General features: G+C 63.6%; 45 protein-coding genes, 1 tRNA gene and 2 pseudogenes (1 of these 48 cut by a window edge). 17 read left to right on the forward strand and 31 right to left on the reverse strand.

What is annotated here, in order from left to right:
• The 3 genes in view from AKN84_RS03025 to AKN84_RS03035 are tightly spaced (each overlapping or abutting the next) and all read right to left on the reverse strand, a layout consistent with a single transcriptional unit that may run on beyond the window.
• On the reverse strand, nt 1–398 hold the start of the coding sequence (locus AKN84_RS03025) for an efflux RND transporter periplasmic adaptor subunit (RefSeq protein ID WP_050419277.1). 679 nt of this gene lie to the left of the window's left edge; only the first 398 of its 1,077 coding nucleotides appear in the window; it begins with the start codon at nt 396–398; the stop codon falls past the left edge of the window.
• Nucleotides 395–1,522 (reverse strand): efflux RND transporter periplasmic adaptor subunit, encoded by a 1,128-nt coding sequence (locus tag AKN84_RS03030; protein WP_050419278.1) that lies wholly within the window; start codon nt 1,520–1,522, stop codon nt 395–397. Before AKN84_RS03030 ends, AKN84_RS03025 begins: the two co-directional genes overlap by 4 nt.
• Nucleotides 1,519–2,313 carry a sensor histidine kinase family protein gene (locus AKN84_RS03035; RefSeq protein ID WP_050419279.1) on the reverse strand — a complete coding sequence of 265 codons (795 nt, stop codon included), beginning with the start codon at nt 2,311–2,313 and terminating at the stop codon, nt 1,519–1,521. The genes AKN84_RS03030 and AKN84_RS03035 overlap by 4 nt, the downstream gene beginning before the upstream one ends.
• Before the next feature lie 200 nt (nt 2,314–2,513).
• Here AKN84_RS03035 and AKN84_RS03040 point away from each other — a divergent pair, with 200 nt between their 5' ends.
• On the forward strand, nt 2,514–3,176 hold the full coding sequence (locus AKN84_RS03040) for a TetR/AcrR family transcriptional regulator (protein WP_050419280.1): 663 nt from the start codon (nt 2,514–2,516) through the stop codon (nt 3,174–3,176).
• Between the two features lie 18 nt (nt 3,177–3,194).
• Here AKN84_RS03040 and AKN84_RS50575 read toward each other — a convergent pair whose 3' ends face one another.
• From AKN84_RS50575 to AKN84_RS03050, 3 genes and pseudogenes are all read right to left on the reverse strand, one after another.
• A complete protein-coding gene (locus AKN84_RS50575) occupies nt 3,195–3,458 on the reverse strand; it encodes a hypothetical protein (RefSeq protein ID WP_050419281.1) in 264 nt (87 codons plus the stop codon).
• 278 nt (nt 3,459–3,736) lie between these two features.
• Nucleotides 3,737–3,868: pseudogene (locus AKN84_RS50580) on the reverse strand (TetR/AcrR family transcriptional regulator); the annotation flags it as partial.
• 8 nt (nt 3,869–3,876) lie between these two features.
• The gene (locus tag AKN84_RS03050; RefSeq protein ID WP_050419282.1) at nt 3,877–4,314 is read right to left on the reverse strand and encodes a hypothetical protein; all 438 of its coding nucleotides are present in this window, start codon (nt 4,312–4,314) and stop codon (nt 3,877–3,879) included.
• Between the two features lie 511 nt (nt 4,315–4,825).
• Here AKN84_RS03050 and AKN84_RS03060 point away from each other — a divergent pair.
• From AKN84_RS03060 to AKN84_RS03090, 8 genes and pseudogenes are all read left to right on the forward strand, one after another.
• Entirely contained in the window at nt 4,826–4,993 is a 168-nt protein-coding gene (locus tag AKN84_RS03060) for a hypothetical protein (RefSeq protein ID WP_244484902.1), read from the forward strand.
• Nucleotides 4,990–5,136, forward strand: a complete 147-nt coding sequence (locus AKN84_RS47950; RefSeq protein ID WP_167351831.1) for a hypothetical protein — start codon at nt 4,990–4,992, stop codon at nt 5,134–5,136. Before AKN84_RS03060 ends, AKN84_RS47950 begins: the two co-directional genes overlap by 4 nt.
• Nucleotides 5,133–5,717 (forward strand): hypothetical protein, encoded by a 585-nt coding sequence (locus AKN84_RS03065; protein WP_128970366.1) that lies wholly within the window; start codon nt 5,133–5,135, stop codon nt 5,715–5,717. The genes AKN84_RS47950 and AKN84_RS03065 overlap by 4 nt, the downstream gene beginning before the upstream one ends.
• Before the next feature lie 35 nt (nt 5,718–5,752).
• A complete protein-coding gene (locus tag AKN84_RS03070; RefSeq protein ID WP_050419285.1) occupies nt 5,753–6,355 on the forward strand; it encodes a PepSY domain-containing protein in 603 nt (200 codons plus the stop codon).
• A gap of 71 nt (nt 6,356–6,426) precedes the next feature.
• Nucleotides 6,427–7,599, forward strand: coding sequence for a patatin-like phospholipase family protein (locus AKN84_RS03075; protein ID WP_050419286.1), 1,173 nt, complete (start codon nt 6,427–6,429; stop codon nt 7,597–7,599).
• A gap of 34 nt (nt 7,600–7,633) precedes the next feature.
• A complete protein-coding gene (locus AKN84_RS03080; protein ID WP_050419287.1) occupies nt 7,634–8,425 on the forward strand; it encodes an acetoacetate decarboxylase in 792 nt (263 codons plus the stop codon).
• A 72-nt stretch (nt 8,426–8,497) separates the two neighbouring features.
• Nucleotides 8,498–8,614: pseudogene (locus AKN84_RS48465) on the forward strand (3-hydroxybutyrate dehydrogenase); the annotation flags it as partial.
• Between the two features lie 118 nt (nt 8,615–8,732).
• A complete protein-coding gene (locus tag AKN84_RS03090) occupies nt 8,733–9,335 on the forward strand; it encodes a sll1863 family stress response protein (RefSeq protein ID WP_050419289.1) in 603 nt (200 codons plus the stop codon).
• A gap of 392 nt (nt 9,336–9,727) precedes the next feature.
• Here AKN84_RS03090 and AKN84_RS03095 read toward each other — a convergent pair.
• The 10 genes from AKN84_RS03095 to AKN84_RS03140 form a co-directional block, all read right to left on the reverse strand.
• Nucleotides 9,728–9,803: transfer RNA gene (locus AKN84_RS03095), tRNA-Lys, on the reverse strand.
• 166 nt (nt 9,804–9,969) lie between these two features.
• A complete protein-coding gene (locus AKN84_RS03100) occupies nt 9,970–10,551 on the reverse strand; it encodes a Spy/CpxP family protein refolding chaperone (protein WP_050419342.1) in 582 nt (193 codons plus the stop codon).
• A 253-nt stretch (nt 10,552–10,804) separates the two neighbouring features.
• On the reverse strand, nt 10,805–12,088 hold the full coding sequence (locus AKN84_RS03105; RefSeq protein ID WP_050419290.1) for a TRAP transporter large permease: 1,284 nt from the start codon (nt 12,086–12,088) through the stop codon (nt 10,805–10,807).
• Nucleotides 12,088–12,660: a TRAP transporter small permease gene (locus tag AKN84_RS03110; protein ID WP_050419291.1), complete on the reverse strand. Its 573-nt coding sequence runs from the start codon at nt 12,658–12,660 to the stop codon at nt 12,088–12,090. Before AKN84_RS03110 ends, AKN84_RS03105 begins: the two co-directional genes overlap by 1 nt.
• 222 nt (nt 12,661–12,882) lie before the next feature.
• The gene (locus AKN84_RS03115; protein WP_050419343.1) at nt 12,883–13,887 is read right to left on the reverse strand and encodes a TRAP transporter substrate-binding protein; all 1,005 of its coding nucleotides are present in this window, start codon (nt 13,885–13,887) and stop codon (nt 12,883–12,885) included.
• Between the two features lie 573 nt (nt 13,888–14,460).
• Entirely contained in the window at nt 14,461–15,693 is a 1,233-nt protein-coding gene (locus AKN84_RS03120; RefSeq protein WP_050419292.1) for an HlyD family secretion protein, read from the reverse strand.
• On the reverse strand, nt 15,686–16,102 hold the full coding sequence (locus tag AKN84_RS03125) for a hypothetical protein (protein ID WP_128970367.1): 417 nt from the start codon (nt 16,100–16,102) through the stop codon (nt 15,686–15,688). Before AKN84_RS03125 ends, AKN84_RS03120 begins: the two co-directional genes overlap by 8 nt.
• Before the next feature lie 194 nt (nt 16,103–16,296).
• Nucleotides 16,297–16,683 carry a lipocalin-like domain-containing protein gene (locus tag AKN84_RS03130; protein WP_050419294.1) on the reverse strand — a complete coding sequence of 129 codons (387 nt, stop codon included), beginning with the start codon at nt 16,681–16,683 and terminating at the stop codon, nt 16,297–16,299.
• 5 nt (nt 16,684–16,688) lie between these two features.
• Nucleotides 16,689–17,627 carry a hypothetical protein gene (locus AKN84_RS03135; RefSeq protein ID WP_128970368.1) on the reverse strand — a complete coding sequence of 313 codons (939 nt, stop codon included), beginning with the start codon at nt 17,625–17,627 and terminating at the stop codon, nt 16,689–16,691.
• An 89-nt stretch (nt 17,628–17,716) separates the two neighbouring features.
• On the reverse strand, nt 17,717–18,349 hold the full coding sequence (locus tag AKN84_RS03140) for a helix-turn-helix transcriptional regulator (RefSeq protein WP_430649882.1): 633 nt from the start codon (nt 18,347–18,349) through the stop codon (nt 17,717–17,719).
• Here AKN84_RS03140 and AKN84_RS48740 point away from each other — a divergent pair.
• The gene (locus AKN84_RS48740; protein ID WP_128970370.1) at nt 18,252–18,473 is read left to right on the forward strand and encodes a hypothetical protein; all 222 of its coding nucleotides are present in this window, start codon (nt 18,252–18,254) and stop codon (nt 18,471–18,473) included. The two genes, AKN84_RS03140 and AKN84_RS48740, sit on opposite strands and share 98 nt — an antisense overlap.
• Here the strand turns inward: AKN84_RS48740 and AKN84_RS03145 are convergent.
• Nucleotides 18,452–18,907 (reverse strand): hypothetical protein, encoded by a 456-nt coding sequence (locus AKN84_RS03145; protein ID WP_050419297.1) that lies wholly within the window; start codon nt 18,905–18,907, stop codon nt 18,452–18,454. The two genes, AKN84_RS48740 and AKN84_RS03145, sit on opposite strands and share 22 nt — an antisense overlap.
• Before the next feature lie 372 nt (nt 18,908–19,279).
• Between AKN84_RS03145 and AKN84_RS03150 the strand changes: the two genes are divergently transcribed.
• Complete coding sequence (locus AKN84_RS03150) at nt 19,280–19,576, forward strand: DUF1127 domain-containing protein (protein WP_050419298.1); 297 nt, start codon at nt 19,280–19,282, stop codon at nt 19,574–19,576.
• A 127-nt stretch (nt 19,577–19,703) separates the two neighbouring features.
• Nucleotides 19,704–20,003, forward strand: a complete 300-nt coding sequence (locus tag AKN84_RS03155; RefSeq protein WP_050419299.1) for a hypothetical protein — start codon at nt 19,704–19,706, stop codon at nt 20,001–20,003.
• Between the two features lie 577 nt (nt 20,004–20,580).
• Here AKN84_RS03155 and AKN84_RS03160 read toward each other — a convergent pair.
• Both AKN84_RS03160 and AKN84_RS03165 read right to left on the reverse strand, forming a co-directional pair.
• Entirely contained in the window at nt 20,581–21,792 is a 1,212-nt protein-coding gene (locus AKN84_RS03160; RefSeq protein ID WP_050419344.1) for an ABC transporter substrate-binding protein, read from the reverse strand.
• Between the two features lie 115 nt (nt 21,793–21,907).
• Entirely contained in the window at nt 21,908–22,495 is a 588-nt protein-coding gene (locus AKN84_RS03165) for an exopolysaccharide biosynthesis protein (protein ID WP_050419300.1), read from the reverse strand.
• A gap of 88 nt (nt 22,496–22,583) precedes the next feature.
• On the opposite strand from AKN84_RS03165, the gene AKN84_RS03170 reads away from it, so the two are divergent.
• Nucleotides 22,584–23,111 carry a hypothetical protein gene (locus AKN84_RS03170; protein WP_050419301.1) on the forward strand — a complete coding sequence of 176 codons (528 nt, stop codon included), beginning with the start codon at nt 22,584–22,586 and terminating at the stop codon, nt 23,109–23,111.
• Nucleotides 23,112–23,178: 67 nt separating this feature from the next.
• On the opposite strand, the gene AKN84_RS03175 is transcribed toward AKN84_RS03170, so the two are convergent.
• The 5 genes from AKN84_RS03175 to AKN84_RS03195 form a co-directional block, all read right to left on the reverse strand.
• Complete coding sequence (locus AKN84_RS03175; RefSeq protein WP_283805485.1) at nt 23,179–23,904, reverse strand: substrate-binding domain-containing protein; 726 nt, start codon at nt 23,902–23,904, stop codon at nt 23,179–23,181.
• Nucleotides 23,901–24,695, reverse strand: coding sequence for a dienelactone hydrolase family protein (locus tag AKN84_RS03180; protein ID WP_244484904.1), 795 nt, complete (start codon nt 24,693–24,695; stop codon nt 23,901–23,903). The genes AKN84_RS03175 and AKN84_RS03180 overlap by 4 nt, the downstream gene beginning before the upstream one ends.
• Nucleotides 24,696–24,761: 66 nt before the next feature.
• Nucleotides 24,762–27,563, reverse strand: coding sequence for a formate dehydrogenase subunit alpha (gene fdhF / locus AKN84_RS03185; protein WP_050419304.1), 2,802 nt, complete (start codon nt 27,561–27,563; stop codon nt 24,762–24,764).
• Nucleotides 27,564–27,599: 36 nt separating this feature from the next.
• Complete coding sequence (locus tag AKN84_RS03190) at nt 27,600–29,312, reverse strand: NAD(P)H-dependent oxidoreductase subunit E (protein ID WP_050419305.1); 1,713 nt, start codon at nt 29,310–29,312, stop codon at nt 27,600–27,602.
• Between the two features lie 210 nt (nt 29,313–29,522).
• Nucleotides 29,523–30,776 (reverse strand): molybdopterin molybdotransferase MoeA, encoded by a 1,254-nt coding sequence (locus tag AKN84_RS03195; RefSeq protein ID WP_050419306.1) that lies wholly within the window; start codon nt 30,774–30,776, stop codon nt 29,523–29,525.
• A gap of 184 nt (nt 30,777–30,960) precedes the next feature.
• Here AKN84_RS03195 and AKN84_RS03200 point away from each other — a divergent pair, with 184 nt between their 5' ends.
• Together AKN84_RS03200 and mobA are read left to right on the forward strand one after the other, a co-directional pair.
• Entirely contained in the window at nt 30,961–31,845 is an 885-nt protein-coding gene (locus AKN84_RS03200; RefSeq protein ID WP_050419307.1) for a formate dehydrogenase accessory sulfurtransferase FdhD, read from the forward strand.
• A complete protein-coding gene (gene mobA, locus AKN84_RS03205; RefSeq protein WP_050419308.1) occupies nt 31,838–32,455 on the forward strand; it encodes a molybdenum cofactor guanylyltransferase MobA in 618 nt (205 codons plus the stop codon). Before AKN84_RS03200 ends, mobA begins: the two co-directional genes overlap by 8 nt.
• Nucleotides 32,456–32,572: 117 nt before the next feature.
• Here the strand turns inward: mobA and AKN84_RS03210 are convergent, their stop codons facing one another.
• The 4 genes from AKN84_RS03210 to AKN84_RS03225 form a co-directional block, all read right to left on the reverse strand.
• On the reverse strand, nt 32,573–34,189 hold the full coding sequence (locus AKN84_RS03210; protein WP_050419309.1) for a hypothetical protein: 1,617 nt from the start codon (nt 34,187–34,189) through the stop codon (nt 32,573–32,575).
• Between the two features lie 199 nt (nt 34,190–34,388).
• Nucleotides 34,389–35,378, reverse strand: a complete 990-nt coding sequence (locus AKN84_RS03215; RefSeq protein ID WP_050419310.1) for a LysR family transcriptional regulator — start codon at nt 35,376–35,378, stop codon at nt 34,389–34,391.
• A 268-nt stretch (nt 35,379–35,646) separates the two neighbouring features.
• Nucleotides 35,647–37,209, reverse strand: a complete 1,563-nt coding sequence (locus tag AKN84_RS03220) for a 2-isopropylmalate synthase (protein WP_050419311.1) — start codon at nt 37,207–37,209, stop codon at nt 35,647–35,649.
• Nucleotides 37,210–37,872: 663 nt separating this feature from the next.
• Nucleotides 37,873–38,442 (reverse strand): bifunctional transcriptional activator/DNA repair enzyme AdaA, encoded by a 570-nt coding sequence (locus AKN84_RS03225; protein ID WP_050419312.1) that lies wholly within the window; start codon nt 38,440–38,442, stop codon nt 37,873–37,875.
• A gap of 125 nt (nt 38,443–38,567) precedes the next feature.
• On the opposite strand from AKN84_RS03225, the gene AKN84_RS03230 reads away from it, so the two are divergent.
• On the forward strand, nt 38,568–38,993 hold the full coding sequence (locus AKN84_RS03230) for a nuclear transport factor 2 family protein (RefSeq protein ID WP_050419313.1): 426 nt from the start codon (nt 38,568–38,570) through the stop codon (nt 38,991–38,993).
• A 490-nt stretch (nt 38,994–39,483) separates the two neighbouring features.
• Complete coding sequence (locus AKN84_RS03235) at nt 39,484–41,700, forward strand: spermine/spermidine synthase domain-containing protein (RefSeq protein WP_157863239.1); 2,217 nt, start codon at nt 39,484–39,486, stop codon at nt 41,698–41,700.
• 278 nt (nt 41,701–41,978) lie between these two features.
• On the opposite strand, the gene AKN84_RS03240 is transcribed toward AKN84_RS03235, so the two are convergent.
• The 3 genes from AKN84_RS03240 to AKN84_RS03250 are packed head-to-tail and all read right to left on the reverse strand — an operon-like array spanning nt 41,979 to nt 44,789.
• Nucleotides 41,979–42,935 carry a polyphosphate kinase 2 family protein gene (locus tag AKN84_RS03240; protein WP_050419315.1) on the reverse strand — a complete coding sequence of 319 codons (957 nt, stop codon included), beginning with the start codon at nt 42,933–42,935 and terminating at the stop codon, nt 41,979–41,981.
• Nucleotides 42,901–43,911: a branched-chain amino acid ABC transporter permease gene (locus tag AKN84_RS03245; RefSeq protein WP_050419316.1), complete on the reverse strand. Its 1,011-nt coding sequence runs from the start codon at nt 43,909–43,911 to the stop codon at nt 42,901–42,903. Before AKN84_RS03245 ends, AKN84_RS03240 begins: the two co-directional genes overlap by 35 nt.
• On the reverse strand, nt 43,908–44,789 hold the full coding sequence (locus AKN84_RS03250; RefSeq protein WP_050419317.1) for a branched-chain amino acid ABC transporter permease: 882 nt from the start codon (nt 44,787–44,789) through the stop codon (nt 43,908–43,910). The genes AKN84_RS03245 and AKN84_RS03250 overlap by 4 nt, the downstream gene beginning before the upstream one ends.
• Between the last annotated feature and the right edge of the window lie 92 nt (nt 44,790–44,881).

The raw sequence follows: 44,881 nt of genomic DNA on the forward strand, positions 1-44,881 counted from the left end.
TTTGTGGTCGCGTCGGTGGTGATGAGCGTTCGCTGCCGTTCCTCTGTCGCTCTGACGGTCGCGAACTGCGCCTCGGCCTTGGCAAGCTCGCCTTTGGCCGCGCGGACCGCGAGCTCGAGGGCCGTCGGGTCGATGGTGCCGACCGTCTGGCCTTCATGCACGAGATCACCGACATAGACCGGACGCGTTGTCAGCCGTCCCAGCACGCGGAAGCCGAGATTAGTTTGGTAGCGCGGCTCGATGACGCCCACCGCAGCCGTATCGTCGGCATGGTCCGCCTGGAGAAGCTCCGATTGGACGGGCCGCACGGGCTCCGGCGCCTTTGTTTCCTGCTGACATCCGGCAAGTGCAAGCGCGCATGCAAGCGGGCCCGCCACGATCATCGCGCGGCTCGTCATGAGGGATCTCCTTCATAAGTCACGGGCTGGCCCGCGCTCAAAAGCTTGCCGCCGTCGATTACGACGCGCTCGCCCGGCTCGAGACCCGCCTTGATCAATACTTCTCCGGCCTCATAGCCATCGACCGTTACCGGCTTCAGCGAGGCTGTCCGCGTTGCCGGATCGACAGTCCAGACCGCGGGCCTGGTGCCCGCCGCCATCAATGCACTCCAAGGCAACGCGATCTGCCGCTGGGGATGCACTTTCACAGTTCCTGCGACGGGGCTTCCAAGCGTCATTGCGGCAGGCGGGTCCTTGATCGCCACCTTCACCCGAATGGTCGAGCTCTTGGCGTCAACGGCCGGGGAAACCTCCCGAACGTGGCCGCTTGCGGTCACGCCCGCATCGGAGACGAGCGTCAACGAAACGCTGCGGTCGTCGGCATTGCCGAGGAAAATGGACTCGTAAACCTCAAATACGGCGTCTCGCTCTCCATCCTGCGCCAGCGAAAATGCCGGTTGCGCGGCCTGCACGACCTGACCGGTTTCCAGGTTGCGTGCGGTAACGACACCGTCCGCCTCGGCTCGCAGCGCGGTGTAGCCAAGGGCCTCCTTTGACGTCCCGAGCTGCGCTCTTGCCGCTTCGAGCGCGCCTTCCGCGGTTCGCAATCCTTCCTGCGCCTGGTCGTAGGTCGTGCGCGTGGTGAAGCCGCTTGCGATCAGAGTCTTTTGCCGCTCAAAGGTCGCCTTCGCCACACGCAGTTGGGATTCTGCGGCGAGAACGGCAGCGGTCGCGGCATCGACATCGGCCTGTTGTTCGGCGGGGTCGAGAAGGGCCAGCACCTCGCCGGCCTTGACGTGGGTCCCGACGTCGACATAGCGCGCGATCACACGTCCGCTGACACGGAACGACAAATCGGCGCGGAAGCGGGGCTGCACCTCGCCGGTCAGGGTGATCGAGGCTTGCCGGGCCTTCGGCTGGACGACCTCCGTGCGCACGAACGCGGCGCGCGTGGGCGGAGCGTCGCCGCGATCATTGCAGCCGCTCAGCTCAACTGCGGCAAGCGCGAGCGCCACGCCCGCCAGAGGCTTAAGCAAGCGCTTGGCTCGACCGATTTTGGTGTGATTTGAACAGCCTGGTTTCATAGCGCGGCCATGCGGTGAGAGGGGGACAGCAGATCGCCCAAAACGTCTGAGCCCTTGCTGGGCGGGCCCAGTTCATTCGGATGCGCTCGCAGCATCTTTGGATCCGCTCCAATCGCGCTCGGGCGCCGCGACCTCATGCGGCGCGTCGCCATCGACCAGTTCGCCTGCCGCTCCCGCTCGCTCAGGTGAAACGAGAAAACGACGGATGTGAACTCGGCGGCGAAGCCGTGCTCGATTCGGCCGCCCAGCCCCCTGGCAAGGTCACAACTGATCGGGCGCTCACGACCCATGTCCGCCCGCGCCAATCGTGAGCCGTTATCCAGCACCACGCAGTTCACCACCGCGCCGATGCGCGTCAGCTTGACTTTGATCTCGCCGGCGCGCGCATCGAAATACGCGTGCTTCGCCCCACTTACGATGAGGTCGTGAACGATCAGGCCAAGCCGCCAGCACCGCTCTGATTGGAGGGGAAGACATTCAGTGGCGAACGCCAGCCGGATCCCCATTCGATCCAACAGGGACTGGCGCATGGCGCAGCCCAGTTTGCGAATGTAAGTCGCGGCATCATGAAGGGCTCCGCCCTGGGGCATTGCGAGCGCCCGATGCAGTGCGGCATGTCCGCTCAGCAGCTCGACCACATCGCTCAGCGCGGTCTTTGCTTCCGCACCGTCGGCCCGGATAACCGCGGCCGAGACCAGATCGATCGCCGAGGCAATCCCTTGATCGATCCTGTGATGCAATTCGCGCAGCAGCACGCCGTCTTGTGGGCGATGCGGATCCGGACTCAACATAGTCAATTTAATCTCCTGAGGTGGATCGGATGATCGGGCGCCAGCGCACGCAGGCCGTCCGGAACGCCGTCGCAGGTCTTGGCAAGGCGCGCGACATAGTAAATAAACTATACCGTATATTTTCTTTTTCTTGCCTTTTCCCGCCAAGCGTGTCAAGCGCGATCTGCGTGCGCACAGACTCGTGATTGGGAGACCGACGGATGACGAAAAAGACCACCCCGAAACGGGGCAGACCGCCCAAGGACCTCGCCGGTGACGTTCAGGCCCGGATCCTTGATGCAGCCCAGCAACTCTTTCTCGAGAAGGGCTACCGTAGCGCCAGCATCGATGACATCTCCGAGCTGGCGCCAGCGAGCAAACCAACCATCTACGCCCATTTTTCCGGCAAGGAGGCACTATTCGCGGCGGTGGTGGCCCGCACCATTACCGGGCTGACGGATTTCGAAGGCTTCGAGCCCGAGGGCCGCACCCTCCAGGACAAGCTCTCGAGCCTCGGCACCGCCGTCGTGGAGAAGGTGATCGAAGAGTCGTTGGGCATGGTCCGCGCCACGATTGCCGAAGCGCAGCGTTTCCCCGAGTTGAGCCGCAACGTCCACGATGCCGCACGCGATCGCTCCGTCAACGCCATTTCCCAACTCCTCAATGAAGCGACGCAGAAGCTGGCGCGCTCTTCAAAAGGTCCCTTCAGTGGCAAGCGAAGCCTTGCCACCGCTCAGATCTTCCTGGATCTGATTCTGCTGCCGATGCTGTTTCGTTCGTTGGTGGGGGAAACGTCCAAGGACCTGAGACGCGAACTGCCCTCTTTCGTGCGCGAGCGGGTTGGCTTTTTCCTTGCGGCCTGCGAGGCAGACTGGACGCCGTGAGCCGGCGATCGCCAAACGCTAGGCGCGACAGGGAAACTTGTAAGGTAAATCAGCCCGACTGCTGGTCATTTGCGAGGGCGCCCCGTTGACAGACGCTGCGTTGCTAAGCGCCCCCGCGCAAAAGTTCATCATCTCGTCGAAGGCCGGCCGAAGAGCGGCCGCCTTGATACGAGCTGGATTGAGGTATGCGTCCATCGCGTCCAGCAGGCAGCAGGCCAGCGCCATCGGGCTCCCTGCTCGAAATTCGCCACCGGCCTGCCCGGCCGCGATGACCGACTGCACGACACCGCGAAGGCGATCCGCATGGGACAGGCTGCCGGCCAGTTTTCTTGTGCTGCGGCGACCACCAGCTCGTGCAATCGGACATTGTTTGCCAGCCGATCTTCGTGCGTCCGGGCGATCGCCCTAAAGAAGGCATTTAACCGCTCCAGGCCCGAGCGGCCGCTTCGCGCCGCACTTGCCGCCGCCGCGGACGCCTCCTCAAGCAGCCCGGTCACGACGGCCTCTTCGAGCGCTCGGCGACAGGGATAAAACCGATAGAGATTTGCGGGAGACATCGATGCGTCGCGAGCGACGTCGGCAACGGTGGTCTTCCGGTACCCGATCTCCCGGTACAAGCGGATTGCAGCCTGCACAATTCGTTCGCGAGCGCACGACGATCCAGGCTGGCGGGTGGTCTGCGCCTTGAGCATGCCCGGCCTCAACGCGACGGAATCGCGTGCATTTCACGCCGGCACGCCTCGCCGAATTCACGCAACGGATCCATCTCCTCCATGAAGCCTGGCAGGTCGACGAACGACGTGTTCGGTGCAAGGTAGGTCTCGATGATCAGTCGGCCTGCCCGCTCCGCGGCATGGACCACCTCGTCGTCGGACAGAATCCGCATACGCCCGATAAGCGCATACAAATTCACCAGCGCAGGGATCTCGGACCTGTCGCTGGTCAGCGCGTCCGCATACAGCCGGGACGCCTCCTCGATGAAGCTTCGATACAGCTTTTCACGCTTGGTAACCGCGTGGGCATGATGGCGCTCGCGGACCCTGCGGCGACGGGTCACCCACCCGGTCACGATCGTGGAGATCGCCGCGAAGGCCGAGCCGCCGAACGCGGCGAAAGCGGGAACATATATCGTGTTCATACGATCATTCCTGATCTTTTGCGCCGCGATACCGCTGCGATCCTATGGTCCTGACCGAAGTAGTAGGCGCTGCGTGCTCGAAGACGGCTCTGCAGGCATCGCTCAGGTCCGGCTCCTTTTGCCTGAGACAGGCTTCCACATTCGCGGCGTCAGGGATGTAGCCGGCACACAAACGAAACGCATCAGGAGCGCATGCCGCCCTCTGCTCAGGTGTGCCGCGGTCCTCCTGTCCGAGAGCGGCCGCCGCGCCCAACGAAATGAAAACCAAGACCGCGAGTACCAGCCGGTTCGCGAACATATCGGATCCTTTCTCGAATTGAGGCATCTGCTTTCCGATCGAACCAGGTCTCGCGACCCAGGTCCTCTCCATCCAACCAGGAGGAACACGGGCTTGTGATTCTCTGCTCTTGACACATCCCGCTATCCGCGCTGTATATGAAATATACGGTATAGTTTATTTATGAGGTGAAAGATGTCAAGCGTGTTCTTGGCGCCCGTACGGGAAAATCCCTTGCCGGCGATCGCCGTCGCATCGCTCAATCTGATCGTGGCCGTGTCGCTCGTGGGCGTGAGCCTGCTGCTGGGTATCACGATTTCGATCGTCGCCTGGGTGCATGCGCTCGTCGATCGCGAGCCGGCGCCGGTGCGAAACCGCGTCGCGCGGAGGAGGCTTGCATGACACCGATGCTGCTGCTGTCGCGTGACTGCATCATCTGTTGGGTGAGTATCTGGATCGCGCCCATCGAATGCGTGTTCGACCTGATCGAATCGGAGCTGGCGCGCAGAGGAATTCCGCTCAAGACCAGGAGCCGAGTGCCGTGAGCGGGCGATCCGTTCTATCGATGCGCGCGAGCGGATCGGCTGAGTCCGACATGCCCCTGCGGGGCTATTTTCTATCGGTCGGTGGAGCGTTGCTTCTGCTGCTTTTGGCAGCCGATTGGGCGCTGCCCGCTGCCCTGCCGAGCCGATCTGCGGCGACGGATCCAGCAATGCCGCCAATCCGCATCCACTCCAATGTGGACGGACCGGATCTGGTGGTCATCGATACCAATCTGCCCGCGCGGGTGCCGGCGGACAAGAGCATCGCAGCCTCCGCGCAGCTGGAGAACGCTGATGCGGCCGATGCTGTCCAAGAGCCGGCTTCGCTCGCGTCCGTGGACGACAGCAATCGCCCCACAACATCGATGACCGTGCGAGTGCGCGAAAGCCTCGCGCAATCCGTCGCCGATGGTGACGGGGCGCATCAGAGCGCCATGACCGAGCCGCAGCGCACATCCGCTCACGCGCGGAGCGGCAAGCGCCGGCGATCTGCTGGGCATCTAGGGCACGGCGGCACGCTCGGCTGGTGCAATGCGTTCAGCGGCGGTGACTGCCGCTACGCACTCATACCCTCCGCGGACTAGATGACCTGCCGTTTTGAACCTTGGGATTTACCTGAATGTCGAAGAAGCACTTGTTCGCCCTGATCGTATGGTCTGCCACACTTGCCGCAACGGGCGCGCTCGCCGATGCTGCCCAAAGGCCGGGGGATGGCGATCCCGTCGGCGCGGCGGAACAAAGCGGCTCCGAGGAGACAGCGATCCGCCGTGCGCTCGAGCAATTCCGCACCACGCACGTTCCGCTCAGCCAGGTCCTGACGATCGCCGAGCATTTGCACGACGGCTCCAGAACCGCGGATATCAGCTTCGAATCATCCGGTACGCCCATCTACCGCGTGCGCACGATCAAGAACGAGCATGTGTGGGAGAACGTCATTGATGCAAACACCGGCAGCATCACGGGCAAGGAGATCGCATCTTCTCTCAAGGAGCTCGATCGCGAAGACCTCGCCAACGTCGTTGCCCTGAAATGGATCAAGCAGGAAATGGCGGATGCGGTTCAGGTCGCCGAAAGAGCTGCAGCCGGCAGCGCGCTGGCTGGAGGGCTGATCAGGCAGGACGGCAGGCTCAATTTCGTGATCGTCGTCGCCAGTGGCGACCATCTGAAGGAGGTCACGCTCGAGCCGCACAAGGTCGGAAAGCCAGGGTCGTCCCGCCATTAGCCGCAACGGGCAATCGCGTTCGACAAGCCAGGAACAGCTAACCACACCACAACTCAAGAGCACGTCAGATCATGAATTTTCAACCTCGAGCACAATTCACAACCGCGCAGCGACGGCTGCCCTTCGACTGCATCGCCCTGCTCCTGCAGCGCGGCGGCGCGCTCGGCGCGTATCAGGCAGGCGTCTACGAGGCGCTGTCCGAAGCCGGTATCCATCCGGACTGGGTCGCCGGCATCTCGATTGGCGCTATCAACGCCGCCATCATCGCCGGCAACCCGCCCGAAACCCGTGTCGACCGGCTCCGGGATTTCTGGACTCAGGTGACCTCGACCGGTCCCTGGGACTGGTCCGGCAATTCCCTTTTTGATTGGACCCGGAGCGACGCCACGCGCAATCTCGTCAACCAGATGAGCGCGGGTCTCGCCGCGGCCTGCGGCGCGAGTGGCTTTTTCTCCGCGCGCCCGATGCTGCCCTGGCTGCAGGCTGCCGGGAGCAACGATGCCACCAGCTTCTACGACACCGGCGCGCTCAAGAGCACGCTCGAGCATCTGGTCGATTTCGATCGCCTCAACACCGGAATGACGCGCTTCAGCGCAGGAGCGGTCAATGTCCGAACCGGAAATTTCGTCTATTTCGACAACACGACGCATACCATCCGGCCGGAGCACATCATGGCAAGCGGCGCACTGCCTCCGGGCTTTCCGGCCGTCGAAATCGAAGGCGAGCATTACTGGGACGGCGGCCTCGTTTCAAACACGCCCTTGCAGTGGGTGATCGAATGGAGCGCGCCGCAGGACATGCTTGCCTTTCAAGTCGACCTCTGGAGCGCGGGGGGCCAGGTTCCGCGCAACATGGGCGAAGTCGCGACGCGGCAGAAGGAGGTCCAGTATTCGAGCCGTACGCGCGCAAGTACGGACCAGTTCAAGCGCGTTCATCGTCTGCAGCGTGCCCTTGCCGCTTTGTTGCGGCGCCTGCCCGAAGATCTTCGCGAGCACGAGGACGTTAAACTCCTCAGCACGGCCTCGTCCGATCATGTCTACAACATCGTCCAGCTGATCTATCGCGCGCGCAATCACGAGGGGCACTCCAAAGATTACGAGTTTTCCCGCCTGTCGATGCAGGACCATTGGCGCACCGGCTATCACGACGCGCTCCGTACACTGCGCCATCCGGAGGTGCTCGCTCGCCCAACCAGCCCGGACGGCGTCTTCACCTTCGATCTCGAACACGATGGCCGCGAATAGGCAGGCCTCGACCCCAAGCCGATGGAGAACGCGAATGCGTGAGATTGAGGTTAAACAACGGGCCTTTGCGATGCCACTGACCAACCCGGCCTATCCCCCGGGGCCGTACCGGTTCGTGGATCGCGAGTACCTGATCATCACTTATCGCACCGATCCGGCAAAGCTGCGCGCAGTGGTGCCCGAACCGCTGGATTTCGACGAGCGCGAAGCGGTCGTCAAATACGAGTTCATTCGGATGCCGGATTCCAACGGCTTTGGCGACTACACGGAAAGCGGCCAGGTCATCCCGGTCTCCTTCCGCGGGCGCAAGGGCGGCTACGCGCATTGCATGTTCCTCAACGACGAGGGACCCATTGCAGGAGGACGCGAGCTCTGGGGCTTTCCGAAGAAGCTCGCGCAACCGACCCTGCGAACCGAGATCGATACGCTGATCGGCACTCTGGACTACGGCCCGTTACGCGTTGCAACGGGAACCATGGGCTATAAGCATCGCGAGGCCGATCTGGGCAAGGTGAAGGCCGCGCTCAACGAGCCAAATTTCCTGCTCAAGATCATTCCTCACGTGGACGGCAGTCCGCGCATCTGCGAGCTCGTCGAATACCACCTCGAGGACATCGTGCTGAAGGGCGCATGGACCGGCCCCGCAGCTCTCGCTCTGACGCCGCACGCCTTGGCCCCCGTCGCCGAGTTGCCGGTTCTCGATATCGTCTCCGCCGTTCACATCCGCGCGGACCTCACGCTGGGCCTCGGCAAAGTGGCGCACGACTATCTGCAACCGCCGATCGGAGGCCGGGTTCGGGTCAATGAGAGAGCTTTGGTCTTCTGAGCGTGGTTTCCACGCCGCACTTTACGCTTCGAAGCTTCAATTGCTGCGCGCATGAGACAAGGGTTGAACGAGATGGGAGTTCTAAAGGGTAAGACGGCCGTCGTGACCGGCTTGACCAGCGGCATCCGCCTTGCGTGCGCGCGAGCGTTGGCAGGCGCCGGCGCAAACATCGTGCTCAATGGGATGGGGGGCCTATTGCGCGGCTTGAGGCACGCGGCAGCAGATGACGAGGACAGTTGACACATGTCAACGCGAGCAATGCCGAGCTCGGAGATCATTCAATTTCGGCTAGTCAATGGAGATAGCAATGTCAGAGCAGAGCAGCATGCATTTTTATCTGAATTGGGCCAAGGAGCGGATCGACGAGATGGATGCCGCACTCGCCTCGTTCGAGATCAAGGCCGGCGAGGCCAAGGCCGAGTCCAAGGTCGACCAGATCGTCGCAGATCTCAAAAAGCGCCGCGACGAATTCCAGACGCAGATGGAGACGCAGGCGGATGCGGGCGATGCCACCTGGGCGCGCGCCAAAACTGAGCTCGAAAAGCGGTGGAACGGATTCGAGGCGCAAATCAAGACCTACTTCGAAAGCGCGGGTAAGCAGATCGAGCAGCAGAAAGCCACATTCAAGCAGGTCGCTGCGGCGCAGGCGAAGGCCTGGGGCGAGGCGGCGGACAAATTTCACGAAGCAGCCGGAAAAGCCGCCGTGGCCCACACCGGCGACTTCGATGCCGTCCTCAAGCAGATGAAATCCGACGCATCTGAGGCGGAAGCGCGTCTGCAGAAGCTGAAGCAGGCGGGCAGCGAGTCCTGGTCGGTTCTGAGCGCAGCGCTTGCGGAGTCCCGCAAGGCATTCGACCATGCCAACAAAGCAGCTTGGGACGCCCTGAAGGGCTCGGCGACCAAAGGCTAGCTAGCCACGATCTGCAGGGGATGTTGATCGCCCGCAACATTCCCTGCCCCCTAATGAGGGGGACCTGAGTTCGACATCTATTCCTGCGCGATCACCGCATCGAGCCACGCGCAGTTTAGCGGCTGCACGCTCGGATCCGGCACGCGTACCCCGCGCCTCGAGACCAGATTGTCCGTTTTGCTCGCTCCAATATCCTATTTTACGACGAGCACGTCATCGACCTGTGCAGTCGGATCTGCGCGCTGTATCGAATGGGTGACGATACAGAGACAAAGGAAAAGTCGCTCAGCAATCTAGCCGTACCAGGTCCGACCACCAAGAACGTCGCACGAGGCCCGGTTTGTTCTGCCGAGCAATATAAAAAAGCCCTTTCGGGCCAATCTCTTAAGGGGTGGTGGGCGCACCAGGGCTCGAACCTGGGACCCGCTGATTAAGAGTCAGCTGCTCTACCAACTGAGCTATGCGCCCGGAACTTGTCCGGAAATGACCCTCGCAAGAGAGGCCGTCGTTTAGCAAAGCGATTCCGCGATGTCCAGCAAGCTCAGCTAAGTTTTCCCGACTTTTACGAAGCCGAAAGGCCGCCGGATTCCGGCGGCCTTTCATAGGCTTGGCGAGGATGCCGGGCGGCTGGCTCTCAAAGCCTGCCCGAGCGCTCCTGATCCGGACCGTCATCGCGGTCAAAATGGTGGTCGCGGCCGCCGCGCTCCCAGCGGTCCATGTCGCGCTCGAGGCGATGGCGGCGCCAGCCCTCGGCACCGAAGCCGCGGCCTTCCATGTGGGTGAGCATGGTCAGCCGCCGCTTCTGGTTGTCGTCGAGCGTCTTGTAGAGCGGGTCGGCCGCATCTGCGATCTTCTTCAGCGAGGTCGCGGTCGCCGTCATGTTGTCGGCACGCTCGCGCAGGCGCGCGATCGGATCATCCGGCTTCTGCGCCTTGTCGGCATCCGTCTTCTCCGTGGCCATACGCGCATTGGCGCGATCGAGCCGCATCTTGGCGAAGTCGCGCACCGCAGCTTCGACCGGCGGCCACAGCTTCTCCTGATCGGCGGTCAGCTTCAGCCCGGCGTGGACCGCTGCGATGCGCGCGTCGAGGAAGGCGGCGCGATCCTCGGGGCTCATCTGCGTATGGCCATGGAACCAGGGGCGATGCTGGGCATACACCGCGGTCGAACCGGCAATCGTGAGCGCCGCGATACCGGCGAGCAGAACTTTTTTCATCAAGACCTCCTTTGAAGGTTGCTTGAAGATGATGCCGCCTGCTGCTGCCTTCAACTTACCGATTGGTCAGAGAGAGGTCTCTTACCAAGATGTAATCCGCTTCATTGCCCGCCAGAAACATCCAAGGCGCAAGATCACGCCTTGGGTTTCTGGTTGTTTGCGCATGATTTCCGCGCAAACGCTCCGCGTTTGTCGCGAGGGAAAACCGCCACGCACTTTGCGCTGACGCGGCCCTCCGGGTCCGGATCATGCGTCAGATCATTCCGAGCAGTCGCGGCAGCCACAGCGAGATCTCCGGCACGTAGGTGATCAGGCCGAGGAACACCAGCATCGCGCACAGCCACGGCAGCACCGCGATCGTGATCTCAGAGATGCCCATCTTGGCGATGCTGCTCGCGATGTAGAGGTTGAGGCCGACAGGCGGATGGCACAGCCCGACCTCGGTGTTGACGATCATCAGGATGCCGAGATGCACCGGATGCACGCCGAGCTTGGTCGCCAGCGGAAACAGGATCGGCGCCATGATCAACAGGATCGACGACGGATCCATCACGTTGCCGGCGAGCAGCAGGATGACGTTGACGACCAGCAGGAACATCCACACCGAGAAGTTCTTGTCGATGATCCAGGCCGCCATCTCCTGCGGAATCTGCTCATGCGTCATCAGGAACGAGAACAGCACCGCGTTGGTGATGATGTAGAGCAGCATCGAGCTCATGCTCGCTGCCTGCAGCAGCACCTTCGGCACCTCGGAGAGCTTCAGCTCCTTGTAGACGAACACGGTGATGAAGAAGGCGTAGGTCGCGGCGACCGCGGCCGCTTCGGTCGGCGTGAAGATGCCGCCATAGATGCCGCCGAGCACGATCGCGATCAGCAAGAGGCCCCAGATGCTCTCGCGGAACGCCTTGAACTGCTGGGCGATGGTCGCGCGCGGCATCTTCGGATAGCCGTTGCGCTGCGCGACGAAGAACGTCACCGCGGCGAGCATCAGCGCGAGCAGCACGCCCGGTACGATGCCGGCCATGAACAGCGCGCCGATCGAGGTGTTGGTGGAGACGCCGTACAGCACCAGGATGATCGAGGGCGGCACCAGGATGCCGAGCGCCCCCGAGGTCGAGATCACGCCGACGCCGAACCGCTTCGGATAGCCGTGATCGACCATCGCCGGCATCATGATCGAGCCGATCGCGACCACGGTGGCGACGCTCGAGCCCGAGATCGCAGCAAACATCGCGCAAGCCGCGACGCCTGCAAGGCCAAGGCCGCCGGGCAGATGGCCAACCAATGAAGTCGTGAACGCGATCATGCGCCGCGCGACGCCGCCGCGGGTCAGGAAGGTGCCGGCCAGGATGAAGAACGGGATCGCCATGATGCCAAAATTGTCGAGGCCCGAAAACAGCTTCAGGCCGACGCTCTCGATCGGCACCTCGGTCATCGTGAACAGGAAGGTGAGCACGGTCAGGCCGAGCGAGATCGAGATCGGCATGCCCGTCAGCATCAGGGCAAACAGCAGTCCGAAGATAAGTGCGGCGCTCATCACGCTTCTCCAAGCGCGACGGGCGCGGTCTTGCTGGTCTCGACGCCGTCGACATGGGAGGCGTCATGGTGCGGCAGCTCGCCGGTCCGCCAATAGGTCCAGCACACCTGCAGGAAGCGGAAGCACATCAGATAGGAGCCAAGCGGGATGCAGGCGTAGACGATCCAGCTCGGGATCTCCATGTCGGGCGAGACCTGGTCGGTGTGCATCAGTTCGAACACGAACTTGGCGCCCATGGTGCCGACGATCGCAGTAAACAGCGCACCGCCGAGCAGGCCGAAGGTAATGGTGCGCTTGCGCCAGTAATCGTTGAGACGGTTGATCAAGACGTCGACGCCGACATGGATGCCGGTGCGCACGCCATAGGCGGCGCCGAACTTCGCCATCCAGATGAACATGTAGATGCAGAGTTCCTGCGACCAGGCGAGGTTGATGCCGAACAGATACGGATAGAGCACGGGAACGTCGACCAGGAAGCGGTGCACCACCGTGACGAAAGTCAGCAGGGTCGCGGCGCCCATCAGGCTCGCGATGATGATTTCCTCGAGCCGGTCCAGAATTTTCAGCAGCATTGATCTCCCCTGTCATGGCCGCCCCAACGGCCAGAGCGTTGTCTCCCTCTCCCCGTTCTTACGGGGTCAGGACGAGCTACGCTCGCCCTGAGAGGGTTGGATGAGGGGCTGCTTCCGCGCACGCGACAAGCAGTGCGCTCGCGGAGCCTCCCCCTCACCCGAAATTCAAGCTCCGCTTGAATTTCGACCTCTCCCCGCAGGCGGGGCGAGGTGAAGCACGCCTCAATTCATCGGGCTGCGGCCCGTCTCCTTGAGGAATTCGTCGATCAGCGGCTGGCCGACGCGCGAGGCGACGTCCTTGTAGACCGGCAGCATCGCCTTGCGCATCGCCTCGTCCTGCTCCGGCGTCAAGGTGACGATCTCGGTCTTGCCGGCCTTCTTGATCGCTTCGAGCGCGTCCTCATTCTCCTTGGCCGACTGGCTATTGCCGAACTCGGTGGCTTCCTTCATCGCCTTGGAGAGCTCGTCGCGGATATCGCCCGGCAGGCCGTCCCAGAACTTCTTGTTCACGACCACGACGTAGCCGATGTAGCCGTGATTGGTGACGGTGGCGTACTTCTGCACCTCATGCATTTTCTGGGTGTAGATATTCGACCAGGTGTTCTCCTGGCCGTCGACCACGCCGGTCTGCAGCGCCTGGTAGACGTCCGAGAACGCCATCACCTGCGGTATAGAACCGAGCGCGCGGAACTGGGCCTCCAGCACCTTCGACGACTGGATGCGGAACTTGAGTCCCTTGTAATCGGACGGCGCGATCAGCTTCTTGTTCGCGCTCATCTGCTTGAAGCCGTTGTCCCAGTAGGCGAGACCGGTCATGCCCTTGGAATCCAGCTTCTTGAGCAGCTGGGCGCCGAGCGGACCGTCGGTCACCTTGCGCAGCGATTTCAGGTCGGGGAGGATGTAGGGCAGATCGAAGACTTCGAATTCCTTGATGCCGATCGGGCCGAACTTCGAGTTCGACGGCGCCAGCATCTGCACCGCGCCGAGCTGCAGCGCCTCGAGCTCTTCCTTGTCCTTGTACAGCGTCGAGTTCGGATAGACCTCGACCTTCACCTTGCCGCCGGTGTACTTCTCGGCGAGCTCCTTGAACTTGTCGGCCGCCTTGCCCTTCGGCGTATCCGAGGCCACCACATGGCTGAATTTGAGGACGATCGGCGACTGCGCCGAGGCCGGTCCGACAAAGGTCAAGGCCGCGATCGACGCCGCAGCCAAAATGAATTTACGCATGTTTCCTCCCGCGTAATTGCGGAGCACGAATACCGGCTCCGAGACATCCGGTCGCACCATTACAGAGAAGCAACGATGATTGCCATTGCCCCTTTAGCAGGGGCTGATTGGCTCCATTGCTGCACTGCAAAATCCGATGCGACGGTATCCCTTTCGGCTCTTGCGACCGTTCAATGACACCGCCCGTACGCTGTGCCCGGCCACGCCCGCATGGTCAATGCGAGGTTTGGCAATGGCGAGTTCGCCGGGCGCGAATGCTGCGCGCGTTCTACTCTCATTGCGACGCTGCCTTCACCCTCCCCTGGAGGGGGAGGGTCGCATTGCATCGCCTGAAGCGATGCAATGCGGGGTGGGGTGACGGTTTCTCCGCACCGAACAGTACCCGTGTTGAGAGATCACCCCACCTCGGTGCGCATTCCGCTCCGCTGCATGCGCACCGATCCTCCCCCTCCAGGGGAGGATGAAGCGAACTCGCGGAGATGTTTCGATTCATCTGTCGAGCTACCAATCGGCAACATTTCTGAAGCAGGGCGCCCGTGGCGCGACCGTACGAACAAGATGGTATGCGCGATCTCAGTGCCCGCTCAGCACCAGCGTCTGGACCGGCAGCAGCAAGGCCTGGATCCGCAGCAGGAGCGCGTGCACGAGCCCCGTCGCGTCGACGACGTGCAAGGCAAATCCCTTGAGCGCGCCGGTTTTCGGATCGGCGATCACGTCGTGGTTGCTGGTGTAGGCGTTGACGATGCAGCTGGAGCCCGGCGTGACGCCTTCAAGCCCGCCCGCATAGAGCGGCTCCAGGAAAGTGAGGATCGAGCCCGGCTGGCGCAGGGCTTGCGGATCGAGCAGCTGCTCGCCGGAACGGAATTGGCCGGCGGCGATGTAGTCCTGCACGCCGGTGACGACGAGCGGGATGATCACCCAGGGTTTCGAGATGCAGGTCGCCTCCGCGATCATGCCGGGCCTCATGACCTGGGCCTCGATCTGGCCAAAGCCGGCCTGCAACACGCTGCGGCCTGCGTCATCGGGAATCAATACGCCGGCCGGACGCATCATCTGGTTGACGACGTCGCCGGTCCGCAACAGGAACTGCTCGACCCGTCCGTCGATGCCGGCGCGGATATAGGTCTTGTCGAGATCGACCTGCGCTTCCGCCATCGTCGCCTCCGCGCTCTCCTTCTCGGCGGGCAGCAGCGTGGAGACGCGCAAGCCCGCAGTCTCCCGCGCCGCGTTCGCGGCATCGATGCCGGCCTGTCTCTGATCGACGACGACCTGCAGCTTCTCGATGTCGCGCTGCGGCACAATGCCCGGATTGCGGCGCTGCAGTTCGCTCTTGGTATCCAGTTCGTCCTTGGCCTGCTGCCAGGACGCCTTGGCCTCGCCGACCTGGGCGTCCGCCTTGACCACATCGGCGCGCGCGCTGGTCAGCGACGCTTCCACCTCTGCGACTTTCCGCTTCGACGTCTCCAGCGCGGCCCGCTGCTTCGAATTGTCGAGCCTGAACAGCACATCGCCCTTCTTCACGGCAGCGCTGTAGCCGACATTCACTTCGGCGACGCGGCCGGCCACTTCGGGGAGGATCGGCACGGTACGGAAATAGATCGCCGCCGAGGTGGTGGAGGGATGATAGTAGAAGATCATCGTGATCAGCGCGATCGTCAGCATCAGGCAGCCGGTGATGCCCCATCTGAGCTCGTGCCAGACCGAAAAGAACGTGATCTCCTTGCCGAAGCGCTTGCCCTGCCGGTAGCGGCGATAGAGATAGTCCGGGAGGATGGTGACGAGGGAGCACAGCAGGAGCTCAAGCATGGCCCTGCCCCTCCTCTGCGGCGGCGACTTCGTCCGGCTCCGGTGGCGGCACGGGCCGCGGCGGCGTAGCGTCGGCAATCCGCTCCACCGATCCCGCGATGGTGCGCAGCGGCGTGCTGAAGTCCGGCAGGTCGATCATCGCGAGCAGCAGGCCGGCGATCCAGAAGATGTGCATGTGGGTGAACAGCGAGATCAGGCCGAGCACGGCGACGATCTCGAACTGCAGCTTCTGCGACTTGTGCGCCATCCGCTCCGGCAGGCTGTGCAGCTTCCAGTACAGCGTGCCCACGTACAGGACAGTCACGACCAGGAAGATGCCCATCACCACCATCAGGGTGTCGTCGCCATCGGGACCCGGAACGAAGAACGGCAGATGGTGAGGTGCTGCCGGGTGCATTTGTCCGTTCACGATCGTCCCTCCAACCCGAAGAGCGAGGGCCATGCGTGGGCCCGTGGAGGTATGGTTCCCCAATGCTGGCGCTTTATCAAGGACCGTAGTTCCACGGGTAGATCAGTTGCACGTCCGGGTATGGCTACTTCGCGCGCCGGAAGATGGTCGCTGCCACTCCACCACCCGATGCGTGCGGGTCTGTGAAGCACAGCTCATCCCCGGCGATGACAAACGCTCGCTTGTTGTGCTTTCCGTCCCAATTCGGAAATGTTTGCGCGCTCGACCTGAAACGTGAAGCTCCTGTCCGCCTCGTCGACGACGTAAGTGCCGAAATGAGCCAGGCTTCCTGCTACGACTGCCTCATTCTCATCTGCGGTACCCATGCAACGGTTACCGGACGCGAATTTGGGTAGGTCAGCCGCAATAAAGATGATCGAATATCGTCCGTTCGCATCAAACACCAGCGAGCCTTTTGCATTTGGGCCATAGGCATCGGACTTCTTGCCGTCCCGCTCGGTTACAACGGAAACGAGGGTCCATGTGCCTATCAGGTTCTTAGCGTCGTCACTGACCGCGCGGTTGGACTCAGGCGTGACCATGATCGCTATTCTCCTTTTCGTCCGCCGAGGGCCCTGTTGAGGGCAGAACCTCGCGCGGCAACGATGGCACGGATGATTTCAGGGGTCAGATAGATTGGCAACTGAACGAGAGCGAAGTAGAGCCATGTCAGCTCGGGCAGAGATGATCCATACTGGGCGGCAGCCATAAGTCCGACGTTGCGATGTCCGGTCGCAAAACCCGTTATGAAAGCTTCGTCCGCGCCCATGCCTCGAAGCACAACCATGGCGATCCCCAGACTGCCGAGCGCGACAATGAAAGCGATTGCGGACAGGCCGAGCAGCAGGAGCGGTTCGCGGAATATCCTGACGACGACGCCATCGAACATGGCGAGACCGAACAGTGCAAAGACCAGCAAGTTGATGCCGGCGAGTTCGTGGCGATACGCCTCGAGACGCGCGCGTCCGAGCCACAGTCTCAGACCGGCCGCGGCTAGTGCCGATCCGCCGACCATGACGAACAGGTTGCGGCCGAGGACGAAGCTATCGACGGGAACGGCTGTCCCGGCAACCCAGCTTACGAGAAAAGGCGCGGTGAACGGCTGGATGGACATCGTGGTCAGCAAGACCAGGACCGGGAAAGTCACCTCTATGCCGAGCACCACCGCCACCGCCGGGGTGGCCATGATCGGTGCGGCTCCGGCCTGCAAGCTCAACGCCAGAACGAACCCGGGATCGAACCGGTCTCGACCGACCACGTTCAAGATCGCCCAGAACAGGGCCGGAATGACCAGCATCACCCAGCCGGTCGCGGTCAGCAGTCGGAGAGGCCGTGTGAGCTCTTGCCTTGCATGGCTCAGATCAAGCCGGGCAAACGCATTGACGAGAAATACCGCGATCATCAACGGCAGCCCCGGCCTGAGCGCGACACCCAATCCCGGAAAAATCACGGGAACGAACGCAGCGACGCACAGCGCGATGCTCATTCCCCTCGCGCCTTGCATCCCCACAACAGACAGCAGGGTTCGCAGCCTGCACATCCACCCTCTCCCCTGGCAAGACGTTATCGGCAGCACTAGTCGGGAGGTCGGGTTTTCAACGAGGGCGGTCCAGCTTCGGACGAATGCATGACGGGCGGCAAGAACTGGGCCGCGAGACGCATCAAGTCGGATTGGCGCGAAGTCCCGGTCTTCTCGAACACTTTGGCAATATGGGTCCGAACGGTGGTCATTGCTGTCCCCATGGTCCTTGCCGTCTCCGCCGGCGTCCGGCCGGCGAGCAGCGAGCCGAGCACGCGCGTCTCTGCGGACGTCAAACCAAACAGCGATGCCAACGACTCCGCGGGGATCGCAGTGCGCATTTCCGACGTAACGAACAGAGCCGCGCTCGCGCGTAACGCGATGCGTTTGCCTCGATTGCCGCCGGCTAGTGGCAGCACGTGAATCAGAGCGGGCGAGCCATCGGCCCGCGGCGCCGGCAGACCGATTCCGAGCTTGCCAACGGCAGCCTCATTGGCCGCAGCAGTTGCGACGGCGGTTCGAAGTGCAGCTGATGTTTGCGGCGATCCGGTTCGCAGCTCGCCTCGATGGGAGCTGATCGGCGAGCCGGATTTGAGCATCGTCTCCGCCGCACGATTGGCATGGACGATTTTTGTCTCATCATCGAGAAGAACGATACCGGCCTGGAAGAGATCAAGTGAAGCCCGCAGCGTTTCGGCTTCGATCGCCTGCTATTTTGAGCACATCGCTGATCGTCACTGCGCGCCGAATGTGCGGCGCCAGCAGTCTCATGATCGCCAGATCGCGCTCGGTTATTTTACCGAGCTCTTGTGACGCCACACCCCGAAGGCGCCGATCCGGCTGGGCTGGCGCAGCGGTGTCATCTGGATGGTGTCGATGAAGCCCAGCGGCTCAGCCCATTCGCGATAGTAGCGCGACTGAACGAACTGCTCCGGAATATCGCGCAGAGCTGTCAGCGGCTCATCGATCGGCCGTTCGTGGAGGTCGGCGACGCCATCCCAAAGTCCGGCGAGCTCGGTGGCACAGATTTGGATCTTCTCGAGCCACTCAGGCTCGTAGTTCCAGTGTTCGCGAATGAGCGAGGAAAGTGAGTTGAGGTCATGAGCCCCAATGATCCCGGCAGCACAATTTGTTGCCTGGCATACTTCGCGAATGGCATTTGGCCATTGTCTTGGATCGATGGCGCAATCGTAGATGGCGCCGACAACGTGTGAAAACTCGGTGATGGAAGCAATGTCTTCGCGCAATGCCGACTCCCAAACTAAGCGGGCTCTCCGAATCAAATCTTTTGAGCGTTCGGCTCTCTATTGGGCCCAATTCAGCGGTGGATCGCGAAATTGCACGTCCACACCATTTTGCTGAAGGCCTCATCAACTTGAATGATGCCACAGCGTCGCGACCAGGCACAATGGCTCACATACGGCGCGGGAGCCGCGGTGACGGCTTACCCGGTCCGCACGCGCGAAGATGAGACAGTAGTCCTGACGTGAGAGGAAGTCGGGCGAGGCAACGCACTTGCCCGAACGAATACGACACCGGCGCGACTGGCATCGAGATCAGCACATCATGTCCCACAGCGGGCCAGTGTCGGAAGGAGCACCGTCGCAGGAGACACCGCAATGAGCACAACGCACGCCACCACGTGGCTGGAACGAACATCCGTATCGCCCCGGCACATCGCCAGCTTCATCTCGAAATATTGGGATGACTATCTGGAGCGCCGCGAACGCAAAAGACTGTACGCCAACCTGGCCAATTTGAGTAACAGGGAGCTGACCGATATCGGCATCTCGCGCAGCGAGATCGACTACGTCGCGTCTCACCGAGGCACCGACCCGCGAGGCATCCGATCCAGCGAATGGCTGCGATATTTGCCGACGGTTGACGGTCGGATCGAGCCCATCGACCTTGGATAGGGGCAGAACCCGAGATAGCGGCCCGGCTGAGTGACGGCTGGTTTTCTCATATCAACCGATGTCCTGGTGATCAGGGCACGGCTGGGAGGTAGGTAAAACGAACGAATTTGCCACTGAGGAGATTTCAATGTCGATCGTGCAATTTACCCGATTCAAGAGCGACAAGTCCGAGGAAATGATCAAGACCGCCAAGGAGGCGAAGGCCATTTTCGAAAGACATGGTGCCGAATTCCTCCGGTTGTCGCGATTCCACACCGGCGCGTGGGCCGGGGAGTGGTTGGCTGTCACGCGCTACGCCAATTGGGAAGTGTACGGCAAGGTTCAGGAGGCGGTGTCGAAGGATCCGGCCTTTGCAGGGCTCGTCGCGCAGATGCGCACCATTGCAGAATTGACGGGCCGCAACATTGCGGTCGGCGTCGATCTCTGATCGCCGCGGGCCGCTCCAGCAATCCAGATGCGGTGACCGGCCACGAATTATCGTGACAGTGCATTCAATGCGCCAGGCGCGAATTGGGTGTGCTGTCACTGCAATCTCGTCTTACGTCGCGAATGGACATGCCCAGACGCGTCAGTCGTTAGGCCTCGATAATTGGTCCCGTCTGTATGCAGGGGAGAATTGCCGTGTCAGCCCAACATTCGCAGCGCTTTCCGGGAGACCTCGACCTCACGATGCGCGTCCTTCAAGTCGATCCTTCCTGGTATGAGGACCATTGGCTGAAGGAGCGCAAGCCGCCAGCAGCCGGCATGGTCGCCCGGAATCTTCCGACGATCATGTCCTGCCTTCGCTTGGCTTGTGATCGTGCGGCCTCGGTCCGGCGAACTGCATCAGCGATTGTCCTCCGATCAAGAACTGATCCTGAATCGGCCGCGCCTCAGCGATATCAGCCCTGAGCCACGAACGGGTCGTGGCAGCCCCAAATGCCGCGACAACACGCTCCGCATGGACGCAGCCCGATTGCTGCGTCCCCCGGATGCCAACCAGCATCGCTGCGTCTCGCGTGTGCTCAGCGCGACGCCGTGCTGATGTTCTCGCCGAAGAACTTCCAGGTCTTGCCGTCGAACTTCGCGAGCTTGAACGTGTCGAAGGTGGAATAGTTGGTCGGCGACACCGAGACCGTGATGCCGGGAAGCAACAGCGGCAGCGAGACCTTGCTCAGGTTGGTGGCCTGCTTCAGCAGGTTCTCGCGCGTCAGCTCGTCGCCGCAGTTCTTCAGGATGATGGCGGTGAACTGCGCGGAGAGATAGCCGATCTGGTTGCTGCCATCGATCGGATTGCCTTCGGGATACCACTGCTTCATGAAGGCGAGATAGTCCTGCACGCCCTTGTCGGAATCCCAGGCCGGATCGCCCACCACCTTGGTGGCGAGCGCCGTCATCAGCCCGGTGGATGCTTCGAGGCCCGCGGGCTCGAGCACACCGCCGATCGAGCTGGAGACCGACACGATGAAGTGCGTCGGCTTCCAGCCGAGATCGGCAACCTTGCGGATCGCCTGCGCGCCGAATTTCGGCGTCGTGATCGTCATCAGCACGTCGGCGCCCGCAGCCTTCAGATTGACGATCTGGGAATCGATCGTGGGATCGGTCACCTCGTAGCTGAGCTCCTTGACGATGAGACCGGCCTTGTCGCCGAGCGCCTCCTTGAAACCCTTGAGATAGTCCTTGCCGAAGTCGTCATTCTGATAGATCACGCCGATCTTCGCGCTCGGCAATTCCTTGAGGATGTACTTGCCATAGATCTTCGCTTCCTGCGCATAGGGCGGATAGAACGGCGTGGTCCACGGAAACTCCTTCGGATCGTTCCACTTCGAGGCGCCGGTGGAGATCAGAAGATGCGGGATCTTCTTGCCGTTCAGATATTTTTGAATCGACGAATTGGTCGGCGTGCCGAGCGAACCGATATTGGCAAGGATCTCATCCTGCTCCACGAGCTTGCGCGTCTGCTCCACCGTCTTCGGCGGGCTATAGCCATCGTCCATGCTCAGCAGCGTGATTTTGCGGCCGTTGATGCCGCCCTGGCTGTTGATCATCTTCCAGTAGGCGGCTTCGGCCCTGCCCTGCGTGCCATAGGCCGAGGCCGGACCACTGTAGGGCATGGTCTGCCCGATCTTGATTTCGGTATCGCTGGCGCCGGGATCGTATTTCTTGTCGGCACCAAGAACCGCCGACGTGGAAGCAAGGCTGAGCGCGGCGATCGCCGCGAGCGTGATGCAACGCATCTTGTTCTCCCCATTCGCGCCGCTGTTTGCCGCGGCGTCCGGCGAGATAATGATCATGCCCGCGCGAGATGTCGACCCCTCATGCCGGGCCATCAACCTGCGTTGGCGTCGAAGGTCACAGCCCGATCCAGCTCATCACCGCGCCGAACGATGCCCAGAGCGTCCATCCGAGCCCGAGCAGGCAAATCAGCGCCGCCGCCATCGCGACGGTGAGCAGCAGACCGTCCTCCTGCAGATAGGCGATCGCGATCAGCACGACCACCATTCCCGGAATCACGTTGACCAGCGGCAGCGGCCAGCCTGCCGAGAAAGCCAGCAGAAACACCACCAGACCGACGAGGCGGTCGATTACGTCGCGACGCGCATCCCAGCGCGGCCGGCTGATGCGTTCGATCGCCTGCAGCATCGGGCGGACAAAGACGGTGAACCGCTTGAAGCGCTTGAAGTCGAACTGTCGCTTCGAGAGGAATCGCGGAAACGCCGGCGCGCTGCGGCCGAGCATCATCTCGACCGCGGGAAACAGCAGCGCCAGCGTCGCGATCGTCGCGACGCCGGGAATGATCACCAACAGCCCCAAAAGCAGCAGGAGCAGGCCGAACGACCGCTTGTCTAGGTTGCTGAGGAGCCATTCGAGATCGACGGGGCCGTCCGGTGCTTGAGCGACGAGTTCCTCAAGAAGCTGGGACGTGTGCGTGGGGGCCAATGGGGCTCCGGACGAGGGGGACATGCCTGCAAAGTGGTCAGACTCGGCGTCATTTGCAACTGCTGGCGAAGCGGACTAGGAAGCATAGGTGACCAACGATTCCGATCAGGCATGGGACCGCCATGCGCCGACAAGCCCGATTCCTGCCGCTCGCCGCCGCTGGCCGTGGTTCCTGCTGGTGATCGTCGTCGCCTGCGCGGGCGCCGGGGGCGTTTACGCCTGGCCCCAGATCGCACCACTGGTTCCGTCCCTCGGCAACGCCGCGGCCAGCGACAAGGCGGCCGCAGGCGACAAGGAGACATTGCCGGATCTGCTCGCGACCCAGCAGAAGCTCGAGGATGACATCGGCGCGCTCAGCAAATCGGTGGCCGACCAGCAGGACCAGTTGAAGACCATCGTCGACCAGCTGGCGGCCCTGACCTCGAAGGTCGACGCGCTACAGCGCCCCGCTCTGGCTCCGATGCCGGCACAGGCGGTCGCCGAGCAGCCGCATGCACCGGTCGCGCAGGCCGCCCCGAAGCCACGAAAGCCGCCGGTTCGGGCGCCTGCGCCCAAACCGTCAGGTCCGATTTCGACCGGGGGTGCGCCGCTTAACGTCGCCCCCAGCGATCGCTGAGTCGGCGTCAGCACGACGCCGTGCCGCGACATGTCGACGGCGTCGCGGCCACGTTTGCGACGGCAATTTATCCGCGAGGCCGCTCCATGCCTGCCCGCTTGATCGCCGCCAGCAAGAGAGCGGTATCCGAGGAAAGGAAATCGATCAGGCGTCGGGCCGATTCAGGCGCGGCGGAGTCGCTGACAACAGCGGCCGTGAAGGTTTGGACAAGCTGAAGGTCCGGAGGCAGCAGACCCACGACGTCGATGCCGGTCTCCTGCACCAACTCGCTGGTCGGCCCGATCGAGAGATTAGCCTTGCCCGCTCGCAGCGCTGCGGCGGCCTCGGTGCCGCGCGCCTCGAGGGTGAGCGTCACGGTGTCCGGCAGGTTCAGCTTCGGGAAGACCTTGTCGCGAAAAAACTGCCCACTGGTGCTGCTTGGCGCCACCACTTGGCCTGCGTCGATCAAGGCGTTTCTGAGCGCGGCAGCGTTGCCGATGTCGGGCTTGGGCGAGCCGGCCCGAACCGCGGCGGCGAGAGGCGCCGTCGCCAGGCCAGATTCGGATCCGGCACGAATCCGGCCGTCTTCGTTCAACCCTCGAAGTCCCTCGCGCGACAGGATCACCACGTCCGCTTTGGCGCCGTGCGCAAGCTGATGCCGGATGGTTTTCGGACCGGTGCCCTCCGACGCTCCGGATCCGGTTTCCACCTTGATGCCGGTGCTGCGCTCGAATTCAGGCAGCACCTCGCGGTAGACCGCAGCGAAACCGCCCGAAATGATGACCTTGATCGTGCGGGCGGCCGGTCCGCTTATTTCTGCAGGTTCGCGGCGAACAGCTTGGCTGCCTCGGCCTTGGATTCCTGATCGGCCTTGGCGTCGTATCGGAGCGGCAGGTTGAACTTCTTGCCGAGCTCGGTGGATTCGGGGTTCGTGAAGGCGTGCACCGCGCCGGGATATTCGATGATCCGGTAATCGGCCTTGGCCGCGTCGAAATCCTTCTTCAGCGCGTCGTACTGTTCGCGCTTCACGAACGGGTCATCCGCGCCGTTGAGAATCAGGATCTTCGCCTTGACGGTGCCCGGCGCCGGTGCGGGAGTATTCAGGCCGAGCGTTGCGTGGAAGCCTGCAACGGCGGCAAGATCGGCGCCGGTGCGTGCCATGTTCAGCACCACCGCGCCGCCGAAGCAGTAACCGGCTGCGCCGATCCGCTGCGGATTGACGGAAGGCTGCTTGGCGAGTTGCTCGCGCGCGGCGTTGAAGCGCTGCTCCATCACCTTCGCATTCTTCATCACCGACCCGGAGAGCGCGCCGGCGTCCTTCGGGTTGTCGGCGGTCTTGCCGTCGCCGTACATGTCCGCGATGAAGGCGACATAGCCCTGCTCCGCGAACTTCTTCGCCTCGTTATGCATATGCGGGGTGATGCCCCACCATTCGTGCACCATGACGATGCCGGGCCGCTTGGCCTGGGTGGCGTCGTCATAGACCACGAAACCCTTCATCGTGGTCTCGCCGTCCGTATAGGTGACCGGCTCTTCCTTCACCGCAGCGTGCGCGATCGCGACCATTGCGACGGCGCAAAGTGCTCCCACGATGATCGTTCGCATGCTGACCTCCCGCTGTTTCGGCCGACCAGGACGGGCCGACTGTATTTCATATTCCGTGCCGGACGACTATTCCGCCGCCGTCCGGATATCGATCTTTTCGGCGCGGACTGCGCAGAACTTGAACTCCGGAATCTTGCCGAACGGATCGAGCGCCGGGTTGGTCAGCAGGTTGGCGGCTGCCTCCGCGTAGCAGAACGGCATGAAGACCATGTTCTCGGGCACGTCGCGGTCGGCGCGCACCTTGACCTCGACGGCGCCACGACGGGTCTCGAGCCGGATGAAGTCACCAGGTGCGAGCCCCTTCTTGCGCATGTCCTTCGGCGTCATGAACGCAACCGCCTCGGGCTCGATCTGGTCGAGCACTTGGGCACGACGCGTCATCGAGCCGGTGTGCCAGTGCTCGAGCACGCGTCCGGTCGACAGCACCATCGGATACTCGTCATCGGGCAGCTCATCCGGCGGGATCACCTTTGCCGGCACGATCTTGCCGCGGCCGCTCTCGGTCGGGAAACCGGTCGTGAAGATGATCTCGTTGCCCGGCTTGTCAGGATCGTCGACCGGATAGGTCACCGCGCCCTCGCGCACCAGACGCTCCCAGGTGATGTTCTTCAGCGACGGCATCAGCTCGGCCATCTCGGTGAAGACCTCGCCCGGCCCGGCATAATTCCACGGCAATCCCATCCGCTTGCCGATCTCCTGGATGATCCAGAGATCCTGCCGCGCATCGCCCGGCGGCTTGATCACCTCGCGCGCCAGCTGCACGCGGCGGTCTGTGTTGGTGAAGGAGCCGGATTTTTCGGCGAATGCCGAGGCCGGCAGGATGACGTCGGCGTGAAACGCGGTCTCGGTGACGAACAGGTCCTGCACGACGAGGTGATCGAGCTTGGCCAGCGCTTCGCGCGCATGCTGCAAATCCGGATCCGACATCGCGGGATTTTCGCCCTCGACATACATGCCGTGGATCTCGCCGGCGTGGATCGCGTTCATGATCTCGACCACGGTCAGCCCGCGCACCGGATCGAGCTCTTGCCCCCACAGCTTCTCGAAGGCGCCGCGCATGTCGTCGCGGCCGACCGGCTGATAGTCAGGAAGGAACATCGGGATCAGGCCGGCATCGGAGGCGCCCTGCACGTTGTTCTGCCCGCGCAGCGGATGCAGCCCGGTGCCGGGGCGGCCGACCTGGCCGGTGATCAGCGCCAGCGCGATCAGGCAACGCGCATTGTCGGTGCCGTGGACATGCTGGCTGATGCCCATGCCCCAGAAGATGATCGACGATTTGGCGCTGGCGTAGGCGCGCGCGACCTCGCGCAGCGTCTCGGCGGGAATGCCGCAGATCGGCGACATCCGCTCCGGCGTGAATTCCTGGATCTTGGCCTTGAGCTCGTCATAGCCCTCGGTATAACCCGCGATGTACTGCTCGTCGGTCAGGCCTTCGGTGATGATGGTGTGGATCATCGCGTTCAGCATCGCGACGTCGCTGCCCGGCTTGAATGCGAGGTGCTGCGTGGCATGGCGCGACAGCGACTGCCGGCGCGGGTCCATCACGTAGAGCTTGGCGCCGCGCTTGGCGGCGTTCTTGATGTAGGTCGCGGCGACTGGATGGTTCACGGTCGGATTGGCACCGATCACCCAGATCACCTCGGCGTCGGCCGCGGCGGAGAATGGCGCGGAGACGGCGCCCGAGCTCAGTCCCTCGAACAGCGCCGCCACCGACGAGGCGTGGCACAGCCGCGTGCAGTGATCGACATTGTTGGAGCCGAAGCCGGTGCGCACCAGCTTCTGGAACAGATAGGCTTCCTCGTTCGACCCCTTGGCCGAGCCGAAGCCGGCGAGTGCCTTGGCGCCCTTTTCATCGCGGATTTTCGTCAGGCCCTTCGCGGCGAGATCGAGCGCCTCTTCCCAGGAGGCTTCGCGGAAATGGGTGTAGGGATTGGCCGGATCGACCTGGTCGTTGGCGTCCTTCTTGACGCCGGGCAGCCGCACCAACGGCTTGGTCAGGCGATTGGGGTGATGGATGTAGTCGAAGCCGAAGCGGCCCTTGACGCAGAGCCTGTTGTGATTGGCGGGACCGTCGCGGCCTTCCGCATAGATCACCTTCTCGTCCTTGACCTCGTAGGTGACCTGGCAGCCGACGCCGCAATACGGGCACAGCGAATCCACCTTGCGGTCCGGCCAGGTGACGCGGGTCTGCTTGTCGTCGAGCATCACAGCCGGCATCAACGCGCCGGTCGGGCAGGCCTGCACGCATTCGCCGCACGCCACGCAGGTCGATTCGCCCATCGGGTCGTCGAAGTCGAACACGATTTTCGAGTCGTGATTGCGGTAGGCCATGCCGATCACGTCGTTGACCTGCACCTCGCGGCACGCCCGCACGCACAACCCGCACTGGATGCAGGCATCGAGATTGACGCGCATCGCCGGATGGCTGGTGTCGGCATGCCAACGCTCGGCCGCCGGGAAGCGGCTTTCGGTGACGCCGGTCTTTTCGGCCCAATGCCAGAATTTCGAGTCCGGATCGTGCGAGGTCTCGCGCGCCGGCTGGTCGGCGACGAGCAGCTCCATCACCATCTTCTGCGCCGCGACGGCGCGCTGGCTCGCCGACTTCACCTTCATGCCGACCGTCGGCGTTCGCTTGCAGGACGCCGCCAGCACACGCTCGCCTTCGATCTCAACCATGCAGGCGCGGCAATTGCCGTCCGGCCGATAGTCCGGCGCGGGCGAATAACAGAGATGCGGGATCTCGGTGCCCTGCCGCTTGGCGACCTGCCAGATGGTTTCGCCGGCCCGCGCTTCGACCTGCTGCCCGTCGAGCTCGAACTGGATGATCTGGCCCAGACCCTGCTGCGTAGAGTTCTGATTGTTGCTCATTCGAATCCTCGTCGAAATTCGTCCTGCCCGGCCCGCCTATTCGGCGGCTTGCTGCGGACGAAAGCCGTCCGGAAAATATTTGATCACTGACGTCAGCGGATTGGAGGCGGCCTGACCGAGGCCGCAGATCGACGCATCGCGCATCGCCTGGCTCAATTGGTCGAGCAGTTCCTTGTTCCAGACCGGCTGCTGCATCAACAGCGCCGCCTTCTCGGTTCCGGCGCGGCAGGGCGTGCATTGCCCGCAGCTCTCATCCTCGAAGAACTTCATCAGGTTCAGCGCGGCCTCCCTGACGTCATCGGCCTGCGAGAGCACGACCACCGCGGCGGAGCCGATGAAGCAGCCATATTTCTCAAGCGTGCCGAAATCGAGCGGGATGTCATCCATCGAGGCCGGCAGGATGCCCCCGGATGCGCCGCCCGGCAGATAGGCCTGGAGCGTATGGCCGTCGGCCATGCCGCCGCAGAACTCGTCGATCAGTTCGCGCAATGTGATGCCGGCCGGCGCGAGCTTGACGCCGGGATCCTTGACACGGCCCGACACCGAGAAGCTGCGCAGGCCATGGCGTTCGTTGCGGCCGTGGCTCTTCCACCAGTCGGCGCCTTTCTCGACGATGTCGCGCACCCACCACAAGGTCTCGATGTTGTTGATCAGCGTCGGCAGGCCGAACAGCCCGACCTGGAACGGATATGGCGGCTTGTGCCGCGGCAGGCCGCGCTTGCCCTCGAGCGATTCCAGCAGCGAGGATTCCTCGCCGCAGATATAGGCGCCGGCGCCGCGCCGCATGTGCAGCACAGGGCCGCCCGGCGGCAGCTTCGCAATCTCGCGGGCGAGGATCTCGCGGCAGGCCGGATACTCGTCGCGGATGTAGATGTAGATTTCGGGCGCCTCGACCACGTGCGCGCCGATCAGCATGCCTTCGAGGAAGCGATGCGGATCGGTCTCGAGATAGTAGCGGTCCTTGAATGTGCCGGGCTCGCCCTCGTCGCCGTTGACCGCCATCAGCCGTGGACCGGGCTCGCCGAGCACGGCGCGCCACTTGCGGCCGGTCGGGAAACCGGCGCCGCCGAGACCGCGCAGCGAGGCATCGTCGAGCGCCTTCAGCAGGTCTTCGCGCGGCAACTCACCCGAGCGCAGCCGCGTCAACAGTTTGTAGCCGCCGCCGGCGACATAGCCGTCGTAGTCGACGTAAGGCGGGAGATGCACATGGGTGTCGCCGCTCTTCGCTGCCGCGAGCACATTGCTGACGGTCGCATGATCGACGAAGTTGTGGCCGACCTCCGCTGCGGGCGCAGTGTCGCAGCGGCCGACGCACGGCGCCCGCACCACGCGGATGCCGGGGCCGGCGCGGTCCTGAAGGTCTTTCAAAAGCTTCTCGCCGCCGAGCATCGCGCAGGTCAGCGAATCGCACACGCGCACGGTGAGCGGTGCGATGTCGGGTTCGCCCTCCTTCACGATATCGAAATGCGCGTAGAAGGTGGCGGTCTCGAACACTTCGGCGAATGAGAGCTTCATCTCGTCGGCGAGCGCAGCAAGATGCGCCGCCGAGATCTGATGGTACTTGTCCTGGATCAGATGCAAGTACTCGATCAAAAGGTCGCGCCGCCGCGGCCGGTCGGCGAGCAGCGCCTCGATCTCATGCGCGGCCACAGGGTCGACCTGGCGTCCCTTGGGCGTGGCTTTTGCCCGCTTCCTGCCCTGTCCGGGATGCTCGAACGCGCGGACCTTGTGAACGTCGCCTTGACTCATGAAACCCCGCTCTGGAACTCCGCTCGCGCGCGAATTGCGCTGGTTCAACCAACTCTATTCTCTGGCATGCCACAGGCAAGCAGATTTAGAACGCCTCTAGCAGCGTCGAGTTGCCACGCAGGCCGTTGTTAATGTTTGCCTATCGGGTGATCTGATTCTTCAATCGCGGGAACGACCGCGCGGTCGTTCCGCTCGCGATCCCGACCGCTCTCACAGCAGATCGGCGTAGCCGAGAAAGCCGACCGCATCGCCCGGCTCGACCCGCACGACGGTCTCGCCGAGTTCGATCAGTCCATCCGTCTCGACCAGCGACGACAGCAGCCCGGCCCCTTCGCGGGGGAACTTGGTCGCCTCCAGCGCACCGGCGGCCGCCCGCCGTAGCGAGGCGCGGACATATTCGCGACGGCCGCTCTTCTTCTTGTAGCTGAAGGCCGCCCGCACCGGCATCGGCAGCAGCGGAGACGGCACCGCGCCCGAGAGCGCCAGCACGGTCGGCCGGACGACATGGACGAAGGTGACGAAGCTCGCCACGGGATTGCCGGGCAAGCCGATCAACGGGGTGCCGTCGATGACTCCCATCGCCACCGGACGGCCCGGCTTGATCGCCATCCGCCACAGCACCAGCGAGCCGGCCTGCTCGATGCCGGCCTTGACGTGGTCCTCTTCGCCGGTCGAAACGCCGCCGGTGGTCAGGATCAGGTCGTAGCTGAGCGCGACCTGCTTGAGCGCCGCGGCAAGCTCGGCCCGCTCGTCGCGCAAGATGCCGAGATCGCCGACCTCGCAGCCGAGCCTGCGCAACATCGCCATCAGCATGAAGCGGTTGGAATCGAAGAGTTGCGCCTCAGTGCGAACGCTGCCCGGCGCGGCCAGCTCGTCGCCGGTGGAGAACACCCCGACGCGAAGCCGCCGCACCACGTCGAGCGTGGTGAGCCCGAACGCCGCGGCGACGGCGATGTCCTGCGGGCGCAGGCGCCGGCCCGATGCCAGCGCGACATGGCCGCGTGCGATGTCCTCGCCGGCCGGCCGCACGTTGGCGCCGGCCTTCAGGCCGGGCGGCAGGATCACGTTGCCCGCATCGTCGATCCGCACGTCCTCCTGCATGAACACGGTGTCGGTGCCATCGGGCATCGGCGCGCCGGTGAAGATCCGTACCGCCTGGCCGGGCCCCGCGGGCTGTGCCGGCGCGCCGGCCTGCACGCGTCCGGCGACGGGCAACGCGCGCTCGGCGCTTGCCGGCAGGTCCGCGGCTGACACCGCGTAGCCGTCGACGGCGGAATTCATGAAAGGCGGCAGCGGCAGCGGCGCGGCAATGTCGCCGGCCAGGATGCGTCCGTCGGCGTCCACCAACGCAACGGCCTCGGTCTCGCCGACCGGCTTGACGCGCGCGGAGATGATCGCGACGGCCTCGTCGACCGACATCATCGGCCCGCCGAATGCGAAGCAGTCGTCCGAAAGCTGCGCCATGGTCTCTCTCAGTGCTCGGCCATCGACAAGATGTGTTCGACCCGGATCGCGAACTGCGGCGTTATCTCCAAAGCCGGACCATCCGTGGCAGTTCCGGCGAAGCGGCGGAGAGTGGCCAGTCCATCTCCGATCGTGCTTATATCCCCAGCTCTATTGCCATGTGAACCCATCGGGACTGCGACCTGTGACCGCGAAAACCACCGCTCCCATCATTGTTCCAGACCCGGACGACCCGCGGCTGACGGAGCGCGTGGTCGGCGTCGACCAGACCGGCGCGCGGACCGAGATCAAGGTGCCGGTCGAGCGGCCGTTGACGCTTTATCTCAACGCGCAGGAGATCGTCACGATGATGACGATCAACGACTATCCCGAATACCTCGCGCTCGGTTACCTGCTGAACCAGAACATGCTCAAATACGACGACGTCGTCACCGAGGTCGAATATGACGACGATCTCGAGGTCGTCGTGGTGCGCACCGCGCACCACACCAATTTCGAGGCCAAGCTGAAGAAGCGCACGCAGACCTCGGGCTGCGCCCAGGGAACGGCGTTCGGCGACCTGCTCGAAGCCGTGGAGAAGGTCGCGCTGCCGAAGGCCGAACTGCGCACCTCCTGGCTCTACCAGATGACGCACACCATCAACACGATGCCGTCGCTCTATCTGGAAGCGGGCGCCATCCACGGCTGCGTGCTGTGCAAGGAGAGCACGCCGGTCTGCTACACCGAGGACGTCGGCCGCCACAACGCCGTCGACAAGATCGCGGGTTGGATCTACCGCCACAATGTCGATCCTTCCGACAAGATCCTCTACACCACCGGGCGGCTGACCTCCGAGATGGTGATCAAGACGGTGCGGATGGGCATTCCGATCCTGGTCTCGCGCTCCGGATTCACCGCATGGGGGGTCGACCTGGCGCGGCAGGTCGGATTGACGCTGGTCGGGCGCGCCCGCGGCAAGCGCTTCATCGCGTTGTCGGGCCAGGAGCGGATCGTCTACGACCAGAACCTTGACTATGTCGAAGAGGAATCGATGCGTCACAAGCGCAAGGGCGAGACCGACAATGACTGACATTCCCGGCGTGCTGCTGGCCGGCGGCCTTGCGCGGCGGATGGGTGGTGGCGACAAGCCGATGCGCACGATCGCCGGCCGCACCATCCTGCAACGGGTGATCGACCGGCTCGCGCCGCAATGCAGCGGGCTGATCATCAACGCCAATGGCGATCCGGCGCGCTTCGCTGCGTTCGGCCTTCCCGTCGTCGCCGACGATGTCGCCGATTTTCCCGGTCCCCTCGCCGGCATCCTGGCCGCGCTCGACTGGACCGCGGCCAACCGGTCGGATGCAAAATGGGTGCTGAGCGCGGCGGGCGACTGTCCGTTTCTACCCCGCGATCTCGTCGCACGCCTGGAGCAGGCGCGCGCGGCCGAGAATGCCGAACTCGCGGTCGCCTCATCCGGCGGGCAGACCCATCCGGTCATCGGCCTCTGGAGCGTGCGCCTGCGCGGCGAATTGCGCCATGCGCTTGTCGAGGAGGATGTGCGCAAGATCGATCGCTGGACCGCGCGCTATCCGCTGGCCACCGTCGAATGGCCGACCGAGCCGCTCGATCCGTTCTTCAATGCCAACACCGTTGAAGACATCATGGAAGCCGATCGCCTCGCCGCGCTCGACGGCGGCTGAGATGCTGGTCTGCAAGTCGGCTCGCAGACGCGACCGGCGACTGCCGATCGCGTCGAGCTAACTCCAGGCCAAGCCTGAGCGAAGCAACCAGCGGAGGGCTCCGCCGGCTGCGGGCCATCAATGCCCCGCCGCGATCCTGGTCGGACCGCAGACGTCGTCGCCCTGGGCGTTGTCGTCGCCGTCGTGACCGCGACCATGATCCTTCATCTGACCATGATCGCCATCGCAATTGACCGGAGCGAACGACACGCCGCGGTAGACCGTTCCGAACGCGGGCGGCACAACGACGTCAAACGCTTCATTCGCAGGCAGCTGCGTCGCCGCGACCTTGTCGGTGATGGCGACCACCTGATTCGGATCGGCGCCGGGCTCAACCGAGGTGCCGACGGTCGACGTCACGGCGAAGATCGTCGCGGTGCCGTCGCGGTGGACACGGCCGGTGATGTTGCGCAGGCCACCGGTTGCCGGATCGGTCGGATAGCCGCTGACGTGATAGGAGGTGCCGAGGTTCAGGCCCTTCTGCAGCGTGTAGGCAAGGCTCCAGGTGCCATTGGCATAGACCCATTTCTGCAGGCCGGCCGTCGTCGATGCCGCCGCGTCCGCCAGCTTGCCGTCGCCTTCCTGAGCGACGTAAAGCGTCGTTGCGTTGGCGAACCAGATGCCAAACGGATAGAAGCCGGTCGCGCCCGAGTTCGCCGACGGATTGTTCGGGAAGCCCGGAAGAATGCTGAACGTCGTCGAGGCGGCGGTATCGCGTGTCGGCAGAACGCCCGGCTGGCCGACCTGATAGATCGTGTTGATGCCGTTGCTGCCGCTGCCCTTGGTCACGTAGAGCGTGTTGTTAGAAATCGCGATGCCGCGAAAATTGTTGTCCTTGCCGGACTTGTCGACGGCAAAGCCGAGTTGGGCAACCGAGAAGCCGAACTGAAAGCCGTTCTTGCTGCCGGGCGTTCCCTGCTGCACACCGACCACGGTGTCGGAACCATCGACTCCCGGCGTTGCGAGCTGACCGCCGGTGTCGTTGACAACCAGCACCGGCTGGATGCCACTGCCGTTGCCGGCATTGCCGACCGTGAAATACTGGTCGGCCTGGGTGCCATTGACCTTGTTGGCGCGGATCGCACCGCGGCCATTGTCACCGCTATAGACGTTGACCTTGGTCCGCTGCAGCGAGCCGTCGAAATCCAGCTCTGCCACCACGCGCGCATGCACGCCGGTATCCGGATTGGTCGGATCGACATGGTTCGGCGAATTGGAGTTGGAAACGTCGAGCGCGTTCACCGGAGCATCGTAGCCCATGAACGTCACGGCCTTGCCGTCGGGCGACAAATGCAGCGACAATTCCGACTTCGAGCTGAAGCTCGTCACCGCCACGTCCGCCGGGACGGTCAGCGCGCCGATTTCGCGCAGCCGATGGCCTTCCAGATGAAACTTCTTGATCACGACCGGCGCGGTCACGCCGAAGTTCGAATCAACGGACACGTTGTTGAACACGCCCGGATAGCTGCCGTCGGCAACCGCCACCGCGCCGGTCGGCAGCGTCTGGCCGACGACGACGGTTGACGCCTTGCCCGCGTAGACCGCGGTGCTGACGAGCAATTCATGCGGATTGCCGACGGTCTGCGATAATGCCGGATGGACTGCAAACAGCACCGGAGAGAGCGCCGTCCCGGCGATCAGGCGCCGGACAATGGCGCGGCGAGTGGTTTGCGATGTGGCGATTGATTTGAACATAAGCCCCCCATTTTCGAAAATTGGAATGGGCTGGTCATACGGGGCCGATCGCGACACCCTTGTGACAGGTCGCCGCGGGCGTGTTCACGTTTCCGGAAAATCTCGCAGCGCGCCTTGGCTTGCGGTTTGCGATGATCTCGGCGCAAGCGTTTCGCGTTTGTCACGAAAGAAACCACTTCACACGTTTGCGGATCATGCTTTAGCCGACGCGTCCGCCAACCCGCTCAACCCTGTCCGTTTCGACCGCGCGCAGATAGTCCAACATCAGGCGGCCGGTTGCGGACAGATGCGCGGCATCACGGACAACGATCTTCAGCTCGCGCCGTCCCCAATCGTCACGCAACGGGATCGCACGCAGGCCCATGCCGGCGCCGACGACCGCAAAGGCGCGGTCGGGAATCAGACCGAGCCCCATATTGGCCTGCACCATGCGGCAGACCGCATCGAAGCCGGGCACGTTGATGCGCAGCCGCATCGTCTTGCCGGCTTGGGTTGCCGCATATTGCGAGCGCAGATAGATCGAGCTCGCGGTGTGCAGCCCGATGTGGTCGAAATCGAGCGTCTCGGTGAACAGCAATTTCTCGCGGCCGGCCAACGGATGATCCGGCCGCATCACCACCACCAGATTGTCGTAACGATAATGAAAGGCCTCGAGCGCGCGGCTGTCGGCCTCGGCCGAGCAGATGCCGATCTCGGCTGCGCCCTCCTCGATGCCGCGGATCACCTGCCCGCTCGGCCGCTCCTGCAGATCGACGCGGAGCAGTTCGTGCGCCGCAAAGAACGCGGAGAGGTCCTCGGGGAGATACTGCACGATCGCCGAAAGGTTGGCGAGCATGCGGACATGGCCGCGCACGCCTTGCGAATATTCCGACAGCTCGACCGCGATCTTCTCGACATTGAGCAGCGTGACCCGGGCGTGATGCAGCAGCGCCTCGCCGGCCGGCGTCAGCGCCATGCCCTTGGCGAGCCGCTTGAACAGCGTGACGCCGAACGCCAGCTCGAAATCGTTCATCCGCTTCGACACCGCCGAGGCCGCGATCCCCTCGCGCTGCGCGGCGCGGGTGAGGTTCTGCTCGTCGCAGACGGCGACGAACAGGCGAAGCGTGGTCAGGTCCACCCGGCGGGTCAGCGCGGTCTCCGCGGGCGTCGCGGCGCGCGAAAGGTCTGTCACGATGGAGGAGATCGGCATGGACGGCGTCCCCGGGAAAGTCCGTAGGGTAGCGCCGGGGATGGCGCGGAAGATTCCAAAGCAGTGCAGCAAGGGATGAAATTGTTGGGATAAGATTCCAATGATCCTGCAGAAAGACGCTTTTGATTCCAGTGCAAGGAAATGTAGGGCGGGTTAGCGAAGCGTAACCCGCCGCCGCCTTTGCGCGGAAGCATGCCGAATTATGCTGCGCTACAAAAAAACGCGGCGCCGAGGCGCCGCGTTTCCAACTCTCGATCGCTCTTGCGGCTCAGCCCGCAGCCTTGCCCGGGACGACGTCGCGCTGGCGCTTCATCACGATCTTGTTCAGCGCGCCGAGATAGGCCTTTGCGGACGCGACCAGCGTGTCCGGATCGGCGGCGCGCGCGGTCATCGAGCGGCCCTCATGCGCCAGACGCACCGAGACCTCGGCCTGCGCGTCGGTGCCCTCGGTCACCGCGTGGACCTGGTAGAGCTCCAGCTTGGCCTCGTGCGGCACCAGGCGCTTGATGCAGTTGAACACGGCATCGACCGGGCCGTTGCCCTCGGCTTCCTCGATCTTGATCTGGCCGTCGACGTCGAGCTTCATGGTCGCGCGCTGCGGACCGTGGGTGCCGGCTATCACGGTCAGCGAGGTCAGCTTGATGCGGTCGTGGGCGGCCGCCATCTCCTGGTCGACCAGCGCCTCGATGTCCTCGTCGTAGATGTCCTTCTTGCGGTCGGCCAAGGCCTTCATCCGCGTAAAGGCATCCTCCAGCTGGTTGGCGCCGAGCTTGTAGCCCATCTCCTCCAGCTTGTGGATGAAGGCGTGACGGCCGGAATGCTTGCCGAGCACCAGCGAGGACTGCTTCAGGCCGACCATCTCGGGCCGCATGATCTCGTAGGTCGAGGCATCCTTCAGCACGCCGTCCTGATGGATGCCGCTCTCATGGGCGAACGCGTTACGGCCGACGATCGCCTTGTTGTACTGCACCGGGAACGAGGTCGCGGCCGACACCACCTTCGAGGCGCGGGTCAGCTGCGTGGTGTCGATCTTGTTCCAGTACGGAAACTTGTCGTTCCGCACATTGATCGCCATCACGATCTCTTCCAGCGCGGCATTGCCGGCGCGCTCGCCGATGCCGTTGACGGTGCACTCGACCTGCCGCGCGCCGCCGACGATGCCGGCCAGCGAGTTCGCGACCGCCATGCCGAGGTCGTTGTGACAATGCACCGAGAAGATCGCCTTGTCGGAGTTCGGCACCCGCTCGATCAAGGTCCGCATGAAGTGGGTGTATTCCTCCGGCACGGTGTAGCCGACGGTGTCGGGGATGTTGACCGTGGTGGCGCCGGCCTTGATCACGGCTTCGACGATCCGGCACAGATAGTCCATCTCGCTGCGCGTGCCGTCCTCGGCCGACCATTCGACGTCGTCAATCTGGTTGCGGGCCCGGGCGACCATGGCCACCGAGGTTTCGATGACCTCGTCGGGGGTCTTGTTCAACTTCACGCGCATATGCAGCGGCGAGGTCGCGATCACGGTGTGGACGCGGCCGCGGCGCGCGAACTTCACGGCTTCGGCGCAGCGGTCGATGTCGGCCGGATGGGCGCGGGACAGGCCCGCGATCACCGAGTTCTTGGAGCGACGAGCGATCTCGCTGACCGCCTGGAAGTCGCCTTCCGAGGTGATCGGGAAACCGGCCTCGATGACGTCGACGCCCATATCGTCCAGCAGTTCGGCGACCTCGAGCTTCTCCTCGAAGGTCATGGTGGCGCCGGGGCACTGCTCGCCGTCGCGCAAGGTGGTGTCGAAAATGATGACGCGGTCCTTCTCGGACTTGTTCGCGGTGGCCATGTCAGAAATTCCTTTAAGCTTTGCGCCCGTCATGTTGCTTGGGCGATTATCAGGGTCCGGTGATCTCGTACAAACCCCTGAGTGCCCAGGCGCAGACGCCCAGCCGGCCCTCAGGGGCAGGTAAGAAGCAGGCCGCCAATAAGGAGGGCGGGCGTCGCGGCCGGGATCGTGGCGGTAGCCTCAGCCACCTCCCCCGAAATCCCATCGATTTGGCCGCGAATCAGCATTGCCAGACCCTGTTGAGCGCCAAAACCCTCGGTCAAAACCATTGACGGTTGGTTGCCGGGACGCGCTATGCGCCGTCGTTCTAGACGATTATAGCGAGCCGCCGCAATGGGTAAAGATGGTCAGAGGGGTTGACCTAACGTGGCGAGACAGCTTGGCGCATCAGGGACGCACAAGCGGTGGGGTCTCCTCCCCCTTGCGCGACTGCCGCAGCCGCGCGCGGCCAAATATCGCAAAACAACCCCATGCAAAGGGGCTGGCGGCTGCCGGCGATCGACAAGGCAACTTGACGCGTCGGGCAACTCAGGGATACATTTCCAATATTCCGAAATCATTCAAGCGCCTCGCCTCGGACCCCGGCAAGGGGAAGCGAGCCCGACTCATGGGCTCGCCTCGCATCGGCTGGCGATGCAGCTACCTCGCCCAACACTCGACCCCTCACCTCCGTCCGCGCGAAGACGCGCGCAGGCTCGACGGCGAGCGGCCGTAGAGGTCGGCGAAGGCGGCGTTGAAGCGGCGGACGCTGCCGAAGCCGGCGCGGAAGGCGATCTCGGTCATCGCATCGTCGGTCGTGTCGATCAGGCGCTTGGCGCGCTGGACGCGGCGGGTGGTCGCGACCTGCTGCGGGCTCGCGCGGACATGGCGCTCGAACAGCCGCCCGAGGTGGCGCGAGGTGATGCCGAGCCGGTCGGCGAGTGCTGCGACCGAGCCGCGCTCGAGCGCGCCGCCGTCGATCAGCTTCAGCGCGCGCGCAACCGTGGAGCGCGTGCCGTTCCACGCCGGGCAGAACGGCGCGGTTTCGGGACGGCAGCGCAGGCATGGCCGATAGCCCGCCGCCTCGGCCGCGGCGGCAGTCGGGTAGTAGGTGACGTTGCGCGGCAGCGGGTGCTTCACCGGACAGACCGGGCGGCAATAGATCCGCGTGGTCTTCACCGCGGTGAAGAAGCGGCCGTCATAGCGCGCGTCGCGCCGCAGCCGCGCAGCGTTGCAGACCTCGAAGCTGAGCATGGCCGGACACTAGCGCATCGCGCGATCGAGGAAAGGGGGCGGCGGTGATGAGGTCCGATTCCGGCCAGCACGCCGCGCCGCGCCGGCCTAGATCGAGCCGATCGATCAACCCCGGAGACATCGCAATGACCAGCCCGACCAACAAGGACATCGTCCTCAACGCCTGGCAGACGTTCAGGACCCGCGACGCCAAGCTGATTGCCGCCGCATTCGCGCCGGATGCCGAATGGATCGCACCGGCCCGCAACGCCACCGCGGTCGCGCTCGATCACACCGATCACATGATCGGCGCAGAGGCGATCGCCCGCTTCATCTCGACCGAGATGCATCGCCTGTTCACCGAGATCGACATCGCTTTCCGCGCCGTTCATGCCGACGGCGACAGCGTGATCGTCGAGGAGCGCATGCGCGCGACGCTGCCGGGCGGCCGATCCTACGACAATGATTATTGCTTCGTGTTCGTGGTCGAGGCAGGCCGCATCAAGCAGGTGCGCGAATACATGGACACGCGCAAGGGCTGGCAGATGGTGTTCGGAGAAGCCGCGGCGTGAAGCGTGCGCGCGGCGTCGGCGCTCCCGCGCAGTTGCGCACTCATGTCAGGGGCGCACCACCGGAAGGGTTCCCTCCCCCCTTGCGGGGGAGGGTTAGGGAGAGGGGTGGCCACACGACGAGCTCTTTCGACCTGCGATTCAACAGCCGAGATTGCGATAGCTGTACTCTCACGATTATCTCGCCCGGGGCTCACCCCTCTCCCCAACCCTCCCCCGCAAGGGGGGAGGGAGCCGCCGAGGGTGCTCACGTCTGCTTTCGCGATCCCGATCGCTCCTCACATCGACAGTCGATGCCGGGGATCACGTCCAAGATGTGCTCGCGGCGAAACCCTTCCTACACCATGACATCAGGCATGATCTCGACCGGCGACAACCATCGCGCGTGCGCGGCCGCCGAAGTCAATCTTTGCTCAACAGGTTGCATCTAGGGTGCGGGCGGCGGCCGGGTGTTAAGGGCGCGACCTTGTTTGGTTAAGGAGATATGGGGATCATGCCCGCGACGAACGTGGCCGTAGGGCCCAATCAGCGACAAGCCGGCTTCAATCTCTTCCTCGTCGGATTCCTGATCCTGTTCCTCGAACTGGCCTGCATCCGCTGGTTCTCGGCCAAGGTCGTGTTCCTGCAATTCTTCACCAACATCGTGCTGCTGGCGGCCTTCCTCGGCATGTCCTGCGGCTGCCTTGCCGCGCGGCGGAGCACCAACTGGCTTGCGCTGTTTCCCGGGCTCGCGCTCGTGACCTTCGCGGCGGTGGCCACGATCATGGTGCTGTATTTCCAATGGGGCGAGTTCGCGGTCGATGTCGGCCATCAGGCCTCGCCGCAGGAGGTGTTCTTCGGCACCGAGTATCGCAACCCGGATCTCGCTAAGTTCGTCGTGCCGATCGAGGCGATCGCCGGGCTGTTCTTCGTGCTGATCGCACTGATGTTCGTCGGCCTTGGCCAGACACTCGGCCGCGCCTTCGACGCCTATCCGAACCGCGTCGCCGGCTATTCGCTGAATATCGGCGGCAGCCTCGCGGGCATCGTGGGGTTCTCGCTGCTGTCGTTCGCGCAGGCGCCGCCGGCGGTCTGGTTCGGCATCAGCTGCGCTGGCATCGTCTATCTGCTCTACCAGGACAAGGCGCTGTCGATCCTGCGCCTCGTGACGATCATCTTCGTGGTCGGATTCACCGGATTCTACACCGATCGAACCGGCAACCATGACATCCGCTGGTCGCCCTATTACGCCGTCGACCTCAACAAGAAGAGCGGCGAGATCACCGTCAACAGCATCGGCCATCAGGAAATGATGCCGTTCAGCGAACGCGGCTCGTCCTATTCGCTGATCCATTTGCTGCAGAAGCACAGCGGCGGCGCGCCGTTCAAGGACGTCATGATCATCGGCGCCGGCTCCGGCAACGACCTCGCGCACGCATTGCGCTTCGGCGTCGAGCGCGTCGATGCGGTCGAGATCGATCCCGCGATCCAGGACATCGGCATCCACAACCATCCCGACAAGCCCTACCAGGATCCGCGGGTGGTGCCGCATCTCGACGACGGCCGGCATTTCCTGCGCACCACCGACCGCAAATACGATCTCGTGGTGTATGCGCTGGTCGACTCGCTGATCCTGCACAGCGGCTACGCCAATATCCGTCTCGAAAGCTACCTGTTCACCGAACAGGCGTTCCAGGACGTCCGCCGCGTGCTGAAGCAGGACGGCATCTTCGTGATGTACAATTACTACCGCCAGGGCTGGATCGTGCAGCGCGTCGCCGAGATGGCCAAGCAGGTGTTCGGTTGCGATCCGCTGGTGCTGCCGCTGCCCTACAAGGAAACGCTGACGTCGTCCGAGGCGGTCGGCTTCACCACCATCATCGCGGGCTGCAATCCGCGTATCTCCACCGCGTTCCGCGACCGCGGCAAGTTCTGGCTGAACAGCCTTCCGCCGGAGAACCTGGCCGTCAACGGCTTCGACAAGCCGCAGGAAAAAGCGCAAGACAAGCAGGACAAGGCTGCGCCCCAGCGCGGCGACTGGGTGCCGCTGGCGCCGGCCAAGCTGGTGGTCGACAATGACGGCGCCAAGCAATCGACCAGCGATGACTGGCCGTTCCTCTATGTCAGCGGTCGGCTGATCCCCGACCTCACCGTTCGCTCGATGATCCTGCTCGGCGTGCTCGGGCTTGGTCTCGTCTACCTGTTCAAGCCGAAGGGCGCCTGGCGGCCCAACAACCGGATGTTCTTCCTCGGCGCCGCCTTCATGCTGCTCGAGACCAAGGCGGTCGTGCAGATGGCGCTGCTGTTCGGCAGCACCTGGCTGGTCAACTCGGCGGTGTTCTTCACCGCGCTGCTGTTGATCCTCGCCGCCAATCTGTATGTGATCAAGGTGCCGTCCATCCGGCTGGTGCGGCACTATGCCGGGCTGCTGGCGCTGCTGGCGATCTCGGTGCTGGTGCCGCTCGACACGTTCCTGGCCGGCGGCATCGTCTGGCGCTACGTGATCCCGTGCGCGCTGGCGCTCGGACCGATGTTCTTCGCCGGCGTGATCTTCGCCCGTTCGTTCCGCGACGAAGCCAATCCCGACCAGGCGTTCGGATCCAACATCGCAGGCTCTGTGATCGGCGGCCTCGCCGAATCGTGCTCGACCCTGCTCGGCTTCCGGTATCTCCTTCTGGTGGCGATCGGCTTCTACCTCCTGTCGGCCTGGATGCCGTCACGCAAGAGCTGACCGCTGGGCGAGTAAGGGACGCAGCACCGGCAGGGTTCCCTCCCCCCTTGCGGGGGAGGGTTAGGGAGAGGGGTACCGCACGGCGCACTCTCTCGATTCCTCTTTCGACAACGCGATCAAGATTGCGAAGGCAACGCTTCGGCTCGATCATCTCGCCCGGGGCGCACCCCTCTCCCCACCCTCCCCCGCAAGGGGGGAGGGAGCCTGACGGGCGTGCCCACCTCACACGGCCCCTCGCTCACCCGCGAGCACAATGCAGCAGCGGAAAGAGTGCCGCACTACTTCTTCGCGGCCTCCTTTTTCGAAGCCGCCTTCTCCACCGCCCCGCCCTTGCCTTCCGCCTCCAGCGCCGCGCGGACGCGCTTGAATTCGCTGAGGTCGGCCTTGTCGACCTCGGGGAATTTCAGATCGAGCCTGTCGAGCGCACTCACGATGGTCGAGCCGATCACGGCGCGGGCGAACCATTTGTGATCGGCCGGCACGATGTGCCACGGCGCGTCCTTGGTGGCGGTGTGGTGGATCATGTCCTGATAGGCCGCCTGGTATTTGGCCCATAGCTGCCGCTCGGAAATGTCGGCCATCGAGAACTTCCAGTTCTTGGCCGGCTCCTCGAGCCGGTCGAGGAAGCGCTGGCGCTGCTCCTCCTTGGAGACGTGCAGGAAGAATTTCAGGATCATGGTGCCGTTGCGCGACAGATAGCGCTCGATCGCGGAGATATCCTCGAAGCGCTCGCGCCAGATGTTCTTGGTCACCAGCTTTTTCGGGATCTTCTGCTTGTCCAGCACCTCGGGATGCACCCGCACCACCAGGCACTCCTCGTAATAGGAGCGGTTGAAGATGCCGATGCGGCCGCGCTCCGGCAGCGCGATCATGGCGCGCCACATGTAGTCGTGGTCGAGCTCCCGCGACGACGGCTGCTTGAAGGAGGAGACCTCGCAGCCCTGCGGATTGACGCCCTCGAACACGCTCTTGATCGCACTGTCCTTGCCCGCCGCGTCCATGCCCTGGAAGATCAGCAGCAGCGACCAGCGATCCTGGGCGTAGAGCTTCTCCTGGAAATCGTTGAGCCGCTTGCGGTTGGCATCGATGATCTTGCTGCCGGCGTCCTTGTCGATGCCGCCCTTCTCGGCGGTCGGGTACGACTTCAGGTGAAACTCACCACTCCCGTCGAAGCGGAACGGCGCGACGTAGGGTTTCAGTTCATCGGCGAGCGATGGGGACGGTTTGTTGCTCATGGCCTCTCGACGGCTTGCGTGGCGATTTGATCCGGTCGATCACGCTACCAAGAATGCCCTTGGGCAGGAAGATGATGAACAGCACCAGCAATATGCCATAGACCAGATTGTCCCAGCCGACCGCCTTGGTGCCGAACGAGATGCGCAGCACCTCGGCCAGCACGATGGTGATGACGGCGCCGACCGTCGGCCCGAGCGCGACATAGACCCCGCCGACGATCGCCGCGAACACCATCTGCAAGGAGACCGCGATGCCGCTCACGGTGTCGGGCGAGATGAACATCTGGTACTGGCAATAGAGCGCGCCCGACAGCGCGGTCATCAGCGCGCTGATCAGGGTGATCTTGAGCTTCTCGGCGGTGACGTTGACGCCGGCGGCGGCCGCGGCGTCCTCATCCTCCGAGATCGCCTCCATGGCGTGGCGGATCATGCTCCGGTCGATCGCGCGCCAGATCACGAGCCCTGCGACCCACACCGCAAGCGCGATCAGATACCAGGTGGTCTTGTCGTCGAATTGCAGCGCGAACAGCCCCTTGCCGCTCTGGGCACGCTGCGGCGTGTAGCCGAGCGAGCCGCCGGTATAGTCGCGGGTTGCGGTAATGACCTGAAGCACGATGCCGGACAGCGCCAAGGTCACCAGCACGAAATAGTGCCCGGTGATGCGGAAGCGGAAGCAGGGATAGGCCACGATGAGCGCGAGCACGCCCGCGGTCGCCATGCTCAGCGGAATGCCGATCCAGGGCGAGACGCCGAGGTGATTCCACAGCAAAGCGGTGACATAGGCGCCGATGCCCATGAAGCCGCCATGGCCGAGCGAGACCAGGCCGAAGCGGCCCATGATCGACCATGATGTATAGGCAAACGACCAGATCAGGATCAGCACCAGCACGTGCAGATGATAGGGATCGCGGTGCACGAAGGGCAGCGCGACGAGCGCGAGCAGCGCGATGATCCAGAAGGCGGCCTGCCTGTTCACGAGCGCCTCGCGAGGAGGCCCGCGGGCCGGATGAACATCATGACGATGAAGAAGGCGAACGCCAGCACGTAGCCCCATTCGAGATCGGAGAACAGGCCGCCGAGCGAGATGATCTCGGCGAACACGAAGGCGGCGATGAAGCCGCCGATGAAGTTGCCGAGGCCGCCGAGCACGCAGATCAGGAAGGTGATCGGCCCGAACGACAGGCCGACGAACGGATGCACGTCATATTGCAGCACCAACAGACACGCGGCGAGGCCGGCGAGCCCGCCGCCGATCGCCGAGGTGACGAGATAGATGCGTTTGGGATCGACGCCCATCAGCGGCATGATCTGGCGGTCCTGCGCGATGGCGCGGATCGCGGTGCCGGTGAAGGTGCGGGTCAGGAACAAATAGACGCCGATCATGCCGACCAGCGCCGCCGCAAACGACAGCAATCGCGCGTAACTGAAATTCATCTCGCCGAGCGCCAGCACCGGCAGGCGGATGCCGAGATTGCGGAAATCGATGCCGAAGGCGACGGTGGCGAAGCTCTGCAGGATGAACAGCACGCCGCCGGTGGCGAGCAGCTGGTTGATCGGCGGTGCGGTCAGCAGCGGCGCGATGACGAAGAAGTGCAGCGCGGCTCCCAGCAGCGCCACCAGCAGGATGACCAGCGGCGCGGCCGCCCAATACGGCAGATGGAAGACTTGCACCAGATAGTACATGCCGTACATGCCGATCATCACCAACTCGGCGTAGCAGATCCAGGTGACGTCGATGACCCCGAAGATCAAGTTGAGCCCGAGCGCCAAGAGCGCCAGCACGCCGCCGAGCAGGATGCCGTTGATGACGGCCTCCAGCAGGTAGACGTCGAAGATGTCGAGGAAGGATTGCATGGCTGCCTCTCTCTTACCTCTCCCCGTCGGGGAGAGGTCGGCGCGTAGCGCCGGGTGAGGGCAACAGGTCCCACGAGAGAGCGTAAATCACC

Origin of the sequence: Bradyrhizobium tropiciagri (assembly GCF_001189845.1) — a bacterium.
GTDB classification, from domain to species: Bacteria; Pseudomonadota; Alphaproteobacteria; order Rhizobiales; family Xanthobacteraceae; genus Bradyrhizobium; species Bradyrhizobium tropiciagri.

Coding starts and splice junctions, on each gene's coding strand:
- AKN84_RS03030 (WP_050419278.1), bottom strand. CDS start 1,522: ATGAAACCAGGCTGTTCAAATCACACCAAAATCGGTCGAGCCAAGCGC.
- AKN84_RS03035 (WP_050419279.1), bottom strand. CDS start 2,313: ATGTTGAGTCCGGATCCGCATCGCCCACAAGACGGCGTGCTGCTGCGC.
- AKN84_RS03040 (WP_050419280.1), top strand. CDS start 2,514: ATGACGAAAAAGACCACCCCGAAACGGGGCAGACCGCCCAAGGACCTC.
- AKN84_RS03050 (WP_050419282.1), bottom strand. CDS start 4,314: ATGAACACGATATATGTTCCCGCTTTCGCCGCGTTCGGCGGCTCGGCC.
- AKN84_RS47950 (WP_167351831.1), top strand. CDS start 4,990: ATGACACCGATGCTGCTGCTGTCGCGTGACTGCATCATCTGTTGGGTG.
- AKN84_RS03070 (WP_050419285.1), top strand. CDS start 5,753: ATGTCGAAGAAGCACTTGTTCGCCCTGATCGTATGGTCTGCCACACTT.
- AKN84_RS03075 (WP_050419286.1), top strand. CDS start 6,427: ATGAATTTTCAACCTCGAGCACAATTCACAACCGCGCAGCGACGGCTG.
- AKN84_RS03080 (WP_050419287.1), top strand. CDS start 7,634: ATGCGTGAGATTGAGGTTAAACAACGGGCCTTTGCGATGCCACTGACC.
- AKN84_RS03090 (WP_050419289.1), top strand. CDS start 8,733: ATGTCAGAGCAGAGCAGCATGCATTTTTATCTGAATTGGGCCAAGGAG.
- AKN84_RS03100 (WP_050419342.1), bottom strand. CDS start 10,551: ATGAAAAAAGTTCTGCTCGCCGGTATCGCGGCGCTCACGATTGCCGGT.
- AKN84_RS03105 (WP_050419290.1), bottom strand. CDS start 12,088: ATGAGCGCCGCACTTATCTTCGGACTGCTGTTTGCCCTGATGCTGACG.
- AKN84_RS03110 (WP_050419291.1), bottom strand. CDS start 12,660: ATGCTGCTGAAAATTCTGGACCGGCTCGAGGAAATCATCATCGCGAGC.
- AKN84_RS03115 (WP_050419343.1), bottom strand. CDS start 13,887: ATGCGTAAATTCATTTTGGCTGCGGCGTCGATCGCGGCCTTGACCTTT.
- AKN84_RS03120 (WP_050419292.1), bottom strand. CDS start 15,693: ATGCTTGAGCTCCTGCTGTGCTCCCTCGTCACCATCCTCCCGGACTAT.
- AKN84_RS03130 (WP_050419294.1), bottom strand. CDS start 16,683: ATGGTCACGCCTGAGTCCAACCGCGCGGTCAGTGACGACGCTAAGAAC.
- AKN84_RS03135 (WP_128970368.1), bottom strand. CDS start 17,627: ATGAGCATCGCGCTGTGCGTCGCTGCGTTCGTTCCCGTGATTTTTCCG.
- AKN84_RS03150 (WP_050419298.1), top strand. CDS start 19,280: ATGAGCACAACGCACGCCACCACGTGGCTGGAACGAACATCCGTATCG.
- AKN84_RS03155 (WP_050419299.1), top strand. CDS start 19,704: ATGTCGATCGTGCAATTTACCCGATTCAAGAGCGACAAGTCCGAGGAA.
- AKN84_RS03160 (WP_050419344.1), bottom strand. CDS start 21,792: ATGCGTTGCATCACGCTCGCGGCGATCGCCGCGCTCAGCCTTGCTTCC.
- AKN84_RS03180 (WP_244484904.1), bottom strand. CDS start 24,695: ATGCGAACGATCATCGTGGGAGCACTTTGCGCCGTCGCAATGGTCGCG.
- fdhF (WP_050419304.1), bottom strand. CDS start 27,563: ATGAGCAACAATCAGAACTCTACGCAGCAGGGTCTGGGCCAGATCATC.
- AKN84_RS03190 (WP_050419305.1), bottom strand. CDS start 29,312: ATGAGTCAAGGCGACGTTCACAAGGTCCGCGCGTTCGAGCATCCCGGA.
- AKN84_RS03195 (WP_050419306.1), bottom strand. CDS start 30,776: ATGGCGCAGCTTTCGGACGACTGCTTCGCATTCGGCGGGCCGATGATG.
- mobA (WP_050419308.1), top strand. CDS start 31,838: ATGACTGACATTCCCGGCGTGCTGCTGGCCGGCGGCCTTGCGCGGCGG.
- AKN84_RS03210 (WP_050419309.1), bottom strand. CDS start 34,189: ATGTTCAAATCAATCGCCACATCGCAAACCACTCGCCGCGCCATTGTC.
- AKN84_RS03215 (WP_050419310.1), bottom strand. CDS start 35,378: ATGCCGATCTCCTCCATCGTGACAGACCTTTCGCGCGCCGCGACGCCC.
- AKN84_RS03220 (WP_050419311.1), bottom strand. CDS start 37,209: ATGGCCACCGCGAACAAGTCCGAGAAGGACCGCGTCATCATTTTCGAC.
- AKN84_RS03225 (WP_050419312.1), bottom strand. CDS start 38,442: ATGCTCAGCTTCGAGGTCTGCAACGCTGCGCGGCTGCGGCGCGACGCG.
- AKN84_RS03230 (WP_050419313.1), top strand. CDS start 38,568: ATGACCAGCCCGACCAACAAGGACATCGTCCTCAACGCCTGGCAGACG.
- AKN84_RS03235 (WP_157863239.1), top strand. CDS start 39,484: ATGCCCGCGACGAACGTGGCCGTAGGGCCCAATCAGCGACAAGCCGGC.
- AKN84_RS03240 (WP_050419315.1), bottom strand. CDS start 42,935: ATGAGCAACAAACCGTCCCCATCGCTCGCCGATGAACTGAAACCCTAC.
- AKN84_RS03250 (WP_050419317.1), bottom strand. CDS start 44,789: ATGCAATCCTTCCTCGACATCTTCGACGTCTACCTGCTGGAGGCCGTC.